This is a genomic window from Streptomyces sp. NPDC102259 (assembly GCF_044766465.1).
Classification (GTDB): domain Bacteria; phylum Actinomycetota; class Actinomycetes; order Streptomycetales; family Streptomycetaceae; genus Streptomyces.
This window is the reverse complement of the sequence record NZ_JBIWMA010000002.1, coordinates 872389-923129: the sequence shown is the minus strand read 5'-3', so window position 1 is coordinate 923129 and position 50741 is coordinate 872389. Positions and strand designations below refer to the sequence as shown.

The 50741-nt window shown below is 73.0% G+C and carries 45 protein-coding genes and 1 pseudogene (1 of these 46 running past the window's edge); 29 read left to right on the top strand and 17 right to left on the bottom strand.

Going from position 1 to position 50741, the window contains the following annotated elements:
* The 3 genes from ACIRPU_RS08690 to ACIRPU_RS08680 form a co-directional block, all read left to right on the top strand.
* The coding region (locus ACIRPU_RS08690; RefSeq protein WP_403863465.1) for a HAMP domain-containing protein at positions 1–3598 on the top strand (3598 nt) is incomplete at its 5' end.
* Positions 3599–3656: 58 nt separating this feature from the next.
* Positions 3657–6107, top strand: a complete 2451-nt coding sequence (locus tag ACIRPU_RS08685) for a SpoIIE family protein phosphatase (protein WP_403863462.1) — start codon at positions 3657–3659, stop codon at positions 6105–6107.
* 222 nt (positions 6108–6329) lie between these two features.
* Positions 6330–6719 carry an STAS domain-containing protein gene (locus ACIRPU_RS08680; RefSeq protein WP_384112117.1) on the top strand — a complete coding sequence of 130 codons (390 nt, stop codon included), beginning with the start codon at positions 6330–6332 and terminating at the stop codon, positions 6717–6719.
* 165 nt (positions 6720–6884) lie between these two features.
* Here ACIRPU_RS08680 and ACIRPU_RS08675 read toward each other — a convergent pair whose 3' ends face one another.
* The gene (locus tag ACIRPU_RS08675; RefSeq protein ID WP_403863622.1) at positions 6885–7367 is read right to left on the bottom strand and encodes a MarR family winged helix-turn-helix transcriptional regulator; all 483 of its coding nucleotides are present in this window, start codon (positions 7365–7367) and stop codon (positions 6885–6887) included.
* A gap of 96 nt (positions 7368–7463) precedes the next feature.
* On the opposite strand from ACIRPU_RS08675, the gene ACIRPU_RS08670 reads away from it, so the two are divergent.
* From ACIRPU_RS08670 to ACIRPU_RS08645, 6 genes are all read left to right on the top strand, one after another.
* On the top strand, positions 7464–8642 hold the full coding sequence (locus ACIRPU_RS08670) for a PP2C family protein-serine/threonine phosphatase (RefSeq protein ID WP_403863459.1): 1179 nt from the start codon (positions 7464–7466) through the stop codon (positions 8640–8642).
* Between the two features lie 75 nt (positions 8643–8717).
* Positions 8718–9617 carry an STAS domain-containing protein gene (locus tag ACIRPU_RS08665; RefSeq protein ID WP_403863456.1) on the top strand — a complete coding sequence of 300 codons (900 nt, stop codon included), beginning with the start codon at positions 8718–8720 and terminating at the stop codon, positions 9615–9617.
* A complete protein-coding gene (locus ACIRPU_RS08660) occupies positions 9614–10021 on the top strand; it encodes an STAS domain-containing protein (RefSeq protein ID WP_403863453.1) in 408 nt (135 codons plus the stop codon). The genes ACIRPU_RS08665 and ACIRPU_RS08660 overlap by 4 nt, the downstream gene beginning before the upstream one ends.
* Positions 10018–10464, top strand: a complete 447-nt coding sequence (locus ACIRPU_RS08655; protein WP_403863450.1) for an anti-sigma regulatory factor — start codon at positions 10018–10020, stop codon at positions 10462–10464. Before ACIRPU_RS08660 ends, ACIRPU_RS08655 begins: the two co-directional genes overlap by 4 nt.
* The gene (locus ACIRPU_RS08650) at positions 10461–11615 is read left to right on the top strand and encodes a SpoIIE family protein phosphatase (RefSeq protein ID WP_403863447.1); all 1155 of its coding nucleotides are present in this window, start codon (positions 10461–10463) and stop codon (positions 11613–11615) included. The genes ACIRPU_RS08655 and ACIRPU_RS08650 overlap by 4 nt, the downstream gene beginning before the upstream one ends.
* Positions 11612–13360, top strand: coding sequence for a PP2C family protein-serine/threonine phosphatase (locus tag ACIRPU_RS08645; RefSeq protein WP_403863444.1), 1749 nt, complete (start codon positions 11612–11614; stop codon positions 13358–13360). The genes ACIRPU_RS08650 and ACIRPU_RS08645 overlap by 4 nt, the downstream gene beginning before the upstream one ends.
* A 7-nt stretch (positions 13361–13367) precedes the next feature.
* Here the strand turns inward: ACIRPU_RS08645 and ACIRPU_RS08640 are convergent, their stop codons facing one another.
* Entirely contained in the window at positions 13368–13859 is a 492-nt protein-coding gene (locus ACIRPU_RS08640) for a MarR family winged helix-turn-helix transcriptional regulator (RefSeq protein WP_403863441.1), read from the bottom strand.
* A 234-nt stretch (positions 13860–14093) separates the two neighbouring features.
* On the opposite strand from ACIRPU_RS08640, the gene ACIRPU_RS08635 reads away from it, so the two are divergent.
* On the top strand, positions 14094–15470 hold the full coding sequence (locus ACIRPU_RS08635; RefSeq protein WP_403863438.1) for an NAD(P)/FAD-dependent oxidoreductase: 1377 nt from the start codon (positions 14094–14096) through the stop codon (positions 15468–15470).
* A 29-nt stretch (positions 15471–15499) separates the two neighbouring features.
* Positions 15500–17746: an FUSC family protein gene (locus ACIRPU_RS08630; RefSeq protein ID WP_403863435.1), complete on the top strand. Its 2247-nt coding sequence runs from the start codon at positions 15500–15502 to the stop codon at positions 17744–17746.
* Positions 17747–17764: 18 nt separating this feature from the next.
* Here the strand turns inward: ACIRPU_RS08630 and ACIRPU_RS08625 are convergent, their stop codons facing one another.
* The 5 genes from ACIRPU_RS08625 to ACIRPU_RS08605 form a co-directional block, all read right to left on the bottom strand.
* Positions 17765–18196: a hypothetical protein gene (locus ACIRPU_RS08625; RefSeq protein ID WP_355706891.1), complete on the bottom strand. Its 432-nt coding sequence runs from the start codon at positions 18194–18196 to the stop codon at positions 17765–17767.
* A 28-nt stretch (positions 18197–18224) separates the two neighbouring features.
* Positions 18225–19061 carry a DUF1206 domain-containing protein gene (locus ACIRPU_RS08620; protein WP_403863432.1) on the bottom strand — a complete coding sequence of 279 codons (837 nt, stop codon included), beginning with the start codon at positions 19059–19061 and terminating at the stop codon, positions 18225–18227.
* A 158-nt stretch (positions 19062–19219) separates the two neighbouring features.
* Positions 19220–19477 (bottom strand): DUF5133 domain-containing protein, encoded by a 258-nt coding sequence (locus ACIRPU_RS08615; protein WP_403863429.1) that lies wholly within the window; start codon positions 19475–19477, stop codon positions 19220–19222.
* 43 nt (positions 19478–19520) lie between these two features.
* Positions 19521–20339: a SigB/SigF/SigG family RNA polymerase sigma factor gene (locus ACIRPU_RS08610; protein ID WP_403863426.1), complete on the bottom strand. Its 819-nt coding sequence runs from the start codon at positions 20337–20339 to the stop codon at positions 19521–19523.
* Between the two features lie 222 nt (positions 20340–20561).
* Complete coding sequence (locus tag ACIRPU_RS08605; RefSeq protein ID WP_403863423.1) at positions 20562–21005, bottom strand: ATP-binding protein; 444 nt, start codon at positions 21003–21005, stop codon at positions 20562–20564.
* A gap of 192 nt (positions 21006–21197) precedes the next feature.
* Here ACIRPU_RS08605 and ACIRPU_RS08600 point away from each other — a divergent pair, with 192 nt between their 5' ends.
* A complete protein-coding gene (locus ACIRPU_RS08600; protein ID WP_403863420.1) occupies positions 21198–21428 on the top strand; it encodes a hypothetical protein in 231 nt (76 codons plus the stop codon).
* A 309-nt stretch (positions 21429–21737) separates the two neighbouring features.
* Positions 21738–22193 carry a cyclic nucleotide-binding domain-containing protein gene (locus ACIRPU_RS08595; protein ID WP_403863417.1) on the top strand — a complete coding sequence of 152 codons (456 nt, stop codon included), beginning with the start codon at positions 21738–21740 and terminating at the stop codon, positions 22191–22193.
* Positions 22194–22347: 154 nt separating this feature from the next.
* On the opposite strand, the gene ACIRPU_RS08590 is transcribed toward ACIRPU_RS08595, so the two are convergent.
* Positions 22348–23652, bottom strand: a complete 1305-nt coding sequence (locus ACIRPU_RS08590; protein WP_403863414.1) for an MFS transporter — start codon at positions 23650–23652, stop codon at positions 22348–22350.
* Positions 23653–23778: 126 nt separating this feature from the next.
* Positions 23779–24393, bottom strand: a complete 615-nt coding sequence (locus ACIRPU_RS08585; RefSeq protein ID WP_403863411.1) for a LysE/ArgO family amino acid transporter — start codon at positions 24391–24393, stop codon at positions 23779–23781.
* A gap of 77 nt (positions 24394–24470) precedes the next feature.
* Between ACIRPU_RS08585 and ACIRPU_RS08580 the strand changes: the two genes are divergently transcribed.
* Positions 24471–25373: a LysR family transcriptional regulator ArgP gene (locus ACIRPU_RS08580; RefSeq protein WP_403863408.1), complete on the top strand. Its 903-nt coding sequence runs from the start codon at positions 24471–24473 to the stop codon at positions 25371–25373.
* Here ACIRPU_RS08580 and ACIRPU_RS08575 read toward each other — a convergent pair.
* On the bottom strand, positions 25363–26070 hold the full coding sequence (locus tag ACIRPU_RS08575) for a TetR/AcrR family transcriptional regulator (RefSeq protein ID WP_403863405.1): 708 nt from the start codon (positions 26068–26070) through the stop codon (positions 25363–25365). The two genes, ACIRPU_RS08580 and ACIRPU_RS08575, sit on opposite strands and share 11 nt — an antisense overlap.
* 145 nt (positions 26071–26215) lie before the next feature.
* On the opposite strand from ACIRPU_RS08575, the gene ACIRPU_RS08570 reads away from it, so the two are divergent.
* On the top strand, positions 26216–27433 hold the full coding sequence (locus ACIRPU_RS08570; RefSeq protein ID WP_403863402.1) for a saccharopine dehydrogenase family protein: 1218 nt from the start codon (positions 26216–26218) through the stop codon (positions 27431–27433).
* Positions 27434–27533: 100 nt separating this feature from the next.
* Positions 27534–27782: a WhiB family transcriptional regulator gene (locus ACIRPU_RS08565; RefSeq protein WP_355706903.1), complete on the top strand. Its 249-nt coding sequence runs from the start codon at positions 27534–27536 to the stop codon at positions 27780–27782.
* Between the two features lie 140 nt (positions 27783–27922).
* On the opposite strand, the gene ACIRPU_RS08560 is transcribed toward ACIRPU_RS08565, so the two are convergent.
* The 4 genes and pseudogenes from ACIRPU_RS08560 to ACIRPU_RS08545 form a co-directional block, all read right to left on the bottom strand.
* A complete protein-coding gene (locus ACIRPU_RS08560) occupies positions 27923–29797 on the bottom strand; it encodes a sensor histidine kinase (RefSeq protein ID WP_403863399.1) in 1875 nt (624 codons plus the stop codon).
* Positions 29794–30492 (bottom strand): response regulator, encoded by a 699-nt coding sequence (locus ACIRPU_RS08555; protein ID WP_403863396.1) that lies wholly within the window; start codon positions 30490–30492, stop codon positions 29794–29796. Before ACIRPU_RS08555 ends, ACIRPU_RS08560 begins: the two co-directional genes overlap by 4 nt.
* Before the next feature lie 17 nt (positions 30493–30509).
* Positions 30510–31298 carry a hypothetical protein gene (locus ACIRPU_RS08550; RefSeq protein ID WP_403863393.1) on the bottom strand — a complete coding sequence of 263 codons (789 nt, stop codon included), beginning with the start codon at positions 31296–31298 and terminating at the stop codon, positions 30510–30512.
* A 59-nt stretch (positions 31299–31357) separates the two neighbouring features.
* Positions 31358–32775, bottom strand: a pseudogene (locus tag ACIRPU_RS08545) (M1 family metallopeptidase).
* Positions 32776–32936: 161 nt separating this feature from the next.
* On the opposite strand from ACIRPU_RS08545, the gene ACIRPU_RS08540 reads away from it, so the two are divergent.
* Complete coding sequence (locus ACIRPU_RS08540; RefSeq protein WP_355706908.1) at positions 32937–33296, top strand: DUF488 family protein; 360 nt, start codon at positions 32937–32939, stop codon at positions 33294–33296.
* 17 nt (positions 33297–33313) lie between these two features.
* Here ACIRPU_RS08540 and ACIRPU_RS08535 read toward each other — a convergent pair whose 3' ends face one another.
* Both ACIRPU_RS08535 and ACIRPU_RS08530 read right to left on the bottom strand, forming a co-directional pair.
* On the bottom strand, positions 33314–34987 hold the full coding sequence (locus tag ACIRPU_RS08535) for an FAD-binding dehydrogenase (RefSeq protein ID WP_403863389.1): 1674 nt from the start codon (positions 34985–34987) through the stop codon (positions 33314–33316).
* 29 nt (positions 34988–35016) lie between these two features.
* Positions 35017–35673, bottom strand: a complete 657-nt coding sequence (locus ACIRPU_RS08530; protein ID WP_355706910.1) for a TetR/AcrR family transcriptional regulator — start codon at positions 35671–35673, stop codon at positions 35017–35019.
* Between the two features lie 139 nt (positions 35674–35812).
* Here ACIRPU_RS08530 and ACIRPU_RS08525 point away from each other — a divergent pair, with 139 nt between their 5' ends.
* The 4 genes from ACIRPU_RS08525 to ACIRPU_RS08510 all read left to right on the top strand — a co-directional run bounded on the left by ACIRPU_RS08525 (position 35813) and on the right by ACIRPU_RS08510 (position 38776).
* Positions 35813–36442: an alpha-ketoglutarate-dependent dioxygenase AlkB gene (locus tag ACIRPU_RS08525; RefSeq protein ID WP_403863386.1), complete on the top strand. Its 630-nt coding sequence runs from the start codon at positions 35813–35815 to the stop codon at positions 36440–36442.
* A 106-nt stretch (positions 36443–36548) separates the two neighbouring features.
* A complete protein-coding gene (locus ACIRPU_RS08520; RefSeq protein WP_403863383.1) occupies positions 36549–36731 on the top strand; it encodes a hypothetical protein in 183 nt (60 codons plus the stop codon).
* Positions 36732–36781: 50 nt separating this feature from the next.
* Complete coding sequence (locus tag ACIRPU_RS08515) at positions 36782–37531, top strand: MBL fold metallo-hydrolase (RefSeq protein WP_403863380.1); 750 nt, start codon at positions 36782–36784, stop codon at positions 37529–37531.
* A 9-nt stretch (positions 37532–37540) separates the two neighbouring features.
* Entirely contained in the window at positions 37541–38776 is a 1236-nt protein-coding gene (locus ACIRPU_RS08510; RefSeq protein WP_403863377.1) for a DUF4032 domain-containing protein, read from the top strand.
* Position 38777: 1 nt separating this feature from the next.
* On the opposite strand, the gene ACIRPU_RS08505 is transcribed toward ACIRPU_RS08510, so the two are convergent.
* Positions 38778–39650 carry a universal stress protein gene (locus ACIRPU_RS08505; RefSeq protein ID WP_403863374.1) on the bottom strand — a complete coding sequence of 291 codons (873 nt, stop codon included), beginning with the start codon at positions 39648–39650 and terminating at the stop codon, positions 38778–38780.
* A gap of 62 nt (positions 39651–39712) precedes the next feature.
* Between ACIRPU_RS08505 and ACIRPU_RS08500 the strand changes: the two genes are divergently transcribed.
* From ACIRPU_RS08500 to ACIRPU_RS08465, 8 genes are all read left to right on the top strand, one after another.
* Positions 39713–40069 (top strand): VOC family protein, encoded by a 357-nt coding sequence (locus ACIRPU_RS08500; protein WP_355706914.1) that lies wholly within the window; start codon positions 39713–39715, stop codon positions 40067–40069.
* 144 nt (positions 40070–40213) lie between these two features.
* Positions 40214–41890 (top strand): FAD-dependent oxidoreductase, encoded by a 1677-nt coding sequence (locus ACIRPU_RS08495; protein WP_355706915.1) that lies wholly within the window; start codon positions 40214–40216, stop codon positions 41888–41890.
* Positions 41887–43362: an ATP-binding protein gene (locus ACIRPU_RS08490; protein ID WP_403863370.1), complete on the top strand. Its 1476-nt coding sequence runs from the start codon at positions 41887–41889 to the stop codon at positions 43360–43362. Before ACIRPU_RS08495 ends, ACIRPU_RS08490 begins: the two co-directional genes overlap by 4 nt.
* Complete coding sequence (locus ACIRPU_RS08485) at positions 43359–43712, top strand: UBP-type zinc finger domain-containing protein (RefSeq protein WP_403863367.1); 354 nt, start codon at positions 43359–43361, stop codon at positions 43710–43712. The genes ACIRPU_RS08490 and ACIRPU_RS08485 overlap by 4 nt, the downstream gene beginning before the upstream one ends.
* A 69-nt stretch (positions 43713–43781) precedes the next feature.
* Positions 43782–46775, top strand: coding sequence for an ATP-binding protein (locus ACIRPU_RS08480; protein WP_403863364.1), 2994 nt, complete (start codon positions 43782–43784; stop codon positions 46773–46775).
* A 175-nt stretch (positions 46776–46950) separates the two neighbouring features.
* On the top strand, positions 46951–48381 hold the full coding sequence (locus ACIRPU_RS08475; protein ID WP_403863361.1) for a CAP domain-containing protein: 1431 nt from the start codon (positions 46951–46953) through the stop codon (positions 48379–48381).
* A 444-nt stretch (positions 48382–48825) separates the two neighbouring features.
* Positions 48826–50487, top strand: a complete 1662-nt coding sequence (locus ACIRPU_RS08470; protein ID WP_403863358.1) for a serine/threonine protein kinase — start codon at positions 48826–48828, stop codon at positions 50485–50487.
* Between the two features lie 234 nt (positions 50488–50721).
* Positions 50722–50741, top strand: the start of a protein-coding gene (locus ACIRPU_RS08465; RefSeq protein WP_403863355.1) for a hypothetical protein. 3376 nt of this gene lie beyond the right edge of the window; only the first 20 of its 3396 coding nucleotides appear in the window; its start codon is at positions 50722–50724; its stop codon lies beyond the right edge, outside the window.

The window sequence follows — 50741 nt, the reverse complement described above, 5'->3', positions numbered from 1 at the left end:
CGAGATCCTCGAACTCAAGAACACCATCAACACGATGGTCGACCAGCTCTCCGCCTTCGCCGACGAGGTCACCCGCGTCGCCCGCGAGGTCGGCACCGAGGGACGCCTCGGCGGCCAGGCCGACGTCAAGGGGGTCAAGGGCACCTGGCGGGACCTCACCGACTCGGTCAACTTCATGGCCGGAAACCTCACCAACCAGGTCCGCAACGTCGCCCAGGTGGCGACCGCGGTGGCCAAGGGCGACCTCTCCCAGAAGATCACCGTCGACGCCCGCGGCGAGATCCTCGAACTCAAGAACACCATCAACACGATGGTCGACCAGCTCTCCGCCTTCGCCGACGAGGTCACCCGCGTCGCCCGCGAGGTCGGCACGGCGGGCAACCTGGGCGGGCAGGCCACGGTCCGCGGGGTGTCGGGCACCTGGAAGGACCTCACCGACAACGTCAACGTCATGGCGTCGAACCTGACGGGCCAGGTGCGCTCCATCGCCCAGGTCGCCACCGCCGTGGCCCGCGGCGACCTCTCGCAGAAGATCACCGTCGAGGCCAAGGGCGAGGTCGCCGCGCTGGCGGACGTCATCAACACGATGGTGGACACGCTGTCCGCGTTCGCCGACGAGGTGACCCGGGTGGCCCGCGAGGTCGGCACCGAGGGACGGCTCGGCGGCCAGGCGCAGGTGCCGAACGTGGCCGGCACCTGGAAGGACCTCACCGACAACGTCAACTCGATGGCCAACAACCTCACCGGCCAGGTCCGCAACATCGCGCTGGTGACCACGGCGGTGGCCCGCGGCGACCTGTCCAAGAAGATCGACGTGGACGCCCGCGGCGAGATCCTCGAACTCAAGACGACCATCAACACGATGGTCGACCAGCTGTCCGCCTTCGCCGACGAGGTCACCCGCGTCGCCCGCGAGGTCGGCACCGAAGGACGCCTCGGCGGCCAGGCCGAGGTGGAGGGTGTCTCGGGCACCTGGAAGCGCCTCACGGAGAACGTCAACGAACTGGCCGGGAACCTGACCCGGCAGGTGCGCGCGATCGCGGGGGTCACGAGCGCCGTCGCGGAGGGCGATCTGACCCGGTCGATCACCGTGGTCGCCTCCGGCGAGGTCGCCGAGCTCAAGGACAACATCAACTCGATGGTGGAGTCCCTGCGCGAGACCACCCGGGCCAACCAGGAACAGGACTGGCTCAAGACCAACCTGGCGCGTATCTCCGGCCTCATGCAGGGCCACCGCGACCTGCCCGTGGTCGCCGAGCTGATCATGGACGAGCTGGTGCCGCTGGTCTCGGCCCAGTTCGGCGCCTTCCACCTCGCCGAGGACGGCGAGCATGGCCCCGAGCTGCGTCTCGTGGGCGCCTACGGCTACCCCGCCGACGACGACCGTCCCACCCGTATCCCGTTCGGCCGCTCGCTGGTCGGTCAGGCCGCGCGCAGCCGCCGGACGATCATCGTCGACGAGCTGCCGGCCGGATACGTCACCATCTCCTCGGGCCTCGGACAGGTGGAGCCCAGCGCCCTGGTCCTGCTGCCCATCGTGTTCGAGGGGCAGGTGCTCGGCGTGATCGAACTGGCGTCGGTCGGCGCGTTCACACAGATCCACCGGGACTTCCTGGAACAGCTGAGGGTGACCATCGGCGTCAACGTCAACACCATCGTGGCGAACGCCCGCACCGACGAGCTGCTCGACGAGTCCCAGCGGCTGACCGCCGAACTCCAGGCCCGGTCCGCCGAGTTGCAGTCCCAGCAGGAGGAACTCCAGCACTCCAACGCCGAACTGGAGGAGAAGGCCTCCCTGCTGGTGGCGCAGAACCGCGACATCGAGGCGAAGAACCTCCAGATCGAGCAGGCCCGGCAGGAACTGGAGGCACGGGCGCAGCAGCTGTCCCTGGCGTCGAAGTACAAGTCGGAGTTCCTGGCGAACATGAGCCACGAACTGCGCACCCCGCTCAACAGCCTCCTCATCCTGGCCCAGTTGCTGGCCCAGAACCCCTCGCGCAACCTCACCCCGAAGCAGGTCGAGTACGCGGGCATCATCCACTCGGCGGGCTCGGACCTGCTCCAGCTGATCAACGACATCCTGGACCTGTCGAAGGTCGAGGCCGGCAAGATGGACGTCTCGCCGGAGCAGGTGTCGCTGCGGCAGCTCATCGAGTACGTCGAGGCGACCTTCCGCCCCATGACGACGCAGAAGAGCCTCGACTTCACGGTGAGCACGGCCACCGGCGCCCCCGCCGACCTGCTCACCGACGACTCCCGGCTGCGCCAGGTGCTGCGCAACCTGCTGTCCAACGCGGTGAAGTTCACCGAGCAGGGCAGTGTCGAGCTGCGCATCGAGCCGGCCTCCGACGAGGAGGTGCCCAGCGGCGTGGTACGCGGCGGCACCGTGGTGGCGTTCCGGGTGAAGGACACCGGCATCGGCATCCCGGAGCAGCAGCTCGAGACCATTTTCGGCGCCTTCCAGCAGGCGGACGGCACGACGAGCCGCAAGTACGGCGGCACGGGCCTGGGGCTGTCCATCACCCGGGAGATCGCGCATCTGCTCGGCGGCGCGGTCACCGTGGACAGCACACCGGGCCGGGGCAGCACCTTCACGCTCTACCTGCCGGTCGCGCGGCGTGACTTCCAGGAGGTCGTCGACGGCGGCCGGCCGGTGGAGCGCGCCCTCGCCGGGCCGCCCGCGGCGATCCCCATCGGGTCCCCCGGCACGCCCACGGTCACCCCGACCGCCGCACGGCGTCCGCGTCGGCTGCTGGTGGTGGAGGAGCGGCCCCGCGGTCTGCTGACCCTGGTAGCCGAGAGCGTCGTGGCCGACATGGCACGCGGCCGGGAGGACGGCACGTCGGCGGCGCCGGTCGACATCGTCACCGCCGTCGGGGCGCACGAGGCCGCGGGCGCGCTGGCCGCCGAGCCCTGCCACTGCGTCGTGCTGGAGCTGGGCATGCCCGACGCGGAGGCGTCCCGGTTCCTGGAGGCCCTCCACGACGACTCGGTGCTGACGGGGGTGCCGGTGCTCGTGCACAGCGGGCACCGCGCGGACCTCGCCCAGGAGGAGAGCCTCCAGTCCCGGGCGGCCGGCAAGCCGATGGAGTTCCTGTCCAGCCTGGACGAGCTGCGCGAGCGCATCACTCTGCATCTGTCCGCCGAGCAGCCGGGGGACGTCCTCGCCCTGGTCCGTGGGGACGAGCCGCAGCATGTGGCGCCGCACCTGCCGGACGACGCCGTCGTGGGCCGGACGGTCCTGGTCGTCGACGACGACGCGCGCAACCTGTTCGCGCTCAGCGGGATCCTGGAACTGCACGGCATCCGCGTCCTGCACGCGGAGAACGGCCGTGAGGGGATCGACACGCTGCGCAACAACCCGGACATCGCGCTGGTGCTGATGGACGTGATGATGCCCGAGATGGACGGGTACACCGCCACGGCCGAGATCCGCCGCATGGCCGAGTACGCCGACCTGCCCATCGTCGCGGTGACCGCGAAGGCCATGCCCGGGGACCGGGAGAAGAGCCTCGACTCGGGCGCCAGCGACTACGTCACCAAGCCCGTCGACACCCATGACCTCATGGCCTGCGTCCGACGCTGGCTGACCGTCTGAGGACGTGCGCCCCGCCCGAGCCACCAGGCGTCCCGGCCTGCCTAGGAGTCCGTACACCGTGAGCATTCCCGCACAGCCCACCAAACCCGGCGAGGGCCGGGCCCTGTCCGCACCGACCGGAGAGCATCCCGGACCCGAGGAGGGCCTGGCCCTGCCGGAGCCGGAGGGCGCCGGCACGCCCTCACCCGTGGGCCGGCTCGCGGCCACCGTGGACCGGCTGCGCCGGGAGGTCATGGAGGCCCAGGCGGAGGCCGACGGGCGCGCCCTGGTCGAACTCGCCAAGGGCATCCTGGTGGAGCGCCTCGGCTGTGGCCCGAGCGAGGCGGCCCAGCAGCTGACCGTGCTGGCCGGGCAGTCCGGTCTCAGTCCGCTGGAGTTCGCGGTGGACGTCATCAACCAGGCGGCCAAGGACCGGGTGTCCGAGGTGACGGACGCCTTCCTGGCGGCCGTCGGGAGGCGGGAGGATCCCGCGGAGCAGTCGACGGCCGTGCGGTTGCGGGCCGCCGAGAGCGGGGCGCTGGCGGCGGCCCACGACACCCAGGCCGTCGCCGACTCGCTGCTCCAGCACGCGCTGGGCCCGCTGGGCGCGGTCGCCGTGGCGATCTGGGCGGCGGGCTCCGACGGTTCGCTGACCCTCGCCGGCAGCGCGGGGTTCTCCCCCGTCGAGGCCGAGCGCTGGCGGTACGTGCCGCCGGACGTGGCCACGGTGGCGCGCAGCGGCCTGACCGAGGGGGCGACCCAGTGGATCGAGTCACTGGCCCTGACCGGGCTGCCCACCATCGGCCGCCATCTGTTCCCGGACGGCGGCCGCGCGGCGGTGCCCGCCGGCAGCGCCGGACGTGTGAACGGGGTCCTGGAGATCGCCTGGCCGACCCCGCTGGACCGGCAGCCGCCTCAGGTGGTGCGCCAGGTGGAGGCCCTGGCGGACCTGTGCGCCCACACGCTCCAGTCGTACGCGCAGGTCCGGAGCCCCGACCGGGAGCCCCTCGTGCTGCCGGACGCGTCGGAGCTGATGGACCTGACGGACGGGCTGCACGACCCGGCCCTCGTCCTGGTGCCGCACGTCGACACGGCGGGCAAGCTGGTGGACTTCCGCATCCAGCACGTCAACGACCGCTTCCTCGACCCGGCGGGCCGGCCCCGCGCCGTGGTCAACGGGGCCCTGCTGCTCGAGGCCTATCCGATGGCCGCCGGAGGCGGTGACCTGTTCCAGCGGATCGAGCGCGTGCACGCCACCGGCGAGCCGTTCCGGGCGCGCCGGATGAGTCTGACCGCGCTGGTCGGCGAGGTGCCGCTGGCCGCGGTGGCGGACCTCAGCATCAGCCGGCACGGCAGCTGTGTGCTGCTGATCTGGCGGATCGAGGACGAGACGGCGCGCCTGGCCAGCCTGTTGCAGAACGCCCAGCGCCTCGGCCGCATCGGCGGCTTCGAGGAGGACCTGCTCACCGGCGAGACCACCTGGAACGGGCAGCTGTTCACCCTGTACGGGCGGCCCGAGTCGAGCCCGCCGGTGCCGCTGGAGGACCTGGCGGCGCACACCCATCCCGATGACGCGGTCGTCGTCGGCCGGCTGCTGCGCACGCTGCTGCACCGGCGTCGTCCGGCGTCCGCCGCCTTCCGGCTGCAGCGGCCGGACGGGGTGACCCGGCACATGCGGATCGTCGCCGAGCCGGTGCTCGACACCGACGAACGGCTGGTCGCCGTGCGCGGCGCGTACCAGGACATCTCCTCGCAGCACTGGACGGAGGTGGCGCTCGCCGCCACCCGCGACCAGCTCGCGCAGAGCGAACAGCACGCCAGCGAGCGCAGTCGGCTGGCCCTCCAGCTCCAGCACGCCATCATGCCGCCCACCCGAGCGCCCCTGGAGGCCCCCGGGCTCCAGGTGGCGGTCCGGTACCGGCCGGCCGAGGAGGAGCAGCTGGTGGGCGGCGACTGGTACGACGCCGTCGTGCTGCCGTCGCGGCTGGTGATGCTGTGCGTGGGCGACGTGGCCGGGCACGGCATCGAGGCGGCGACCAGCATGGTGGTGCTGCGCAACGCGCTGCGGGGCCTGGCGGTGACCGGGGCGGGGCCCGGTCAGCTGTTGTCCTGGCTCAACATCGTCGCCCACCATCTGACGGGTTCCATCACGGCCACGGCCCTGTGCGGCCTGTACGACCCCGCCCGGCACACCCTGCGCTGGGCGAGGGCGGGCCATCTGCCGCCGGTGCTGGTGCGGGACGCCGAGGCGGCGCCGCTGCCCCTGCTGAAGGGGATGCTGCTGGGCGTCGTACCGGAGACGGTGTACGAGGAGGAGGAGGTCCAGCTGGCGGCCGACGACACCCTGCTGATGTACACCGACGGCCTGATCGAGCGGCGCGACCGGTCGGTGGAGGAGTCGCTGGCCCAGTTGCTGGTGCAGGCGCGCACGGTGGCGCCGACGCTGGACAAGCAGCTGGACCGGCTGCTGACCTACAGCAGGTCGGACACGGACGACGACACCTGCATCGTGGGCATCCGGCTGCGCTAGGCCGTCGTTCCTACGGTCTTGATGTGTGTGTGCATGGTGGAGAGGTTCGGGGGTATCCGCCTGTGCGCGACACCAGGTCGGGATCCGCGGGCGGAAGGGCAGGACAAACGGAACATGACGATCGTCCCGTGCGGCCTCCCGCCCGCCTTCGCCCGCCGTCGCCACGCATCGGGGTCGCCCACCGGGGTAGACGCTCCCGACCGTCAGCTTTCGGAGGTACGTGTGTCCATTGCCCAGAACCCCCTGTCCGTAGAGGTGACCCTGCCTCGTGAGGACGTCGCCCTGCTCACGGTCGAAGGTCATCTCGACCTCGACACCGCGACCGACCTCCAGGCTCATCTGGCCAACCAGCTGCATCACGGCCGGCGGCACTTCCTCCTGGACCTCTCGGCGGTTCCGTTCATGGACTCGTCCGGCATGAACATCATTCTGCGGGTGTACCAGGAGGCCCGGAGCCTGCCGGGGAGCGTGCACGTGATCGCTCCCACGCCGGCCGTGCGCCGGGTCCTGGACCTCACCGGGGTCAGCCTCACGGTCCCGATATCGGAGAAGGTCGACGAGGCTCTGGAGCTCGTCGACCGGCAGCAGCTTTCGGAGGGCCCGCAGGGCTGACCTGAGGTCGTCCGCCTGCATCGGGGAACGAACAGAGACGGCCGACTGCCGTCCAATACTTGTCATTTGACAACTGTGTACGTAAGGCAACAGAGTGAGCGGGACTGTGATGCGGGAGGGAAGACGGATGTGCCCGTGGGCGAACCCGGTCCCCCGGGGACACCGTCAGGCGGAACGGGCGTCGGTGACGTCAGTGACGCCGGAGTCGTGGATCTGTTCGGCCGCGGCCGAACAGAACGCCTCCAGCCCTCTGAGCAGCGCGGCGCGCTGCGCGGCGGACATCTGCTCCAGGACGCCTTCCAGCGCGGCCTCACGGCGTGACCTGAGGTCGGCGAGGAAGGCACTCCCGCGACGGCTCAGGAAGAGCTCCAGCTCCCGGCGGCTCTCGGCGGCGATCTTGCGCTCGACGAAGCCCACCGCCTGCAGCCGGTCGCACAGGCGACTGGTGGACGGCGGGGTGGACCCGAGGAACTCGGCGAGGGTACGCAGGTTGATGCCTTCGTGGTGTTCCAGGATGAACAGCACGCGCAACTGGGAGGCGGAGACCGGCGCCGTCGAGGCACGGCCCCAGAGGACTTCCAGCAACTCCGCCGCCTCTGAGGTCACACGCGCCACCTGGAGCGGCTGCGGACGCGAGGAGGGGGACATCACGGTCACACTCTCGCAGGCTTCTCGACGGCTGTCAGCCCACCCCCACCACCGGGAACGCCACGGGCTCGACGCCACACCTCCCTGGAGAACGCAGTGACCGACCGCGGGAACAGACTCGTCGCCGCCGGACGCGCCCTGCGCTCCGCGGCTCCGCACCAGCTGCCGGACGCCCTGAGTCAGGTGCTGCGCGCCCAGTACACGGCGGAGGCCGTGGAACTGCGGCTGGCCGACTACGGGCTGACGGTGTTGCTGCCCGTGCCGCCCGCGCCGAGCGGCACGAGGTCGGCGCCCGTGCAGGGCAGCGCGCCCGGACGGGCCTTCGGGTCGCAGCAGCCGTACGTCGAGGAGCCGGCCGACGGCCGGGTGCGGGCGCATCTGCCCGTGACCGTGCGCGGCGACCGGCTGGGCGTGCTGTCCCTGACGCTGCCCGCGAGCACCCTGGAGTCCCTCGCCGAGCTCACCGAGCTGGCGGAGCTCCTGGGGCACGAGGTGGTCGTCGCCGAACGCGACACCGACCTGTACGCGCGGGCCCGCCGCAAGGAGCGGCTGACGCTGGCGGCGGAGATGCAGTGGCAGTTGCTCCCGGCCCGCTCGTGTGCCCGGGAGGAGTACGCCCTGGGTGCCCAACTCGAGCCCGCCTATGCCATCTTCGGCGACAACTTCGACTGGGAGGCGTCCGCCGACCGTCTGCTGGTCTACGTCACCAACGGGATGGGCGAGGGCATCGAGGCCTCCCTGCTGACCAGCCTCGGCATCAACGCGCTGCGCAACGCGCGCCGCGCCGGCATCCCGATCGAGGACCAGGCGGCCCTGGCCGACCAGGCGCTCTACGCCCACTACCGGGGCGAGGCGCATCTGTCGGTCCTGCTGGTGGACATCGAGCTGTCCACGGGACGGATGCGGGTCGTCGACGCGGGTTCACCGCGGCTGCTGCTCCTGCGCGACCGGGTCCTGTCCCTCGTGGACCTCGACGCGCAGCTGCCGCTGGGCATGTTCGAGGAGACCGACTACGTCGCCCAGGAGCTCACCCTGCTCCCCGGCGACCGGCTGATCTTCGTCAGCGACGGCGTCCACGGGGTCGCGGCGCCGAGCGGCGAGACGTACGGAGAGAAGGCCCTCGCGCGGGCGGTCGGCAACGCCTCCCTGCTGCCGGCGGCGGACGTCCCGGCCGCGGTGCTGCGCGGGCTGACCGGGCACCGGGGAAGGCCCGAGCCGGACGACGACGCGCTGGTCGTGTGCGTCGACTGGTTCGGGAAACGCCCCGCACCGTAGCCCGCCGCCCACCGACCGCCTCCGGCGGGCTCGCGGTGGCGACACAGAAGCCGACCAGGACTAGGAGAGAATCACGTGCCGGAGCACGAAACGGCCGCAGAGCAGAGCACACCGGCGAGCGACGTCGGGAAGTTCCTGCACCGCCGCCGTGAGCAGATCGCCCAGCGCTGGGCCGACGAACCCCTGTTCCGCACGGTGTTCACCGTCTCGCGGGACGAGGCCGTGGAGGCGGGCCGGGTCGTCGCCGACGCGCTCGCCCAGGTCGCCGACACCGGCCGGGTGGCGGACACGGACGCGGCCGGATTCACCGTGATCCGCGAGCAGCTGGCCAGGATGGCGGCGTCCCGGGTCCGCTTCGGGCTCACCTCCGGCCAGGTGTCCACCGAGGTGGACGGTCTGCGCACCCCCGCCGTGGACCTGCTGGTCGCCGACCTGCCGGACGCGTCGCCCGCGCACCTGCGGGAATGCGCCACGCTGCTGACCGTGCTCATGGGCACGCTGCGGCTGGTGGTCCTGGAGACCTCGCTGAGCGAGGGCCAGGCCCTCATCGACCGGCAACAGGTGGAGCTGCTGGAGGCCGCCACACCCGTCATCCGGCTGTGGGACGGCATCGTCGCCGTGCCGCTCATCGGCACGCTCGACAGCGCCCGCAGCCAGGTGGTCATGGAGACGCTGCTGACGTCGGTCGTCGACCAGCAGGCCCGCTTCGCGATCCTGGACATCACCGGGGTGCCGATGGTCGACTCGCTGGTGGCGCAGCACCTGATGAAGACCGTCGCGGCCGTCCGGCTGATGGGCGCGGAGTGCGTCGTCTCCGGCATCCGGCCCGCCATCGCGCAGACCATCGTGCACCTCGGCCTGGACCTGGGCACCGTCGTGACCCGCTCGAGCCTCGCCGACGCCCTGGGGTACGCCCTGCACCGGCTGGGCGCCGACATCGTGCTCGCGACGCCCGGCGGTGCGGGTCCCCGGTGAACCACGACCTCTCCCTCTCGGACACGGCCCACGTGCCGGTGCTCCGGCTCGGCGACGTCCTGCTGATCACCCTCCAGGGCGACCTGCACGACGGTACGGCCGAGCAGCTCCAGCAGGACATCGCCGAGCAGATCGTCCGCAGCCGGGTGACCGGCGTGGTCATCGACATCTCCGGGGTGGAGATCGTCGACTCCTTCCTGGGGCGGGTCCTGGCCGAGATCGCGGCGAGCTCCCGACTGCTGGCCGCGCAGACCGTGGTGGCCGGCATGCGCCCCGCCGTGGCGATCACGCTGGTGGAGCTGGGGCTCTCGCTGCCCGGGCTGCGGACCGCGCTCAGCACCGAGGCGGCTCTCGATCTGCTCGCCGCGGCGGCTCCGGGCGGCCCGCGCCGGGAGCCTCGGTGAGCGGGACGGTCGCGGGCGTCGACGCCCGCCTGCCGATCCGCTCGGACCGGGACCTGGTGTGGGTGCGGCAGCATGTGCGCCAGGCGGCCGCGGCGCTCGGCTTCGGCCTGGTGGACCAGACGAAGCTGGTCACCGCGGCCAGCGAACTGGCCCGCAACACCCTGGTGTACGGCGGCGGCGGCGAGATGGCGGCGGCGCACCTGTCCGACGGGCGGGCGCAGGGGCTGCGGCTGACGTTCTCGGACCAGGGACCGGGCATCGCCGACCCGGAGCGGGCGCTGAGCGACGGCTACACGTCCGGCGGCGGGCTGGGTCTCGGCCTGGGCGGGGCGCGCCGTCTGGTGCAGGAGTTCTCCCTCGACAGCACGCCCGGGGTCGGCACCACGGTCACGGTGACCTCCTGGGTGGTCCGCTCGCCGCGGCAACGTGAGGAGCGACGATGACGCGGGTGTGGGACGTCCCGGTGCACGACTCGACGCGGGTGCGCGACGCGCGGGTGGCCGCGGAGAGCGCGGCGGCGCTGGCGGGCCTGGACCGGTCGCGCGCCGCCGACGCCGCCCTCGTGGCGACCGAGCTGGCGACGAACCTGCTCAAGCACGCGCGCGGCGGACAGCTCCTCGTGGAGGCGGTCGCCCCGCCGAGCGGCCGGGCGGGGGACCTCCTCGTGCAGATCGCCGCCGTCGACCACGGGCCGGGCATGTCCGACGTCCCCGCCGCGCTGGGCGACGGGTTCTCCACGGCGGGCTCGCTGGGCGCCGGCCTGGGCACCTGCCGACGGCTCGCCGACGACTTCGACCTGCACAGTGTGCCGGGCCGCGGAACGGTCGCACTGGCCCGGATCGGCGGCCCGGCCAGAACCCGCGGCCGCCGCGAGCCGACGCCCGGCCAGGCCGCCGAGCAGGCCCCCGGTCAGGCTCCCGAGCAGGCCCCCGGCCAGGCCGGGGCCGCCACGCCGGGCGACGTCTCCCCCGCGTCCGCGCCCCTCTCCGTGCGGGTGGGTGGCGTCAACATCCCCTTCCGGGGCGCCGCGTGCTCCGGGGACGCCTGGACCTGCGTCCGCGACCGCGACCGGCTGACCCTGATGCTGGCCGACGGGCTGGGCCACGGCCCCGAGGCCGCCCGCGCCTCGACCACGGCGGTCCACGAGGTACGGCGCTCGCCCCACCTGCCACCGGCCGAACTGCTGCGCCTGCTCGACGCCGCGCTGCGCGGCACCAGGGGCGCCGCGGTCGCGGTGGCCCAGCTCGACCTGCGAACCGGGCGGCTGCTGTTCGCCGGCGTCGGCAACGTGGGGGCGCGACTGCGCGAGGGCGACTCCTGGCGCCATCTGCTGTCCCGGCCCGGCATAGTCGGCGCACACCGGCCCACGACCCTGCCCGAGACCGAGGCGGCCTGGGCCGAGGACCGTCTGCTCGTGCTGCACAGCGACGGGCTGCCCAGCCGCTGGGCGCCGCCCGTCGACCCCCGTCTGCTGTCCTGCGACCCCGCCGTCACCGCCGCCGCCACGGTCCGCGACGCCGGCAGCTCCGCCCGCCCGGTGCGTGACGACACCGCCGTGGCCGTCCTGTCCCCGACGCCGCCGGATGGCCCATGAACCAGACCTGGCCGATCAGCACCGTCACCGACGCGGCCCGCGCGCGGATCACCACCGCGCGAGTGGCCGCCGCGTACGGTGTGCCGCCGCTGGAACGCACCAGGCTGGGCGCCGCCCTCAGCGCCCGGCTGCGCCGGTGTCTGACCAAGGGCGGCACCTGGCAGTTCGTCCTGACAGTGGCCCGGGGCTCGCTGCGGATCGACGTCTCCCCCACCCCCGCCGACGGCGAACGGCCGTGGTGCGTCACGGCGCCCTGCCCGGAGCCTGCCGCCGGCCCCGTTCCCGACGCCGTGGCGGGTGATCCGACCGCCCTCTCGGAGGCCCTGCTCGGCGCCGACGAGGACACCGCCCTGGTGCTCGAGCGCCTGGCCGAGCAGGAGGAGCTCGTCGCCTTCCACCGGGAGGAGCTGCACCAGACCAACCAGGGCGTGCTGGCGCTGCACGCCGAGCTGGACGCCGCCGGACGCGCGCAGCGGGAGGCGTTCGCGGCCGAACGCGCGGCGCGCCGGGAGGCGGAGGACGCCCGGCGCAGGCTGACGTTCCTCGCCGACGCCAGCGCCACGCTGACGGCGTCCCTGAACCACGAGGAGATCGTGCGCCTGCTGCCCGAGCTGCTGGTGCCCGAGTACGCCCGCACGGCCGACGTCTGGCTCTTCGACGACGCCGAGGAGGAGCGGGCGCCGTCCCGCCCGCGTCCGGCGGCCGCCGTGATCGCGGCCCGCACCGGACGGCCGCAGTACGCGGCGGCTCACCCCGGGGGCCTGCCCGGGGTGGACGACCAGCCGCCGTCGGCGCTGCATCCCGGCAGGCCCCTGCTGTGCGTGCCGCTGCCGACCCGCGGCGCGCCCCTGGGCGTCGTCACGCTGACCCCGCCCGGCGAGCGTTGGAACCCGGACGACGCCGTCATGCTCGTCGAACTCACCCGGCGGGCCGGCGGCGCGCTCGACAACGCCCGCCGTTTCGAGCACAACCGGGACATCGCGGAGACCCTTCAGCGCGCCCTGCTCACCGACCTGCCGACCACCCCCGGCCTGCGGCTGGCGGCGCGCTATCTGCCGGCGACGTACGGGCTGAACATCGGCGGCGACTGGTACGACGCGTTCCGGCAGCCCGACGGCAGTCTGATCACCGTCATCGGGGATGTGACGGGGCACGGGCTGCACGCGGCGGTGATGATGAGCCAGTTGCGCACCGCGCTGCGCGCCTACGCGGTGGACGGCGGCAGTCCGGGCGAGCTGCTGACCCGGCTGCACCTCTTCCTGCACCATCTCCAGCCCGACCTGTACGCGACCGCCGTGATCGCCCGCTTCCACCCGGGCGAGCCGGTGCTGACGTGGGCGGCGGCGGGTCATCCGCCGCCCGTGCTGCGTGGGCCCGACGGCCGGGTGCGCACCCTGGACGCCAAGCCGGGGGCGATGCTCGGCATCCCGCTGGACCAGGAGATCGCCGACCACACGGTGCCGCTGGAGCCGGGGTCCACGCTGGCGCTCTACACCGACGGGCTGGTCGAGCGGCGGGCCCAGGGGATAGACCCGGGCATCGAGCGGCTGGCGGCGGCGCTCGGCGCGTGCCGTGCCGAGGAGCTGGACGCGGACCTGGACGGTTCGGCGGACCGCATCCTGGACCCGATGCTGAGCGACTCCGAGCGGGACGACGACGTCTGCCTGCTGCTGTGCCACATGGACGGTCACGCCGGCAGTCCCGCCGACAGCCACGCCGACAGCCGCCCCCGGCCCGGGTTCTGAGGAGCGGTCAGCCGTCCGCCGGCTCCTCGGACCCCTGGATCGACGTGTGCGCCTGGTGGAAACCGAAGAGCCCGAGCTCCAGTGCGGTGCGCTGGGCCGGGGACATCGCCTCGAACACGGAAGCGAGACGTCGTACGCGGCGCTCGGCGACGTCGGTGAGCAGGCGTCGTCCGTAGCCGGTCACCACGAGCTGCACCTCGCGCCGGTTACTGGGCTGCACGGTCCGCTCCAGCAGCCCGGCGGCCTCGAGCCGGTCGCAGAGACGGCTCGCCGTGGGCAGACCGACGCCCAGCTGCTCGGCCAGGGCCGTCAGATTGAGTTCCGGACGGCTCCGCACCGTCCGCAGCGCCAGCAGCTGCCGGGCGGGCAGCCGGGGTCTGGTCTCCTCCGCGGCCGTGAGCCAGCAGGCCACCAGGCTCTCCACCGCCTCGGCGAGTTGCCCGGCCTGTGTCCGACGACTCTCCCACCGGTCGTCGTCGGCGCCGTCCGCGCACCACACCGCCACTATCCTCCGGTCTCCGCGATTGCCATGTACGTCGGCCTACCCGAAGGCAACGGGCGTACACAGGCCCTTCCGGGGGTACGACGGTGACCTCAGGAGAAACGTTCGTCTGCATGCCTCGCCCGGCTGGCGGAACCAGTCCGGGCGCGGTGGGATCGATGAGGTGCGAGACGCCCGCGGGCGGGGCACGCGCAGGGCATCGGGGCAGACCGCCTGGAGCCGCAGAAAGGGATGGACATCGTGACACGACCCAGGATCCTGGTGGTGGGAGCGGGCTTCGCGGGGGTGGGGTGCGTTCGACGTCTGGAACGCGCGCTCTCCGCCGCGGAGGCCGACGTCACCCTGGTGACGCCGTTCGCCTACCAGCTCTATCTGCCGCTGCTGCCACAGGTCGCCTCAGGGGTGCTGACGCCCCAGTCGATCGCCGTTTCGCTGCGCCGCAGCAAGAAGTACCGCACCCGGATCATTCCGGGCGGCGCCATCGGCGTGGACCTCAAGGCGAAGGTCTGCGTCATCCGGACCATCACCGACGAGATCGTCAACGAGCCCTACGACTACATCGTGCTCGCTCCCGGCAGCGTGACCCGCACGTTCGACATCCCGGGGCTGACCGAGCACGCCTTCGGGATGAAGACCCTCGCCGAGGCCGCGTACATCCGCGACCACGTCATCAGCCAGCTCGACATCGCCGACGCCAGCCGCGACCCGGCCGAGCGGACCTCACGGCTCCAGTTCGTGGTCGTCGGAGGCGGCTATGCCGGCACCGAGACCGCCGCCTGCCTCCAGCTCCTCACCCACAACGCGGTCAAGCGCTATCCGAACCTGGACCCGAGCCTGATCAAGTGGCACCTGATCGACATCGCGCCGAAGCTGATGCCGGAGCTCGGCGACAAACTCGGCCGCAGCGCCCAGGAGGTGCTGCGCAAACGGGGCATCGACATCTCACTGGGCGTGTCCATCGCCAAGGCGGGCCCGGAGGAGGTCACCTTCACCGACGGGCGGGTGATCCCGACCCGGACCCTGATCTGGACGGCGGGGGTGGTGGCGAGCCCGCTGATCGCGACGCTCGGCGCGGAGACGGTCCGCGGGCGGCTCGCCGTCACCGCGGAGATGAACCTGCCCGGGAACGACGGGGTGTTCGCGCTCGGGGACGCCGCCGCCGTCCCCGACGAGGCGAAGGGCGAGCAGGGCGCGATCTGCCCGCCGACGGCGCAGCACGCGATGCGGCAGGGCAAGGTCGTCGCCGACAACGTGATCGCGACGCTGCGGGGCCGGGCGATGCGGCCGTACGTCCACAAGGACCTCGGCCTGGTCGTCGACCTCGGCGGCACCGACGCCGTCTCCAAGCCGCTCGGCATCGAGCTGCGGGGGCTGCCCGCGCAGGCGGTGGCCCGCGGCTACCACTGGTCGGCGCTGCGCACGGGGGTGGCCAAGGCGAGGGTGCTGACGAACTGGACGCTCAACGCGATCGCGGGCGACGATTTCGTGCGCACCGGATTCCAGGCACGCCGGGCGGCGAAGCTGAAGGACTTCGAGTACACGGACAGCTATCTGACGCCCGAGCAGGTGCGGGCACAGATCGAGGGGCCCGGACCGGAGAACGCCTGAGGTCGGACGGCGGGAGAGAGTACGGCGGCGTGAGGGCGGCGGCACGATCGTTCGGTGCACGGTGGCGGGATCGGATCGCGGCGTCCGACCCCGGGCTGCTGCGGCTGGCGGCCGGGCTGCGGACGGTCGGTGCGATCGCCCTCACGCTGGCCGTGCTCTCGCTGCTGGGCGCGGACGTCTCGCACCTGGTGGCGGGAGCCATCGCCGCGATGGTCGCCACGTTCGCGATCCGGGAGAAGCAGCGCGACCGGCAGGCCGTCACGCTGGCGCTGGGCCTGCCGGTGGCGTTCGCCTCGATGTCGCTGGCGACGCTGCTCAGCTCCCGGACGATGGCCGGTGACCTGTTCTTCGTGGCCCTGATCTTCTGCGCCGTCTACAGCCGCCGGTTCGGCGACCGGGGCACGGCGCTCGGGCTCGTCGGCTTCCAGGTCTACTTCCTGTCACTGTTCGTCGGGGTCACCGGATCGAGCCTGCCGGGGTTCTACGGGGTGCTGGCCGTCGCCTTCGCGTGCAGTGCGGTGGCGCGCTTCGTGCTGGTGCCGCAGACGCCGACCGGCATCCTCCAGCGGCTGCGCGAGGCCTTCCGGGCGCGGCTCGCGCAGTTGCTGGCCGCCCAGCTCGATCTGCTCGACGCCGGTCCGGACGACATCGAGAAGGCGGTGGCCCAGGTACGCGAGGGCACCGCCCGGCTGCACGAGACGGCGATGCTGATCCAGGGCCGGCTGGAGGAGGGCACGCCGGACGAGGCCACGGCCCGGCTGGTGCAGCGCCGGATCGCCGACGCCGAGATCGCCGCCGAGCGGCTCGGCCTGCTCCTGCTGACCGCCCGCAGCGCCGAACGGGCCGACACCATGACCCTGCACCTGCCGGGCGCGCCCCTGCCGGAGGGCGGCCATCTCCCCGTCCGGGACGAGGCCCTCGGCGCCCTGCGCCGTGATCTGGGGGCCTTGCGGCTGCTGGTCCGGATTCCCGTCGCGGAGGGCGCGGCCACGGCCCACGTCCGCAACCGGCTGCTCGGCTACCGGGACGAGGAGAACCTGCCGAAGGCGTCGCCCGCCGTCCAGGACGTCTTCCGGGGCGTCGGTGAGGCGGCGCGCGCGGTGCTGGGGCTGCGGATCGCGCTGGACGGGCCGCAGGACGAGTCCGAGGACAGCCCCGAGACGGCGCGCTCCCGCGAGGAACTGGACGCGGAGGACGCCGCGATCGGCGGGGGCGAGGACGACGAGGACTCCGCCGCGGCCGGCAAGGAGACGGGGCTGCGGCGGCCGACCACCCGGGCCGCCGTCCAGGTCGCCGTCGGGTCGTCGCTGGCCATCGTCGGCGGCGAGCTGCTCTCCTCGCACCGCTGGTACTGGGCGGTGCTGACCTGCTGGATCGTGTTCATCAACACCGCCTCCACCGGGGAGATCCTGGTCAAGGGCTACCGGCGACTGCTGGGCACCGTGCTCGGGGTGGTCGCCGGCATCCTGCTGGCGGGGCTCGTCGGGCACCACACGTGGACGGCGTTCGCGGTGGTGCTGCTGTGCGTGTTCGCGATGTTCTACACGGCGCCGCTGTCGTACACGCTGATGTCGTTCTTCGTGACGGCCGCGCTGGGTGTGCTGTACACGCTGCTGCACACCTACAGCATGTCGGTGCTGGTGCTGCGGGTGGAGGAGACGGCGCTGGGGGCGGCCTGCGGAATCGTCGCGGCGGCGCTGGTGCTGCCGGTGCACACGGACCGGCGTACGAACGAGCTGCTGACGACCGTGCTGGACCGGCTGACGGACGTCACCGAGGCGGCCGTGGAGCAGCTGAGCGGCGGTCCCCCGGCCGAGCTGTTGGACCGGGCCCGTGATCTGGACCAGGCGCTGGCCGATCTGCGGGCGGCCACGCAGCCCCTGACTCACCCGGTCACGCCGTTGCGGACCCGCCGGGACACGGCCCGGTACGTCGTGGCACTGCTGGAGACCTGCGCGTACCACGCGCGGACCCTGGCGGCCATGGCCGAGCTGCTGCCGACGCAGCACTCGATCGTGGCGGACCCGGGGCTGCGCCGCGCCGGGCAGCGCCTGCGGCACAACATCGGGGCGATCTCCGCGCGCGTGGCGGGCGAGCGGAGCACCGCCGAGGTGCTGACCGGGCCGAGCATCGCCTCGCTGCTGATGCCCGGCGGGCCGGGGACACCGCGCTACGGCCGGGTGACCGACCGCGTGCTGCGGCACCTTCAGCGCCTCGACGAAGCGGTGGTCGGCCTGGCCCGGCCGCTCGGCGTGCCGGTGGCGCCGCCGAAGTGACGGCGGTCGCGCCCACGGTCAGAAGTCCGTGGACATGCCGCTCGCCGCCGCGATGCCCCGCAGCGCCTCGGTGTCCTGGTGGCGCTGCCGGATGCAGCCGGCGATCTCGGCGAGTCGGTCGGGGTCGGACGCGGTGCCCGCGTCGGTGACCACCCGGACCGGGCCGGTTCCGTCGACGTCTATCTCCACCAGCTGGTTGTCCAGTCGGCCGGTGACCGCAGTGGCGATGACCAGGGCGGCCTCGTCGCGGATCTCCTGGGGCAATTGCTGGGTTTCCTGGGGGTCGAGGGCGAAGTCGAGACTCTCGGGCGGTTGTTCCTCGAGAGCGCGCAGCGCGGGTGCGACGACCTTCAGCAGCAGCTGGTAGTCCTCGCTGTCCATGCGGACGCGCAGAAGGTCGAGGTACATGTCCACGGGCCGTCCATCGCGCGGGAACTCTGATTCGTTCATCTGGTCCGTGTTCCCACGCATCCGGACGTCAGACCTTGCGCCAGCGGGCCATGGCGAACGAGAACAGTCCGAAGAGCACGAGTCCGGCGGCGACGCAGGCCAGCAGGCCCGGCCCCGCGGGTGTGCCGGCGAACGAGCGCAGTGTGTCGTCCAGACCCTTGGCCTCGTTCGGCCGGTACTCGACGGCGGCCCGTACGGCGAAGGCTCCCGCGGCGGCGAACACCACGCCGCGGGCGGCGCCACCGCCCACCCCGGTGACGTCCACCAGTCGCCGCATGCGCGGGGACATCTCCCCGAGTCGCAGCTTCTTCCGGTAGGACCGCATGACGGCACGGGCGCCGACCCACACTCCCGCGACGACGATCCCCACGCCCGCCGCGCCGACGATCCACTGCCCCGCGGGCAGTCCGAGCACACGGGCGGTGACGTCCCGGGACTGCTCGTCACCGGAGCCGCCTCCGCTGCCCGATCCGGCGGCGAAGGCCAGCACGGAGTAGGCGACGAAGGAGTAGAAGGCGCACCGGCCGAGCGCGAGCAGCCGCTTCTTGGCGCTGCGTCCATCGGTGCCGACAGCGCCGAAGACGGCCTCGGAGAGCCGCCACAGCGCCATGCCGACCAGTCCGACGCCCAGTGCCCACAGCAGCACGGCGCCGAAGGGCTTCTCCGCGATCTCTGCCAGGGCTCCCTGGCGGTCGGCCTGCTGGCCGCCGTGTCCGAAGGCGATCTGCAGCGCCAGCAATCCGACCAGCAGATAGATCACGCCTCGCGCGGCGAACCCCGCCTTGGCGGCACCCTTCGTCACGGAGCCCCGTGCCGCCCGCTTCACCTCGACCCCGCCGTCGCGCGCCAGAGCACTCGTGTCCATGCCGACCTCCCCTATGTCTCCCCGATTCCTGCGGGATCCGCATGCCCCGGCTCTCGTCGTGCACACGTCCGGCGCTCCTGGACCGTGCACGTACACAACCGTGCCCTTACACAAGAGCGGCGGGGTGGACGCGGATCCTGCGCGTCCACCCCGCCCGGTCAGGCGTACACGTGTGGGTCTTTGTCGGTCGGCGGGCGCATCGCCGCGTCGTCGGCGGCCGACGCCGCCTCGAGCCATTGACGTGCCGTCTCCAGGGCGTGTCTCACGTCGCGCGTGCCGGTGGAGACGCACAGCGTGTAGGCGAGATCACGCGCCTGTGCCTGTTCCTGCGGCGGGGCCTCGGCGGATCCGGGTCGCGTCAGCGCTTCGTACTCGTCGACGAGTCTGCGCAGGACAGCGGGATGCGGCATGAGCATCGGTCTGCTTCTCCTCCGTTCGGAATGGGTGGATGTCGCGCCGTCAGCGCAGGGCTTCCTGGCGCACCCGCTCACAGCTGCGGCTGATGAGCCGGGACACGTGCATCTGGGAGATGCCCAGTTGGTCGGCGATCCTGCTCTGTGTCATGTCCTCGAAGAACCGCATGTAGAGAATGGCGCGCTCGCGTTCCGGCAGCCGGCGCAGGCCTTCCTTGGCGGACTCGCGGTCGACCACGACGTCGAAGGAGGAGTCGGAGTCGCCCAGGGTGTCGGCGAGGCTGTAGCCGTCGTCACCGGCCGAGGTCTCGGCGTCCAGCGAGAGGGTGCTGAAGCTCTCCAGGGCCTCCAGGCCGGCGCTCACCTCGTCCTCGGTGAGCCCGGTGTGGGTGGCGATGTCGGCGACGGACGGCTCGGCCGCCCCGGGATTCTGCGTGAGCTCCCGGCGGGCGACGCGCACCTTGTTGCGCAGTTCCTGTACCCGGCGGGGCACGCGCAGCGCCCACATCCGGTCCCGGAAGTGCCGCTTGATCTCCCCGGTGATGGTGGGCACGGCATAGCTCTCGAAGGCTCCGCGCTCGGGGTCGAAACGGTCGACGGCCTTGACCAGTCCCAGCGCCGCGACCTGCCGCAGGTCCTCGATCGCCTCGCCACGGTCGCGGAAGCGGCCGGCGATGCGGTGGGCCATGGGCAGCCAGGCGGTGACGAGCTCGTCGCGTACGGCGTCCCGCTCGGGGCCCTCTTCCAGGGTGACCAGCCGGGCGAACCGGCTCATGGTGTCGGGCGCGTCGGCGTGAGTGCGCCTCAACTGCGCGGTGGCGGGGGCGGATACGGAAGGACGGCTTGTCGACATGTCGATAGGCATGCGGTATCGCTCTCCTGAACGGTGGTCTCAGGGACTGGCGACGGAAACTTTGGCCGTCCGGAGCGCGTGCGGCGCCCCGGAGCGGACAAGTCGCTCCCGTCGGCGCGCCTCCGGTCCGAAGCACGAAATTCCGTCTGCCCTACCCCCGGAGGAACAAACTCCGCGTGCGGGAAAGGCGTTCACAGGTTCGCGATCCGCATCCCGGGCCGGTCGGCGCCCGGGTCAGAACACGGGGACGACGGCGGTGATGCGCTTACCGCCGGAGGGCAGACAGGCCACCCTGACGTTGCGGGCCAGCCGGCAGACGATCGGCCAACCGCGACCGCCGGTGCGCTGTCGCCCCTGTTCGTCGAGCGGGTCGGTGGTGACCGGCAGCCGGTCGCTGCGGTCGCTGACGGAGACGCGCACGGCCGGCCCGTCCATGTCGACGTCGAATCCGGTGATGCCGCCACCGTGCAGGATCGCGTTGGTCGTCAGTTCCGAGGCGACGAGGAGGGCGTCCGAGAGGCCGTCCTCGTCGTACGGGCAGCCGATGGCTCCGCAGCTTCCGCTCACCGCCTGCCGGACCGCGCTGCGGACGTCGGCAGGACGGCACTGCTCGTGCCCTCCGCGCCCGAAGGCGCCGTCCTGCGCACCCCCGTGGTCGGTCGAGTCGTTCGTACGCATCCCTTCGCTCCCCTGGCTGGTCCCGGCTGGTCGGACGACCGCGCCTGCGCGGTGGGTTCGACACCCCATCCGCACCCGGCGCCCTCCTCCACCACACGGTGCGGTCGTCTCCCTTCCGGCTGGCCGCCCCCGCGACGGCCAAACCTCCCGGACGGGGAGCATTCGTCCCGCCGATCCGGGTAGGCGAACCACATGACCGATGTGGTGGACTCGGACGAACTGCTGCGGCGCATCCAGCGGGCGAGGGCCTGCGCCCACGAGGAGTTGCTGGCCTGGCGGGCCCGGAGCGCGGACCTCGCCCGGGCCGGCACGGAGCGCGCGGACGACGCGCGGGACGCCCGGACCCGGGGTCTCGCCTACGAAGCGGTGCTCAAGGTGCTGGACGAGATCGTGACGCCCGGCCGGAGCGCCGAGCCGCAGTGACGTGAGAACCGAGCCGCGTGGACGTGAAACAGGTCACGGGACCTGGTTTCGAGTGCACAAAATCTCCGCGAATGGTTTACGGTTCATTCATAGCTGGTGAGCGGGGTCGAAGCCACTCCTCCTCCGTGCACCACCCTTTACTGCCCTGGCTGGCCTCCCCCGTCCAGCCAGGGCTTTCCCATGCCCTCACGGCCGCCCTCATGACCCTCGTGCGAAAAGTGCGGCCCGCCGAGGTGCCCGAGGCGTCGGCAGCGGCTGAAATGGGAAGGGGAAGCAACCCCACCGATCGTCGGCGAGGAGCTCCGGGTCATGACCAAAGCGACGAAACTGCTGACCGCCCTTCCCCCGCCCCAGCGTCAGCGCCTGATGACGCTCGCCCGTGAGGTGTCCTTCCCGGAGGACGCCCGGATCTTCGACGCGGGAGGCGCCGCCGACCGTTTCTGGGTCATCCGTTCCGGCGCGGTCTCGCTCGTCCAGCAGGTGACGTCCCTGCGGCGGGTCACCGTCGCGAGCCTCGGCGCCGGCGACCTGCTGGGCTGGTCGTGGCTGTTCCCGCCCTACCGGTGGGACTTCGGCGCGGAGGCCTTCAGCCCCGTACGCGCCTACGAGTTCGAGGCGCAGCCGGTGCTCGCACTGTGCGACGAGGATCCGGCGCTCGGGCTGTCGCTGATACGGATCGTGGCCGAGATCCTGGCGCACCGTCTCGAGACGACCCGGGGCAAGCTGATGGAGCAGTACGGGGCACAAAGGCGCGGGGTGCTGTAGACCGCGCCCGGCTCGGGCGCAGTAGCGGTACCGGTTCGGACGCCGTACGGGATCAGACGCGGTACCGGCTCGGACGCTGTACCGACCCAGATGCGGTACCGGCTCAGACTCAGTACTGGCTCGGACTCAGTACCGGCTCGGATGCGGTAGGGGATCAGACGCGGTACCGGCGCAGTGCGGGCACGGCGGCCGCCAGGCCCAGCATCGACGCGACGACCAGCAGGCCGCCGCCCGCGACCGCGACCCGGGGCCCGAAGGCGGCGCCCGCGGTGCCGTGCAGGGCGTCGGCCAGCCGTGGGCCGCCCGCGACGACGACCGTGAAGACGCCCTGCATACGGCCGCGCATCTCGTCGGTGGCGGCGGACAGCAGGATCGCCCCGCGGAAGACCATGGAGACCATGTCGGCGACCCCGGCGCAGACCAGGAACACCACGGCGAGCCACAGGCTGCCGCTCAGTCCGAACCCGGCAATCGCCGCGCCCCAGGCGACGACCGCGCCGATGACCATCCAGCCGTGCCGCCGCGCCCGGGAGAACGTGCCGGAGAACAGGCCGCCCAGCACCGCGCCGATGGGGATCGCGGCGAACAGCAGGCCGAGGGCGAGCCCCTCGCCGTAGGAGGCGTACGTCTCGGCGGCGAGCTGTGGGAACAGGGCCCGGGGCATGCCGAAGACCATGGCGATGACATCGGCGAGGAAGGACAGCAGCAGGACCTTGTGCCCGGAGATGTAGCGGAACCCCTCGACGATCTCCCGCACTCCGGCGCGCCGGGCGGTGGCGCTCGCCAGGGGCGGCAGCGCGGGCAGGCGGGCCACGGCCCACAGCGTCACGCACAGCGCGACGGCGTCGAGGAGGTACAGCTCGGGCAGGCCGATGACGGGGATCAGGGAGCCCGCGAGCAGCGGCCCGGCGACCAGACCGGTCTGCATGACGGTCGAGCCGAGGGCGTTGGCGGCGGCGAGTTCGTCCGCCGGGACCAGTCGGGCGATGGAGGCGTTGCGGGCCGGCGCGTTGAGGCCGAAGAACGCCTGCTGGGTGGCGAGCAGCACCATCAGCACGGCCACCGAGTCGAGTCCCGAGACCGCCTGGAGCCAGAACAGCACCGAGGTGACGGCGATACCGGTATTGGTGACCAGCAGCAGCTTGCGCCGGTCGACGGTGTCGGCGACCGCGCCGCCCCACAGCGCGAACAGCACCATCGGCACCAGCCCGGCGAGGCTCGCGTAGCCGACCCAGGCGGAGGAGCCGGTGATGTCGTAGATCTGCTTGGGCACCGCGACGGCGGTGAGCTGGCTGCCCACGGCCGTGACGATGGTCGAGGACCACAGTCGCCGGTAGGCCGGCCGGCGCAGCGGTCGGGTGTCCATCGCCCAGCGGCGCCAGCCCCGCCGGGGCCGCTCCCGCGGACTCGGTTCGGTCTCCTCGGCCTCGGGTGCGGTGCTGCTCTCGCTCGTGTCCACGCGATTCCTGGTTGCTCGTTACATCTTTCGGTCCGGAGGTCACTATCCCAGCACCCGCTGTGCATTCACCGCTCTGTGGACGCGAGATCTCAGATTGCGGACGGCGTATGACGAGCCGTCAGCGGCTCAGGCCCCGACGACGAGCGTCACCCCGAGGACGATCATCGTGGCGGCGACGAGACCGTCCAGGACGCGCCAGGCGGCCGGCCGGGTCAGGAACCGGCCGAGCAGCCGGGCGCCGAAGCCCAGCGCGGCGAACCAGCACAGGCTGGCGAGAGCGGCGCCGAGACCGAAGGTCCAGCGCAGCGGGCCACGGTCGGCGGCGACGGAACCGAGCAGGAAGACCGTGTCGAGGTAGACGTGCGGGTTGAGCCAGGTCAGCGCCAGACAGGTCAGCACGGCCCGGCGCATGGAGCCCGCGCTCTCCCCCTCGGCCGCCAGCGCACCCGTGGGACGGAACGCCCGCCGGGCCGCCAGGGCCCCGTAGCAGAGCAGGAACAGGCCGCCGATCCAGCCGACCGCGGTCAGCGCCCCGGGCCAGGCCACCACCAGCGCGCCCACCCCGCCCACACCCAGGGCGATGAGCAGTGCGTCGGACAGGGCGCAGATCCCGACGACGGCGAGGACGGCGTCACGGCGGATGCCCTGACGCAGGACGAAGGCGTTCTGGGCGCCGATGGCGACGATGAGCGACAGACCGGTGCCGAAACCGGCGACCGCGGCGCTGAGGGTGTGGGACATGACGTCCACGCTAGGGAAGCGATCACTGTACGTACAGCTAAAGATTCTTACGTATCATTAGCTTTCGTGATGATCGGATGATGACGGACCTCCCGCTCGACCAGGTGCGCACGCTGCTCGCGGTGGTGGACGAGGGCACCTTCGACGCGGCCGCCGCCGCCCTGCATCTGACCCCGTCGGCGGTCAGTCAGCGGGTCAAGGCACTGGAGCAGCGCACGGGCCGGGTGCTGCTGCTGCGCACCAAGCCGGTGCGGGCCACGGAGTCGGGCGAGATCGTCGTCCGGTTCGCCCGCCAGCTGGCCCGGCTCGAACGCGACACGCGGTCCGAACTGGGCATGAGCGGCGAGGATGAGCCGGCCAGGGTGACGGTCGCGGTGAACGCGGACTCGCTCGCCACCTGGTTCCTGCCGGCCCTGACCCGGGTGCCGCGCGAGCCGCGGCTCTGCTTCGAACTGCACCGCGAGGACGAGACCCGCACGGCGGAGCTGCTGCGGGAAGGGCTGGTGATGGCCGCGGTGACCTCGTCGCCCGAGGCCGTGACCGGCTGCTCCGTGCGGGCCCTGGGCACGATGCGCTATCTGGCCGCCGCGACCCCGGACTTCGTCGCCCGCCATCTGGTCGACGGCCCGCTCCACGAAACCCTCGCCCGGGCGCCGGTGATGACCTTCGACCGGAGCGACGACCTCCAGGACGCGTTCGTCCGCGGGCTGCGCCGGGGCGCCGGCGGTGCGAGTGCGGTACGACAGGCCGTGCCGACCTCGGAGGGTTTCGTGGCCGCCGTGGTCGCAGGCCTCGGCTGGGGCATGGTGCCCGAGGCGCAGTCCGGCCCGCTGCTGCGCTCCGGGCGCCTGGTCTGTCTCGCCCCCGAACGCCCGCTGGACGTCCCGCTGTACTGGCAGCAGTGGAAGCTGGACTCCCCGGCACTGGCGGCGGTGGCGGACGCGGTGACGGCGACGGCGGCCGAGGCCCTCAGGAGCTGAGCCCGGCCAGCGTCGCCTGCGCACTGTCCAGCAGCATCTCCAGCGCCGTCGGATAGGCGCTGGTCACCATGCGGGTCGACAGCAGCGGGGCCGCCTCGGCGATCCGGGGGTGGGTCTCGGCGGGCAGCCGGGCGTACGTCGAGCGCCACACCGCTTCGTCGGCGCGCTGCGCGGCCCGCGGCAGGGCCAGGGACGCGGCGTCCAGGGCGGCGAAGGCCAGCGTCTGGTCGATGAAGGCGTGGTAGATCCGCACGGTGTCCGGCAGCGGGAACCCGGCGGTGCGCAGCACGTCCAGGACGGCCTCGTCGGCGGCGAGTTCGTTGGCCCGGCCGGTCACCCGGCTCGCGGTCAGCTGGGCGGCCTGCGGATGGGCGACGTAGGCGGCGTGGATACGCAGCCCGACGGTGTGCAGATCCGTGCGCCACTCCCCCGTCGGCCGCCAGCCGCGCAACGCCTCGCCGACGAGCGCGTCGCCGATGGCCAGGGTCAGCTCGTCCATGCCCCGGAAGTACCGGTAGAGGGTGCTGGGGTCGCAGTCGAGGGCGATGCCGAGACGGCGGGCGGTGAGGCCGGCGCTGCCGTGCTCGCGCAGGAGGCGCAGCGCCGCCTCGACGATCAGCCGCTCGGACAGCACGATGCCGCTCCTGGTGGGCCGGCGCCGGCGCCGCTTCTCCTCGGGTACGACCTGTTTGGCCACGGTCCTCGCCCCTCGTCCCCTCGTCCCGCACTCACCGGTCTTATGCCAACGCCATTGACCTTACGCGGACGCGCGGCGTTGTATCTCTCTCAGGGCCCCCCTTCGCACACCTTCGTTCGCAGCCTCAGCCGAGGGAGTTCTCGTCATGCGTGTCCTGCTCGTGGGCGCCGGCGGTGTGGGCACCGCCATCACCCGCATCGCCGCCCGCCGTCCGTTCTTCGAGGCGCTGGTGGTCGCCGACTACGACCCCGCCCGTGCCACCGCCGCCGTCGACGCGATTGCCGGCGACGACCGCTTCCACGCCGAGCGCGTCGACGCAGGCGACGAGGCGGCGGTGGCCGACCTGCTCGCCCGCCACCGCTGCGACGTCCTGCTCAACGCCACCGACCCGCGTTTCGTGATGCCGCTGTTCCGTGCGGCGCGCGCCGCCGGGGCCACCTACGTCGACATGGCGATGTCGTTGTCGCGGCCACACCCCGACCGGCCGTACGAGGAGTGCGGGGTCCGGCTCGGCGACGCGCAGTTCGCCGAGGCCGACGACTGGGCCGAGGCAGGCGCCCTGGCCCTGGTCGGCATGGGGGTCGAGCCGGGTCTGTCGGACGTCTTCGCCCGGTACGCCGCCGACGAACTCTTCGACGAGATCGAGGAGATCGGCATCCGCGACGGCGCCGACCTCACCGTCGACGGCCACGACTTCGCGCCCTCCTTCAACATCTGGACCACCATCGAGGAGTGTCTGAACCCGCCGGTGGTCTACGAGGCCGACCGGGGCTGGTTCACCACCGCGCCCTTCAGTGAACCCGAGGTGTTCGACTTCCCCGAGGGCATCGGGCCGGTGGAGTGCGTGAACGTCGAGCACGAGGAGGTGCTGCTCGTGCCGCGCTGGGTGAAGGCGCGCCGGGTCACCTTCAAGTACGGCCTGGGCAACGAGTTCATCGAGACCCTGAAGACGCTGCACCTGCTGGGACTGGACCGCACCGCACCCGTCACCGTGCCCGGCGAGCAGGGACCGGTGCGGGTCTCGCCCCGGGACGTGGTGGCCGCCTGTCTGCCCGACCCGGCGACCCTGGGCGAGTTGATGCACGGCAAGACCTGCGCGGGGACCTGGGTGCGGGGCGTGAAGGACGGCGCGCCACGCGACGTGTACCTGTACCACGTGGTCGACAACCAGTGGTCCATGGCCGAGTACGGCAGCCAGGCCGTGGTGTGGCAGACCGCCGTCAACCCGGTGGTCGCCCTCGAACTGCTCGCCACGGGCGCGTGGTCCGGCGCGGGGGTCCTGGGCCCCGAGGCGTTCCCGCCCCGCCCCTTCCTCGACCTGCTCACGGCGTACGGCTCCCCGTGGGGGCAACGGGAGCAGTGAACGTTTTTCCGGGCCTGCCCGGTTTCACCGCCGCCCCTGCGGTGACCCGCTCGGGAGCAACTCCGGAAAAGCACACACGACGAGATCGCAGGTGACTTCGATGGACGACTGGCGAGAGCACGCCGAGTGCCGCCACGAGGACCCCGACCTCTTCTTCCCGATCGGTACCTCCGGTCCGGCACTGCTCCAGACGGAGCAGGCGAAGACGGTCTGCCGACGCTGCCCGGTACAGGAGGCCTGCCTGGGGTGGGCCATGGAGACCGATCAGAGCCTCGGGGTCTGGGGCGGCACGAGCGAGAACGAACGACGCGCCCTCAAGCGGCGCATCAGGGCCCGACGCAGCTCGTGAGCCGCGGGTCGATGCCCGAGCCGGCGCCCGAACGGCCGGGCCGCAGATCGGCGTTCGGGCCGCAGATGGACGTCCGGGCCGGCCGGTCACCGGCCGGCCCGGCGCGGCGGCCCACGCCCGGACGGCGGCTGGGCGGCCGGCTAGCCGTCTCCGGGCGCCGTCGCCGCGGGCAGCCGCAGAGTGAAGACGCTGCCCGCGCCCGGGGTGCTCGCCGCCTGCGCCGTGCCGCCGTGGGCGTCCGTCAGCTGACGGACGATCGGCAGACCGAGACCGCTGCCGCCGGTGCGGCGGCTGCGTGACTTCTCCGCCCGCCAGAACCGCTCGAAGACATGCGGTAGATCCTCGGCGGCGATTCCCGTGCCGGTGTCGGCGACCTCCAGGACGACCCGCTCGCCGTCCCCCCGGGCGGTCAGGGTGACCGTGCCGTCGGGCGGGGTGTGGCGTACCGCGTTGGTGACCAGGTTGCCGAGCGCCTGCCGCAGCCGCACCGGGTCGGCGTCCAGCCAGGGAGCGCCCTCGGTCTCGGTGCGCAGGCGCACGCCGGCCGTGTCGGCGGCGACCCGGTGGGCGGCGGTGACCTGGGCGAGCAGATCGTCGGCGGGCACCGGTTCGCGGTGCAGCCGCAGGGTGCCCGCGTCGGCCGCCGCGAGGTCGCGCAGGTCGTCGATGACGCGCTGGAGCAGCAGGGCCTCCTCGTGCAGGGCGCCGAGCAGTTCGGTGTCGGGTTCCACGAGGCCGTCGCGGGCGACCTCCAGCCACCCCCGGATGTTCGTGAGCGGGCTGCGCAGTTCGTGCGCCACATCGCTGACGAACGCCTTGCGCTGGGCCTCCAGCCGTTCCCGGCGTTCGGCCAGGTCGTTGAAGGCCTCCGCGAGGAGCCCGGTCTCGTCGCGCGTCGTGACGGGCACGCGGACGTGCCGGTCCGGGGGCTGCCCCGCGGCCTCGGTCAGGGCGCGCAGGGGCCGTACCAGGCGGGTGGCGACGACGACGGTGACGGCGACGGTCACGGCCAGCACCAGCCCGGCCGCGCCGACGACCTTCGCCTTGTTGGCGGGGGACATGACCCAGCGGGGAGCCGCGCCGTCGTCCCCGACGCCCAGGAACAACTCGGCGACCGGGGCGACGTACGGGTCGAGCTGGGCGCGCCGGGCGCTCTCCAGACAGGTCTGGGCCGCGTGCAGGGCCGCCTTGCCGTCCCCGTCCCGGCCGCCCGCCACCTTGACGAACGCGGGCGCCGGGGTCGGGCTGCGGACGGACGTGCCGGGCAGGCCGGCGCCGAACAGCAGGGGCGTGCCGGGGTCCAGGCCCGCACGGGTCAGACAGCCGCCGGCGCGCTCCTGGAGCGCTGTCAGCGCCTTCCCCTCCGTGGGCATGGGCGTGTCGAGCTGCCGTTGCCCGTCCCCGCACTCCTCGGCCAGGTATCCGGAGGTGGTGGAGTCCGTGCCGGTGACCACCGGACGACCGCTCGGGGCGTGGGTGACGGTCGTGTCGATGCCGTAGCGGGAGAGGCAGCGCTGCCGGGCGCGGGCCGCGCCGTCGAGTTCCGCGCGTTCGTTCGGGGTGAGCCGGTAGGGGCCCACCACGCGCGGGTCGGTTCCGCTCAGCTGGGCGCCCGGCTCGCTGTAGGTGTCGGTGCGCAGCGGGTCGACGCTGGCGGCGGCGCTCGGCGGCAGGGAGGTGCCGCGCGGCGCGGAGTCGGCCAGGGGTGTGCGGTCGGCGGTGGTCAGGGCGATGCGCCGGCCGGTCCGCGCGGACAGGTCACGGACCGTCGCCTCGACGCCCGTCCATTCGGGGTGGGCGGCGGCGTAGCCGCTGAGCTGCGCGAGGATGTCCATGTCGTCGGCGAGGGCCTGGCCCTGTTCCTCCCGCAGCGCGCGGGTGGTGGTGGTGACGGCGAGCCAGGCGGTGGCGGCCACCGAGCACACGGCGATCAGGACGGACGCGATCAGCAGACGGACCAGCAGTCGCTTGCGCAGCGGTATGCGGGTGCGGGTGCGGGTGCGGGCGGGGTTCACGCGTGGCCGCCGCTGAGTTTGTAACCGACGCCGAACACCGTCAGCAGCCGCTCGGGTCTGCGCGGGTCGGCCTCGATCTTCCGGCGCAGGTTCATGATGTGCACGTCGATCGCCCGTTCCGTCGAGGCCCGGTCGAAGCCGCGGGTGCACTGGAGCAACTGACGTCGGGAGAAGACCCGTTCGGGTTCGGCGGCCATGGCCAGCAGGATCTGGAACTCGGCCGGTGTGCACTCCACCGGCTCGCCGGCGCAGCGCACCTCGTGCCGCTCGGGATCGACGGCGAGCCCCGCGGCCCGGACGACGGCGTCGTCCCGCCGGTCGGCGCCGGCCCGCCCGCTGCGCCGCAGGACGGTACGGATGCGGGCCATCAGCTCGCGTGGACTGTAGGGCTTGGTCATGTAGTCGTCGGCGCCCAGTTCCAGGCCCAGCAGCACATCGTCCTCGCCGGCCCGGGCGGTCAGCATCAGGACCGGGACGTCGTCGTCCCGGCGCAGCACCCGGCACACCCCGAAGCCGTCGATGACCGGCAGCATGAGGTCGAGGACGACGAGGTCGGGCCGGTCGCGCCGCACCGCGTCCAGCGCGGCCGCGCCGTCGTGCACGACGGTGGCGGTGTGCCCCTCGGCGAGCAGCGAGCGGCGGATGAGTTCGGCCTGCATCGCGTCGTCCTCGGCGACCAGTACATGAGCGCACACGCGACAACTCCGTTTGTTCAGCGGGCCAGAGAGGCATGGTCGCCCATGACGACCACAGGGTGCAGGGCGGGGTCCAGGGCGAGGAGCAGCTCCTTCATGTGCTGCTCGGCGATGCTCACACAGCCGTGGGTGGGGCCGCCGTGGTCGACGTGCAGCCAGATGCCGCCGCCGCGTTCGGCGCCGAGGGGGCGGGTCCAGTCGAGGGGCGAGGTGCCGGGCTCGCGGTTGTAGTCGATCGCGATCACGTAGTCGAAGGAGCCTCGCAGCGATTCGCCCTCGAATCCGGTGCCGGGCGAGGTGAAGCCGGTGCCGCGGTCGTAGGAGAGCCGGGTGCCGGGGTCGCGCAGCAGGCCGCCGGCGTCGGTGAGGCCGTAGACGCCGATGGGCGAGCGCAGGTCGCCGCCCCTGTGGTGGTCGCTCCAGCCGTGCAGCGCGTTGTGCGCGGGCCATGGCTCCCCCGCCTGCCAGCCGGCCTCGGCACGCCGGTACAGGACCACCGTGGAGAGCGGGGAGTCGCGGCCCCGGCCGGTCACCACGACCACCTGAGCCGCGTCGTCGGGCACGGCCGCCAGGGTCTTCGTCCCCAGGCCGGGTATCCCCCGCGGTGCCGCCTCGACGGAGACCACGGGCGCGGGTGTGCCGGGCGTCGCCGGTGCGCCGGGCCTCTCCGGTGGGCCGGGCCTCTCCGGTGGGCCGGCGGCGGTGGCGCCGGGCCGGTGCTCCGGCGTGGCCGCCGCGCCGCCGCCGCATCCGGTGAGCAGGAGGGACGCGGCGAGCAGCGCGGCCCGGCGACGAGGGGTGATCATCGTTCGACTGTCGTCGACAGGTGTGTGGAACTCGTCAGGTTCCGGGGCCTGTTCGGGCGCTACGGCCTGCCGGGCTTGCCCCGGCCGTACAGCCAGGTCCGGAACAGCGCGCCGAGGTCCTGCCCGGACTCCCGTTCCGCAAGCCGTTCGAACTGGGCGGTGGTGCCGTGGCCGTGGCGGTGCGCGGTGGCCCAGGCGCGCAGGACGCGGAAGAAGGCTCGGTCTCCGACGGCGGTGCGCAGGGCGTGCAGGGTCATGGCGCCGCGGGCGTAGACGGGGGTGCCGAAGATGTGCGCGCCGCTGCCGGGGCCGCCGGGCGGGAACGCCCACAGGCCGTCGGTGGCGGGGCGGGCGTACAGGGCGTCGAAGGTCTCCTGGGCGGTGCTGCCGCCGTGCTGTTCGGCGTAGAGCCACTCGGTGTAGGTGGCGAAGCCCTCGTTGAGCCAGATGTCCTTCCAGGAGGTGAGGGAGACGGAGTCGCCGAACCACTGGTGGGCGCTCTCGTGGACGAGGGTGCTCAGGTCGGGGCCCGGTCGTACACGGGCCGGGACTGGGTCTCCAGGGCGTAGCCGACGTCCGGGGCGTGGTCGACGATGGAGCCGGCGGCGCGGAACGGGTAGGGCCCGAACAGCCCGCTCTCCCACTCCAGCACGGAGGGCAGCTGCTTGAGGACGGGCGCGGCGGCCGCGGCCTCGCGTGGGTCGACGGCGTCGTAGACGTTGAGGCCGGCGCGGGTCGTGTACTGCTCGACCTGGAACTTCCCCACGGTGGCGGTGGCGAGGTAGGCGGCCATGGGTTCGCTCTGGCGCCAGCGGAAGGTCGTCCTGCCGTTCGTGGTGCGCCGGCCGAGGAGGACGCCGTTGGCGACGGCGGCGCGGTCCTCGGGGACGGTGATCGTGAAGTCGTAGGAGGACTTGTCGAGGGGGTGGTTGTTGGCCGGGAACCAGGTCATGGCGCCCTGCGGTTCGCCGGCGACGAAGGCCCCGTCGTCGGTGGGGATCCAGCCGTCGAGGGAGCCGTCGGGGTCGGTGACCGGGGCGGGGGTGCCGTGGTAGGCGACGGAGACCTGGAACCGCTCGCCCTTGCGCAGGGCGCGCCGCGGTGTGACGACGAGTTCCTGGCCGTCGCGCCGGTGTGCGGCCTTGACGTGGTCGACGGTCAGGCCGGTGACCTTCAGTCCTTGGAGGTCGAGGTCGAAGCGGGTCAGCCGCTGGGTGGCGCGGGCGGTCAGGACCGCCTGGCCGTCGAGGTGCCGGCTGCCCGGGTCGTAGCGGAGGGTCAGGTCGTAGTGGGTCACGTGGTAGCCGCCGTTGCCGGCGAGCGGGAAGTAGGGGTCGCCGACGCCCGCGGCGCCCGTCGGTCCGGCCGCGGTGGCGGGTCCGGCCGCCGTGAGCAGCGCCGCCAGGGCGACGGGGACGGTGAGGGCGACGGTTTCGCGGCGCAGAAGGGTGGTGGCGCGTCTGCGGGACTGTGTCACGTGCGCTCCTGGGGGGGTGGCGTGTGATCAAACGTCCTCAGACTAGGGACTGGGGCCCCGTTCCTCCCCCTCGTTCAGGTCAAGCCGAGCGGTGTCCGCGGGCCTGCGGGGCCTACGCTCGGCAGGACCTGCCCACCCGACAACGGACGGACGGCCCGCCCATGAGTGTCCGCGTGCGTCGCGTCTACGACCCGCCCGAGCCCGACGACGGGGTGCGGGTCCTGGTCGACCGGCTGTGGCCGCGCGGTGTGTCCAAGGACGCGGCCCGCGTGGACGAGTGGCCCAAGGGCCTCACCCCGTCGACCGAACTGCGCCGCTGGTACCACGCGGGCGAGGGGCCGTACGAGGAGTTCGCGCGGCGCTACGAGGCTGAGCTGACCGCCCCGGAGGCGGCCGGACTCCTCGACCGGCTGCGTGAGTCGGTCCGCGAGGGCCCGGTGACGCTGCTGACGTCCGCGAAGTCCCCGGCGCAGAGCCACACGGCGGTGCTGGTCCGCCTGCTGGAGGCGGACCAGCCCTGACGACCCGTGCCGGTCCGTCAGCCGGTCTGCCGGGCCGCGGCCCGGCCTGCGGCCCGGCCGGAGAAGAGGCAGCCGCCGAGGAAGGTGCCTTCGAGGGCGTTGTAGCCGTGCACGCCGCCGCCGCCGAAGCCGGCCACCTCGCCCGCCGCGTACAGGCCCTCGACCGGCTGTCCGTCGGCGCCCAGGGCGCGCGAGTCGAGGTCGGTCTGTATGCCGCCGAGGGTCTTGCGGGTGAGGACGTGCAGCTTGACGGCGATGAGCGGGCCGGCCCCGGGGTCCAGGATCCGGTGCGGGGTGGCGACCCGGCCGAGCCGGTCGCCGATGTAGCGGCGGGCGTTGCGGATGCCCTGGACCTGGGAGTCCTTGGCGTACGGGTTGGCGATCTGGAGGTCGCGGGCCTCTATCTGACGGCGCAGGCCGTCCACGTCGAGCAGCGGCTTCTCCGTCAGGCCGTTCATCTTCTCGACGAGCTTGTCGAGGGTGTCGGCGATGACGAAGTCCGCGCCGCGGTCCAGGAACGCCTGCACCGGCGCCGGAGCGCCCTTGCCGAGCAGCCGGTCGCGCAGGACGGCCCTGCGGTCCTTGGCGGTGATGTCCGGGTTCTGCTCGGAGCCCGAGAGCGCGAACTCCTTCTCGACGATCTTGCGCGTGAGGATGAACCAGGAGTGGTCGTGCCCGGCGATGTCCTCGGTCGTGCGCAGGTACTTGAGCGTGTTGAGGGTGTCGTAGCCCGGCAGACACGGGTCGGGCAGGCGGCGGCCGAGGGCGTCGAACCACAGGGAGGACGGGCCGGGCAGGATGCGGATGCCGTGGCCGGGCCAGATCGGGTCCCAGTTCTGGATGCCCTCGGTGTAGTGCCACATGCGGTCGCGGTTGACCAGCCGGACGCCGGCCTCGGCGCTGATGTCGAGCATGCGGCCGTCGACGTAGGCGGGGACCCCGGTGACCATCTCGGCGGGTGGTGTGCCGAGCCGCTCGGGCCAGTAGCGCCGCACGATGTCGTGGTCGGCGCCGATGCCGCCGCTGGTGACGACCACGGCCTGGGCGGTCAGCTCGAAGTCGCCGATCCGGTCGCGGTTCGAGGCGACGCCGCGCGCGGAGTCGTCGGGGGCGAGGACCGTGCCGCGCACCCCGCGGGCGGCGCCGTCCTCGAGGACCAGCTCGTCCACCTGGTGCCGGTGGTAGAAGGTCAGCAGCCCGTCCTTCGCGGCCTGCTTGGCGTACCGCACGAACGGTTCGACGACGCCCGTGCCGGTGCCCCAGGCGACGTGGAAGCGGGGCACGGAGTTGCCGTGTCCGTCGGCGCGCAGGTCGCCGCGCTCCGCCCAGCCGACGGTCGGCACGAAGGAGATCCCGTGCCCGGCGAGCCAGGTCCGCTTCTCCCCCGCCGCGAACTCGACGTAGGCGCGCGCCCAGCGCACCGCCCAGGAGTCCTCGTCGTCGGCGCGGTCGAACTGCGCGCTGCCCTGCCAGTCGCTCCAGGCGAGGTCGAAGGAGTCCTTGATGCCGAGGCGACGCTGCTCCGGCGAGTCGACGAGGAAGAGCCCGCCGAAGGACCAGAACGCCTGGCCGCCGAGGTTGGCCGCGTTCTCCTGGTCGACCAGGGCGACCCGCCGGCCCCTGCTGGTGAGTTCGTGGGCCGCGACCAGGCCCGCGAGGCCCGCTCCGACGACGATGACGTCCGCGTCCATGGCGTCCGCTGCCTTTCTCCTGAAAGAGGTCATTCCGGGGTGCCGCTGCCGTCGGTCAGCAGCGCGGTGAGCAGTTGCTTCAGCCAGACACGGGCGCCCTCGACGTCCTTGTCCAGCAGCAGTTGGGCGGTGACTCCGTCGTAGGCGGCGACCACGGCGTGCGCCGCGCTGTCGACGTCCCCGAGCACGGCCGGCAGGGTGGCGAGGCCCCGGGCCCGGGCGAGCCGGTCGGCGATCGCCCGCCGCAGCCGCGCCCGGTGTTCCAGCAGGGTCTGGGCGACGTCCGGAGCGCGTGCGGCGTGCACCAGGAAGTCGGTCTTCACCAGGAGCCAGTCCAGGTCGAGGAGGAGCACCTCGGTGACGCGGTCGACGGCCGCGGGCACGTCGAGGTCGGGTCCGTCGAGGGCGAGGGCGCCGGACACCTGCTCGGCGATCAGGTCGGCCCGTTGCCGGTAGAGGGCGAAGAAGAGTTCGTCCAGGCTGTCGAAGTTGGAGTAGAAGGCGCCCCTGCTGTAGCCGGCGGCCTCGCAGACCTCCTCGATGGAGACCCGCCCGAAGCCCTTGGCGGCGAACACCTCGAACGCGGCGTCCAGCAGCTTGGCCCGGGTGCGGACCCGGCGCCGGGTGACGCGCCCGGTCGTCCGTCCGGACTGCTCGGCCGTCTGTTCGGTCTGCTTCGCCGCCATCTCGGACCTCCGTTCGATACGGGAATGTATCCGATACACCGATGTATCGAAAGGCCTCTCGAAACAAGCCGCATCACCCTCGCTCGCGCGTGCGACAACCGAAGGGAACATATTTTCGATTAAGGCGTACGCTGGAACCATGACCACGCACCACCTCCAGGGCTCCCTCTTCGACCAGACCGACGAACTGCGCCTCGGCCCCCTCGACGGGATCCGCCGGACCACGCTCGGCGCGGGCGCCTGGATCGACGTGCTGCCGGGCTGGCTCACCGGATCGGACGCCCTGTTCGAACAGCTGGCCGCCGAGGTCCCGTGGCGTGCCGAGCGCCGGAAGATGTACGACAACGTCATCGACGTACCGCGCCTGCTCGCGTTCTACGGAGCCGGCGAGGAGCTGCCCCACCCGGTGCTGACCCAGGCGCGTCGGGCCCTGTCCGCGCACTACGCCGAGGAACTGGGCGAGCCCTTCGTCACCGCCGGTCTGTGCCACTACCGCGACGGCCGGGACAGCGTCGCCTGGCACGGCGACCGGATCGGCCGCGGCGCCCGGCAGGACACCATGGTGGCGATCCTCTCCGTGGGCTCCCCGCGCGACCTGCTGCTGCGCCCGGCAGGCGGCGGCGAGACGACGCGGCGCCCGCTGGGGCACGGTGACCTGATCGTGATGGGCGGCTCCTGCCAGCGGACCTGGGAGCACTGCGTCCCAAAGTCCACCCGCGCCGCCGGGCCGCGCATCAGCGTCCAGTTCCGCCCGGACGGCGTGCGCTGAAACGGAGCCGACGGTACCTGTGTCCTGACCGCGACACGACCGATGTCGTCACCGTCGTCGCGGGGCTCGGGGTTGTGTGGGCGATGCCCATGCTCTTCCTCGTGGGGTGGTCGCCTTCGCCCACGGCGTGGTCGGCTGGTCGGCGCCGATCGTCGTCAAGTACGCGGTGATCGTGACCGCTTCGCTGACGGCGCTCCTGCTGGTGTACGAGTACGGGGTGCGCCGGACCCGGGTGACGGGATCGCTGTTCGGCATGCGTGGAGCCCCACCGTCCACATCCACCCGCTGATCTGCTTTGCTGTCCCCGTCGAGCACGAATCTCCAGGACACGGGACGGCCATGCGGGCAGACGTACGGCAAGTGGCGGACGGCACCTACCTGGTGCACGGCAGCAACACCAACTGGGTCATCCTCACCGAAGGGGACGCCGTCACCCTGATCGACACCGGCTACCCGGGAGACCGCCAGCTGGTCCTGGACTCCCTCGCCTTCGTGGGCAGTTCGCCGGAGGCCGTCACGGCCGTACTGATCACCCACGCCCACAACGACCACCTGGGCTCCGCCGAGCACCTGCGCTCGGTGTACGGCACCCCGGTGTATCTGCACGAGGCCGAAGTGCCGCACGCCCGCCGGGACTTCCTCCAGCAGGTGACCGTGGGCGAGGTGCTGAGGAACGGCTGGCGGCCCGGCGTGCTGCCCTGGACGGTGCACGCGCTGCGCTCCGGCGGCACGGAGCAGCACCCGGTCACCGCGCCCGAGGCGTTCCCGGGCGACGGCGGAGCGCTCGACCTGCCCGGCCGTCCCGTCCCGGTGCACACCCCCGGCCACACCAGCGGCCACGCCGTCTTCCACCTGCCGCAGGCGGGCGTCGTCGTCTCCGGCGACGCCCTGGTCAGCGGCCACCCGACCTCGCGCCTGACGGGGCCGCAGCTGCTGCCGGACATGTTCCACCACGAGCGGGGCCGCGCGGTGGAGTCCCTGGACGTGATCGAGGGGCTGGCGGGCGACCTGCTGCTGCCCGGGCACGGCCCGCTGCACCAGGGGTCCGTGAAGGCGGCGGCCCAGCAGGCGCGCGAACGCGCCGTCTAAGGTCAGGCCATGGCTTTGCAGATCAGCGCCACCAACCCGGAGCATCCGGCACTCCTGCTGGAGCTGCCCTGGCACCTGCCCCTGGAGGAGTGGCCCGAGGAGGTCCTCGTCCCGCTGCCGCGCGGCATCTCCCGCCACGTGGTGCGCTACGCCCAGGCAGGCGACGAGGTGATCGCCGTCAAGGAGCTCGCCGAACGCCCCGCGCTGCGCGAGTACGAGCTGCTGCGCGACCTGGACCGGCTCGGCATCCCCGCCGTCGACCCGCTGGCCGTGGTCACCGGCCGCGCCGACGCGGGCGGCCTCGCGCTGGAGCCGGTGCTGGTCACCCGGCACCTGGGCGGCTCGATGCCGTACCGCTCGATGTTCGAGACGACGATGCGCCCGGCGACCATGCACCGGCTCATGGACGCCCTCGCCGTGCTGCTGGTGCGGCTGCATCTGGCCGGGTTCGCGTGGGGCGACTGCTCACTGTCCAACACGCTGTTCCGGCGGGACGCGGGCGCCTACGCCGCCTATCTCGTCGACGCCGAGACCGGCGACCTGCACGCCCAGCTGAGCCCCGGCCAGCGCGACTACGACCTCGACCTCGCCCGCGTCAACATCAGCGGCGAGCTGCTCGATCTGGAGGCGTCCGGGGCGCTGCACCCCTCGGTGGACCCGATCGAGTTCGGCACCGAGATCTGCGCCCGCTACGGGGCGCTGTGGCAGGAGCTGACCCGCGCCTCGGTCTACCCGGCGGGCAAGTACCACTACATCGAGCGCCGGATCCGCAGGCTCAACGAGCTGGGTTTCGACGTCGCCGAGATGCAGATCGAGCACTCCTCCAACGGCGACACGGTCACCTTCGTGCCGAAGGTCGTCGACGCGGGCCACCACCAGCGTCAACTGCTGCGCCTCACCGGCCTGGACACCGAGGAGAACCAGGCCCGGCGGCTGCTGAACGACCTGGAGAGCTGGATGGCCACCCAGGACGACTACGCCCCGGGCGACCCCCTCACGGCCCGCCCGGAGGTGCTGGCGCACCGCTGGGTACGCGACGTGTTCCGGCCCACCGTGCGCGCGGTCCCCCTCGAGCTGCGCGGCTCCATGGACGCGGCGGAGATCTACCACGAGCTCCTCGAACACCGCTGGTACCTCTCGGAGCACGCGCAGCACGACATCGGGCTCGACACGGCGGTCGAGGACTACATCCAGAAGATCCTGCCCAAGGCGCGGGAGACCCTGGAGCCGACGATCCCGGAGTGAGTCACTCGTGGGGCACGACGGCGACCGGGCAGTCCGCGTGGTGCAGGACGCCGTGCGCCACCGAGCCGATCCGGGCGCCCACGGCCGTGCGGTGGGCGCGGCGGCCGACCACCATCAGCTGCGCCCGCCCGGACACCGACAGCAGCACCTGCCCGGCGCTGCCCATCTCCACGTGCTCCACCACCGGCACGTCGGGGAACCGCGCCCGCCACGGCTCCAGGGCTTCGGCCAGCGCCTTCTTCTCGAACGGCTCCAGGCCGCCGGCCTCGTCCGCGAGCTTGAGCGAGCCGGGGCTGTAGGCGAACACCGGCGGGAGCGTCCAGGCCCGTACCGCACGCACGGCCGCGCCCCGGGTCGCCGCCGTCTCGAACGCGAAGCGCAGCGCCGCGGCGCTGTCCTCGGGCTCTCCGTGCTGGCCGACGACGATCTCCTGGCCGGCCACCTCGGACGAGGGCTTGTCACCGGCCCGGACCAGCACGACGGGGCACGCGGCCTCGGTGATGACCTGCTGGCCGACCGAGCCCAGCAGGAACCCGACGACCGGTCCGTGCCCGCGCGAGCCGAGCACCAGCAGCTCCGCCTCCGCCGCGGCGGCGACCAGCGTCCCGATCGGGCTGCCCTCCCGGACGTCGACGGTGACGGCCGGCCCCGGGTACCGCTCGGCGACCGTCGCGACGGCCCGCCGTACGGAGTCGCGCACCCACTGCTCCTGGGCGTCCCGGTCCGCCACGTCGGCCGCCGCGTTCGGCTGGAACCCCCAGGCGTGCACCACCCGTAGATTCAGGCCTCGCCGGACGGCCTCCCGGGCCGCCCAGGCGAGCGCCGCGATGCTCTCGTCCGTCCCGTCGACCCCTGCCGTGATCGGGCCCGTCATCCCGCCGCCTCCTCGTGTCGTGATCACATCCGTCGGGCCCCAGTCTTCACTACGCTGCGGGCATGGCCTTGGACTGGGAGCAAGTGATCGTCGACGCGACCGACCCGTCGGCGCTGGGGCGCTGGTGGGCCGCGGCCCTCGGATGGGTCGTGGTCAACGACGCGCCCGACGAGTACGAGATCCGACCGGAGCAGGACCGGACGCCGGGCCTGCTCTTCGTGCCGGTGCCGGAGAAGAAGACCGTCAAGAACCGGCTCCACCTGGACTTCCGCCCCGACGACCAGCCCGCCGAGGTGGCCCGTCTGCTGTCCCTGGGCGCCCGCCACGCGGACATCGGACAGGGCGAGCAGCCGTGGGTGACGCTGTTCGACCCCGAGGGCAACGAGTTCTGCGTGCTGGGTGCGCGGCAGCCGTCTTGACCGCGTGCGCCCTGCCCTGTGCTCAGAGCGCGCGGTCCGCCGATATCCCGGAGCGGACCGGGGCGATCGAACATACGATGGGCGGAGCCGGCGCGGGCTTCGCCGTGCCGCCGTGAGTGACGACCCTCTCGGGGTGGGAGACGTATGGCACAGGCCGCCGATTCGGCGCGGACCGTCATCCTGACCGTGGACGACGACCCGGGGGTCTCCCGGGCCGTCGCCCGGGATCTGCGGCGCCGTTACGGCGCCGCGTACCGGATCGTGCGCGCCGAGTCCGGGGAGTCCGCGCTGGAGGCGCTGCGCGAGCTGAAGCTCCGCGGCGACCTGGTCGCCGTCATCCTCGCCGACTACCGGATGCCCCAGATGAACGGCATCGAGTTCCTCGAACAGGCCCTGGACGTGTATCCGGGCGCCCGGCGGGTGCTGCTGACCGCGTACGCGGACACGAGCGCGGCGATCGACGCGATCAACGTCGTCGACCTCGACCACTATCTGCTGAAGCCGTGGGACCCGCCCGAGGAGAAGCTCTACCCCGTCCTGGACGACCTGCTGGACGCCTGGCGCTCCAGCGACTACCGGCCCGTGCCCGCCACGAAGGTGGTCGGGCACCGCTGGTCGGCCCGGTCGTCGCAGGTACGGGAGTTCCTGGCCCGCAACCAGGTGCCGTACCGCTGGTACTCCGCCGACGAGCCCGAGGGGCAGCGGCTGCTGGCCGCGGCCGGGGTCGACGGACAGCGGTTGCCGCTGGTGGTCACCGCGGACGGCACGCCCCTGGTCGAGCCGGACGCGCCCGAACTGGCCGCCCACGTGGGGCTGGCGACGACGCCGACGGCCGACTTCTACGACCTGGTCGTGATCGGCGGCGGCCCGGCCGGGCTCGGCGCGGCGGTGTACGGGGCCTCCGAGGGGCTGCGGACGGTGCTCGTGGAGCGGTCCGCGACCGGCGGACAGGCCGGGCAGAGCTCCCGCATCGAGAACTACCTGGGCTTCCCGGACGGGGTGTCCGGGGCCCAGCTCACCGACCGCGCACGGCGGCAGGCCACCAAGTTCGGCGCCGAGATCCTCACCGCGCGCGAGGTCACCGGGCTCGAGGTCAACGGCTCCGCGCGCGTCGTGCGGTTCTCGGACGGCTCGGCGGTGGCCGCGCACAGCGTGATCCTCGCGACGGGCGTGTCCTACCGGCAGCTGGCGGCGCCGGGCTGCGACGACCTGACCGGCTGCGGGGTCTTCTACGGATCCGCGCTCACCGAGGCGTCCTCCTGCCAGGGGCAGGACGTGTACATCGTGGGCGGCGCCAACTCGGCCGGCCAGGCGGCCATGTACCTCGCCAGAGGCGCCAAGTCCGTCACGCTGCTGGTGCGCGGGGAGTCCCTGGCGGCCTCGATGTCGTACTACCTGATCCAGCAGATCGACGAGTCGCCCAACATCTCCGTGCGCCCCGGCACGGTCGTCGACGCCGCGCACGGGGACGGTCACCTGGAGCAGCTGACGCTGCGGGACGTGACGACCGGCGAGACCGAACTCGTCGACGCGCAGTGGATGTTCGTGTTCATCGGCGCGGCCCCGCTGACCGACTGGCTGGACGGCACGGTGCTGCGCGACGAGCGCGGGTTCATCCTCGCCGGACCCGATCTCACGCCCGACGGGCGGCCGCCGGCGGACTGGGCGCTGGACCGGCCGCCGTACCACCTGGAGACCAGTATTCCCGGCGTGTTCGTGGCGGGCGACGCGCGCGCCGAGTCCGCGAAGCGCGTCGCGTCCGCCGTAGGAGAGGGAGCCATGTCCGTGATGCTCGTCCACCGGTATCTGGAGCAGTCATGAGCGGGCGGTTGATGCCGTGCAGCCCGACCGAGATCAGCTCGCTGTTCCTGTTCGAGAAGCTCTCCCCCGAACAGCTCGGACGGCTGTGCAGCGAGGGCCGGGTGGAGCGGTTCGAGCCCGGTCCGGTGTACACCGAGGGCGATCCGGCGACCTGCTTCTACGTGATGGTCGAGGGCACGGTGGTGCTGTACCGCCGGGTCGGCGGGGACGACGTCGAGGTGAGCCGCACCTCCCAGCGCGGGGTGTACGCCGGGGCCATGCAGGCCTACCTGGGGGACCAGGTGCCGCAGGTCTACAACAACTCGATGCGGGTCACCGAGCCGACGCGGTTCTTCGTGCTGCCCGCCGAGTCGTTCTCGGCCATCATGCGGGAGTGGTTCCCGATGGCGGCGCACCTGCTGGAGGGCCTGTTCTTCGGCTCGAAGAACACCCAGCGGGCCATCGGGCAGCGGGAACGGCTGCTGGCCCTGGGCTCGTTGTCGGCGGGTCTCACCCATGAGCTCAACAACCCGGCCGCGGCGGCCGTGCGCGCCACCGCGACGCTGCGGGAGCGGGTGGCGAAGATGCGGCACAAGCTGGCCGTCATCGCCTCCGGAGCGTACGACCCGGAGGCGCTGGCCCGGTTGATCGAGATCCAGGAGCGCACCGCCGAACTGGTCGCGAAGGCACCGGTGTTGAGCCCGCTGGAGGCCTCCGACCGGGAGGACGACCTCACCGACTGGCTCGACGACCACGGCATCCAGGAGGGCTGGCGGATCGCGCCGACCTTCGTGCAGGCCGGGCTGGACGTGGACTGGCTGGAGCAGATCGCGGCCGCCGTCGACGAGGAGATCCTGCCGAGCGCGATGGGGTGGCTCAACTACACGGTCGAGACCGAACTGTTGATGGACGAGATCGGCGACTCCACCAACCGCATCTCGCACCTCGTCGACGCCGCCAAGCAGTACTCGCAGCTCGACCGCGCCCCCTACCGGGTCGTCGACGTGCACGAACTCCTCGACAGCACGCTGCTGATGCTGTCGGGCAAGATCGGACCGCGCATCGAGGTCGTCAAGGACTACGACCGTGCGCTGCCGGCGATCCCGGCCTATCCGGCGGAGCTCAACCAGGTGTGGACGAACCTCGTCGACAACGCCGTGTTCGCCATCAACAGCATCGGCGGGGAAGGCACGTTGACGGTGCGGACGGCCCGCGAGGGCGACCGACTGCTGGTGGAGTTCCGCGACACGGGCCCCGGTATCCCGCCGGACGTCCGGGGCCGCATCTTCGACCCGTTCTTCACCACCAAGCCGGTGGGCGAGGGCACGGGGCTCGGTCTGGACATCTCCTGGCGGATCGTCGTCAACAAGCACCACGGCGGCCTTCATGTGGAGTCCGTGCCGGGCGACACCCGCTTCCAGGTGCTGCTGCCGCTGACCGCCCCCGACCCCGACAGCGCACCGGACCCCGAGACCGCCGAGGAGCCCGCATGACCGACGTAGACGCCATCGACCCGAGCGTCCCGCCCAGCAGCGCCGGCTGCGTGGACTGCGACGCGGCGGGCGGCTGGTGGTTCCACCTGCGGCGCTGCGCGAGCTGCGGCCATGTCGGCTGCTGCGACTCCTCCCCCGCGCAGCACGCCACCGCGCACTACAAGGCGACCGGGCATCCCCTGGTCCGCAGTTTCGAGCCGGGCGAGGAGTGGTTCTGGGACTACTCCACCGACGAGCTGTACGAGTCCGGGCCCGAGCTCGCCCCACCGGCCGCGCACCCCGCGGACCAACCCGTGCCGGGCCCGGCCGGGCGGGTGCCGGAGGACTGGGCGCGGTCACTGCACCGTTGAGATCGTCCCGGCCGGGCTCCGTTCCTGGTCGCGGGCCGTGTTGTCGGTGGCGCGTGCCAGGATGGAGTCGTGTCGCAGACCGTGTTCGCCACTCCGTTCATCGGCCGGGAAGAGGAACTCGCCCGGCTCTCCGGCGTGCTGGAACGGGCCCGGGGCGGTGAGTCGCGCGCGGTGCTGATCGCCGGGGACGCCGGCGTGGGCAAGACCCGGATGCTGGACGAGGTCGCCACGCGGGCGGCCCGCTCCGGCATGACCGTGCTCACCGGGCACTGCGTCGACCTCGGTGACGTGGGGCTGCCGTATCTGCCGTTCACCGAGATCCTGGGCCTGCTCGCCGCCGACGAGCGGTTCGCCGCCGTCCTGGCCGCGCACCCCCTGGTCGACCGGCTGCTCGGCGCGGGCACGGACACCGCGCGGGACGACGCGGGGCTCGCCCCTCGGTCCGGCAGCGGGGAAGGGCGGCTGAGACTGTTCGAGGGGATGGCGGCGCTGCTCGCCGACCTGTCGGACGTCACGCCGCTGCTCCTCGTCCTGGAGGACCTGCACTGGGCCGACCAGTCCTCCCGGGACCTGCTGCGCTTCCTGCTCAGCCGGGGCTTCCTGCAACGGCCCACGGGCAACGGCTCCGGTCACCGGCTGGCGGTCCTGGCCTCCTACCGGGCGGACGACCTGCACCGCCGGCACCCGCTGCGCCCGCTGCTGGCGGAGCTGGTGCGGCTGCCGGCCGTGGACCGGCTGGAGCTGCGGCCGCTGGCGGACGCCGACGTGGCCCGGCTGCTGCGCGCCCTGGAGGACCGGCCGCTGCCGGACGCCACGGTGCGCCGCATCGTGGAGCGCGCGGAGGGCAACGCCTTCTACGCGGAGGAGCTGCTGGCGGCCACGGACACGGAGGCCGGCGGAATGCCCAGCGGGCTGGCCGACCTCCTCCTCATCCGCGTCGAGCAACTCCCCGAGACCGCCCAGCAGGTGCTGCGCACCGCCGCCGTCGCCGGCCGGCGCGTGGAACACGACCTGCTGCGGGACGCGGTGGGGCTGCCCGAGGACGAGCTGGAGTCGGCGCTGCGGGAAGCCGTCGGCCACCAGCTCCTGGTCGCGGGCGACGACGGCGCGTACGCCTTCCGGCACGCCCTCGCACGCGAGGCGGTGTACGCGGATCTGCTGCCGGGTGAACGCTCCCGGCTGCACGGCGCGTTCGCCGCTCTGCTGGCCGGGCGGGGCCACCATCCCGAGACCGCGGCGGAGCGCGCCCACCACTACCGCGAGAGCCATGACCTGGGCGAGGCCCTCGCCGCCTCGCTGGAGGCCGCCGACCACGCCCGGCGGGTCGGCGCGCCCGCCGAGGAACTACGCCATCTCGAGGCCCTTCTCGACCTCTGGGAGTCGGTGCCCGCGTCGGCCCTTCCGTCCGGTGAGGGGCGCGACCGGGTCACGCTGATGCTGCGCGCCTCGGCGGCGGCAGCGCACGCCGGGGAGGCGCACCGCGCGGTCTCCCTGACCCGGGCCGCGCTCGCGGGCGTCGGCCAGGACACCGACTCCGAACTCGCCGCCCGCGTGCGGTACACGCTGGCCGGCACGCTCATGGGCGTCGACAGTCTGACGGCCGCGTTCGCCTACAGCAGCGAGGCGTTGGCGATGATCCCCGCCGAACCGCCGTCGCCGACCTGGGTGTGGGCCGCCGCCACGCATGTCCTGGCGGCCCGTCAGGTCGGTGACTCCGAGACCGCGCTGCGGGTCGCGCGCCGGGCGTTGCGCGCCGCCGAGCAACTCGATCTGACCGACGCACGTGCCGACCTGTTGGTCTCGCTGGCCAACCTCGAGGGCGACGGCCGCCGCTCCGCCGAGGGGCGCGTGAGGCTCACGGAGGCGCGGGAACTGGCCCGGCGCGGCGGCAACGCCCCGGTGGAGATGCGGGCCCTGTTCACCCTGGCCATGGGCGCGTACGAGGCCGGGGAGCTGGAGGAGTGCCTGCCCTGGCTGGCCGAGGGCCTGGACCGCGCCCGCCGGGCGGGGCTGCTGTCCTCGCCGTATCCGCTGGAGATGCGCTACCTCCAGCTGCTGGTGCTCTACACGCTGGGCCGCTGGGACGAGTGCCTGCGGACGGCGGCGACCGACCTGGCGGTGCTGCCGGCGTCGGGTGGCTTCGCGGTGGGTCCCGCCCTGTACGTGGGCCTCGCGCGCGGCGACAAGGGCGTCGTCGACCGGGCCCGGACCCTGCTGGACGGGCGCTTCGACTGGATGGCGGCGCTCGTCGCGGGCATCGTGCTGACCGACGTGGCGGTACTGAGCGGGGACGCCGAGGCGGCGGTGGCCCGGCTGCGGTCCTCGGTCGAAGCCCTCACGGACGACGTGGGCATGCTCCCGGACGTCACGGTCCGGCTCACCGCGCTCGCCCTCACGGCGGTCGCCGACGCGGCGTCCGGGGCTCGGCGCGACGGTGACGAGGCGGCGGCCGGCCGCTGGTCGGCGGTCGCGACGGAGCTCCTGGAGCCGGCCCGGGCGGTGGCCCTGCGGGGCGCGACCGGGGTGCCGCAGGGTCCGGAGGGGCGCGCCTGGCTGGCCCGCGCGGAGGCCGAGTGGGCATGGGCCACCACCGGGCCCGACCCGGCGGCCTGGGAGAGGACGGTGGCGGCGTTCGGTTACGGCGACGCCTACGAACGCGCCCGCTGCCGGCTGCGGTACGCGCAGGCCCTGCTGGCGGCAGGGCGACGCGAGGACGCGGCGGCCGAGGCCCGCGCCGCCCGGGAGACGGCCGTACGGCTGGGCGCCACGACCCTGCTGGAGCGGGCGGACGACCTGGTCCGCCGCGGGCGCCTCGGCGACGCCGGGTCCACCGCCCGGGGCGGTCCGGTCGCCCTGACGGCCCGGGAGCGGGATGTCCTGCGGCTGCTCGCGCTCGGCCGGAGCAACCGGCAGATCGGCGAGGAACTGTTCATCAGCGGCAAGACGGCGAGCGTCCATGTCTCCAACATCCTCGCCAAGCTGAGCGCGGCGAGCCGTACGGAGGCCGTGGCGATCGCCTACCGCGAGCGGCTGCTCGCACCGGAGCTCGGCGCGTCGGGCTGACCCGCCCGGCGGCCTCGGCCCGGCCACTGCGGGCGGGCGTTCAGTGGGCCGGCGTTCAGCGTGCGCGCAGCATGCGTTCAGCGTGCGTACAGACGCGGGCGAGGAACCCCGGCGGCCCGCCGACCGTTGTCCGGACAGGCCCGCGGGGCCCGTACGACGACATCGGGGCGGCAGGATGAACGTGTTGGTTCCCGGGGGCAATCTGCCCCTCCCGGGCGGCGCCCTGGCCATCAGGGTGCCCGGCCCCTTCGACGTCTGCGCGCTCGTCACGGACGACAGCGGCAAGGTCCGGGGCGACGCCGACTTCGTGTTCTACAACCAGCCGACCGCGCCGGGAGCCCTGCTCCGGGGCGACACCCTGACGCTGGAACCCGACAGGCTGCGGGCCGGCGCCACCCGCGTCACGGTGGTCGTCGGCGCGGCCGAGCCGGGCACCCCCCTGGCCCGGCTGCCCCTGCCCACGCTGCAGGTCGCCGATGTGCCGGGCCGGGTGCTGGCCCGCTTCACGCCACCGCCCACACAGGGCGAGACGGTGCTGCTGCTCGCGGAGTTCTACCGGCGTGGCGGCGGCTGGAAGCTGCGGGCGCTCGGCCAGGGGTACACGGACGGACTGGCGGGTCTGGCCCGGGACTTCGGCGTGGAGGTCGTGGCCGAGGACAGCCCGCCCACGCGTGGACGGACCGTGGCAGGGCCACCGCGCGGATACGCCGGGGAAGGCGGCGCGACCCCTGCGACCCGGCAGCCGACGACCGCGCCGCGCCCGACGACACCGGCCCCCGCCTTCGCCCCGCACGGCTCGTCCGCCCACGGCTCCGCGGTGTCCGCCTCCGATCCGGACGGCTTCCTCGCCCTCGTCAACCCCGCCCGCGCCACGGCCGGTTCGCCGCCCGTCTCCCTCGACGCCCGCCTCGCCTCCGCGGCCCGCGAGCACGCGGCCGCCCTGGCCGCGGCCGGGCGGCTCGGTACCGAGGGCGCGGACGGCGTCTCGGTGCACCAGCGGGTCGCGGCGGCCGGATACCGGTACCTCGCCATCGGCGAGCACCTGGTCTCCGGGCCCCGCACCGCCGCCGAGTTCGTCGCGTACTGTCTGCGCACCGACCGGACCCGGCAGACCCTGCACGACCCGGCGTTCACGCACGCCGCACTGGCGCGCGCCACCGACACACGCACCGGCGACACCTACTGGACCGCCCTGTGGGCGAGCCCGCTCACCGCGGACGGCCTGGCCCGGACCACGGCCGAGGTCGTCGGTCTCACCAACCGTGAGCGGGCGCGAGCCGGTCTGCGCGCCCTGGCCGTCGATCCGCTGCTCACCGCCGCGGCGCAGGCGCACAGCGCGGACATGGCGGGGCGCGCCTTCTACTCGCACACCTCGCCCGAGGGGAGCGAGCCATGGGACCGGGCCGCCTCGGCGGGCTCGACCCGGCGGACCATCGGCGAGAACATCGCCTGCGGCCAGCGCTCCCCCGCCGAGGTGGTGGAGGGCTGGATGAACAGCCCCGGTCATCGCGCCAACATCCTCAAACCCGCCTTCACCCACATCGGCGTCGGCTTCGCGGGCGGCGGCCCCTCGGGCACGTACTGGACCCAGCTCTTCGGCGCCTGACGAAGGCGCCGGCCCGGCTGGGCCGCGACCGCGCGGAGACGGCGGCCGAACTGTCCGAGCTGGGACGGGAGCTGGAGCGCATCGGCCTGCGGCACGCACTTCGCGGTGCGCCGAGACCTCTGAGCCGGACCACTGCGCGGAGGCGATTGCACCGCATTGGGAAATCCGCCGGGAGGGCCTCCGAGCAGGAATGCGTCACGGTCAAGGAGGTCGTTCCCGGGAAGCCCCGACGAGTCCGACCCGGGTTGTTTACCGCTGGTTACACCGCAGGACGGGACCAGGACGACCCTCGGCAATTACCTTTTCTCGTACATGCACTCGGCTCAAAGCAGCGCCCTTTTTGAATAAAAGACAGGAATCACGCCGGAGTTGCGCTCCAATTGAACGGACCCCCTCACGCCTGTCGTACCACTGGGAAAGGTGAGTCCGCCGGTTCAGCGAGGGATGGCCATGGTCAAGACGCACGTCTCCACGCACGAGTTGGTCGCCGGGAGGTACCGGCTGCTCGACGTCGTCCACCGGGAGACGAACCGCGTCAGCTGGTACGGCGAGTACGTCGAGGAGACCGGGGCGGCCCGGCCCTGCCTGGTCACCAGGATCGGGCTGCCGGCCGGCCAGGGCGAGGAGAAGGCCCGCCAGGCCGCCGACCGGGTCCTGCGCATGTCCGAGACGATGGCGCGGCTGTGCCCCGGCCGGATCGCCACGGTCGTCGACGCCATGGAGGAGGCGGGCTCCCTGTGGACCGTCACCGAGTGGATCGACGGCCTGCCCCTGAGTCAACTCCTCGATCAGAAGGGATCGTTCAGTCCGGCCAGGGCCGCGACGATCGGGCTGCAGCTGCTCGACGTGCTCGAGGTCGCGCACGGTGAGGGCATCACCCACGGCGAGCTGAGCCCCGGTCAGGTCTTCGTGCGGGCCCGGGGCCCCCTCGTCCTCACCGGGTTCGGACTGGCGGGCGCGACCCTCGCCCCCCGGGTGGCGGCCCCGGCGTACGCCTCCCCCGAGCAGGCCCGGGACGACCGGATCGGCCCGGCGGCCGACCTGTGGGCGCTGGGCGCGATCCTGTACACGATGGTCGAGGGGCGGCCGCCGTACCGGGACCGGGACCGGCCCGAGAGCACGCTGAAGGGCGTGGACCGGCTGCCGCTGCGCACCCCGCTGCGGGCCGGGTCGCTGACCCCTACCGTGCAGGGACTGCTGCGCAAGGACTCCCGGGAGCGGCTGACCAGGACGGTCGTACGCCAGTCCCTCACCCGGGTGCTGGACGAGGACCCGCACGCGGTCATGCACGCTCCCCGGCTGAAGCGTGCCTGCGCCGCCGCCCGGTACGTCGGTCCGCGGTGGAGCGGCCGGGCCATGGCGGCCGGGACGGCGCTGGCCGTCGTCACCGTGGCGGTCGCCGCCCTCGCCGTGACCCATCAACTGCCCGACAGCGACGACACCGCGGGGGCCGGCGCGCAGGCCCGGCCGTCCGCCTCCGCCGCGACACCCGGCGAGGACGCCGGCGAAAGAGACTCCGCGGCACCTGCACCGACCGCGCCGGGCAGCCCGTCTCCGGGCAGCCCGGCGCCGAGCAGCCCGTCTCCGAGCACGTCCCAGGAGACCTCCCCCTCGGCGCCCGCCACCGCCGACGCCCTCCCCGAGGGCTATCGCGTGTACCGCGCGCCCGAGGGCTTCTCGGTCGCCCTTCCCCAGGGCTGGAAGCCGCTGGAGACGGCGCGTGGCGCCGATCAGGCGTACCGCGTCACCTTCGGGGCGGCCGGCGATCCGCGGACCCTCGCGGTGACCTACAGCGAGACCGCCGGACCGGACCCGGTGGCCGTCTGGCGCGAGGACGTCGAGCCCGACCTGAAGCAGGACGAGGGCTTCCGACGGCTGGGCGACATCGAGGCGACGACGTACCAGGGGTACAAGGCCGCCGACATGGAGTGGCTCGTGAACGCCGACGGCGCACAGGTGCGCACGTTCGGCCGCGGCTTCCTCCTCGGCGGGCACCGCAGTTTCTCGCTGCGCTGGACGACGCCGTCCGCGGACTGGGGCAAGAGCGCCAACCGCGAGGCCCTGGACACGTTCCTGAAGACCTTCCGGCCGGGTTCGGCCGCCTGACCGGGACGCCCGGCGCGGTGCCGCGCGAGGAACGCGGCCGGCCGCGGGCCAGGGGTGGCGGCGGCTGTCCGGTCAGCGCGGACCCGGCGCCGCCTCGAACGCCGGCCACGCACCCGACTGGCCCCTCGGCCTCGCGGCAGCCCCTCGCCGCTACCGGCGACCACTGCGTCCGACCCTTACAGAACACCGTCTTATTCGATCGCACGAACACATCTCGCCGGGCAGAATCGGCGGATGCCGACCACCGCGGAGCA

Coding starts and splice junctions, on each gene's coding strand:
- ACIRPU_RS08495 (WP_355706915.1), top strand. CDS start 40,214: ATGGCACAGGCCGCCGATTCGGCGCGGACCGTCATCCTGACCGTGGAC.
- ACIRPU_RS08475 (WP_403863361.1), top strand. CDS start 46,951: ATGAACGTGTTGGTTCCCGGGGGCAATCTGCCCCTCCCGGGCGGCGCC.
- ACIRPU_RS08515 (WP_403863380.1), top strand. CDS start 36,782: ATGCGGGCAGACGTACGGCAAGTGGCGGACGGCACCTACCTGGTGCAC.
- ACIRPU_RS08505 (WP_403863374.1), bottom strand. CDS start 39,650: ATGACGGGCCCGATCACGGCAGGGGTCGACGGGACGGACGAGAGCATC.
- ACIRPU_RS08540 (WP_355706908.1), top strand. CDS start 32,937: ATGAGTGTCCGCGTGCGTCGCGTCTACGACCCGCCCGAGCCCGACGAC.
- ACIRPU_RS08565 (WP_355706903.1), top strand. CDS start 27,534: ATGGACGACTGGCGAGAGCACGCCGAGTGCCGCCACGAGGACCCCGAC.
- ACIRPU_RS08620 (WP_403863432.1), bottom strand. CDS start 19,061: ATGGACACGAGTGCTCTGGCGCGCGACGGCGGGGTCGAGGTGAAGCGG.
- ACIRPU_RS08510 (WP_403863377.1), top strand. CDS start 37,541: ATGGCTTTGCAGATCAGCGCCACCAACCCGGAGCATCCGGCACTCCTG.
- ACIRPU_RS08585 (WP_403863411.1), bottom strand. CDS start 24,393: ATGTCCCACACCCTCAGCGCCGCGGTCGCCGGTTTCGGCACCGGTCTG.
- ACIRPU_RS08650 (WP_403863447.1), top strand. CDS start 10,461: ATGACGCGGGTGTGGGACGTCCCGGTGCACGACTCGACGCGGGTGCGC.
- ACIRPU_RS08610 (WP_403863426.1), bottom strand. CDS start 20,339: ATGCCTATCGACATGTCGACAAGCCGTCCTTCCGTATCCGCCCCCGCC.
- ACIRPU_RS08645 (WP_403863444.1), top strand. CDS start 11,612: ATGAACCAGACCTGGCCGATCAGCACCGTCACCGACGCGGCCCGCGCG.
- ACIRPU_RS08605 (WP_403863423.1), bottom strand. CDS start 21,005: ATGCGTACGAACGACTCGACCGACCACGGGGGTGCGCAGGACGGCGCC.
- ACIRPU_RS08600 (WP_403863420.1), top strand. CDS start 21,198: ATGACCGATGTGGTGGACTCGGACGAACTGCTGCGGCGCATCCAGCGG.
- ACIRPU_RS08535 (WP_403863389.1), bottom strand. CDS start 34,987: ATGGACGCGGACGTCATCGTCGTCGGAGCGGGCCTCGCGGGCCTGGTC.
- ACIRPU_RS08570 (WP_403863402.1), top strand. CDS start 26,216: ATGCGTGTCCTGCTCGTGGGCGCCGGCGGTGTGGGCACCGCCATCACC.
- ACIRPU_RS08500 (WP_355706914.1), top strand. CDS start 39,713: ATGGCCTTGGACTGGGAGCAAGTGATCGTCGACGCGACCGACCCGTCG.
- ACIRPU_RS08490 (WP_403863370.1), top strand. CDS start 41,887: ATGAGCGGGCGGTTGATGCCGTGCAGCCCGACCGAGATCAGCTCGCTG.
- ACIRPU_RS08635 (WP_403863438.1), top strand. CDS start 14,094: ATGGACATCGTGACACGACCCAGGATCCTGGTGGTGGGAGCGGGCTTC.
- ACIRPU_RS08550 (WP_403863393.1), bottom strand. CDS start 31,298: ATGATCACCCCTCGTCGCCGGGCCGCGCTGCTCGCCGCGTCCCTCCTG.
- ACIRPU_RS08530 (WP_355706910.1), bottom strand. CDS start 35,673: ATGGCGGCGAAGCAGACCGAACAGACGGCCGAGCAGTCCGGACGGACG.
- ACIRPU_RS08525 (WP_403863386.1), top strand. CDS start 35,813: ATGACCACGCACCACCTCCAGGGCTCCCTCTTCGACCAGACCGACGAA.
- ACIRPU_RS08615 (WP_403863429.1), bottom strand. CDS start 19,477: ATGCTCATGCCGCATCCCGCTGTCCTGCGCAGACTCGTCGACGAGTAC.
- ACIRPU_RS08595 (WP_403863417.1), top strand. CDS start 21,738: ATGACCAAAGCGACGAAACTGCTGACCGCCCTTCCCCCGCCCCAGCGT.
- ACIRPU_RS08625 (WP_355706891.1), bottom strand. CDS start 18,196: ATGAACGAATCAGAGTTCCCGCGCGATGGACGGCCCGTGGACATGTAC.
- ACIRPU_RS08485 (WP_403863367.1), top strand. CDS start 43,359: ATGACCGACGTAGACGCCATCGACCCGAGCGTCCCGCCCAGCAGCGCC.
- ACIRPU_RS08580 (WP_403863408.1), top strand. CDS start 24,471: ATGATGACGGACCTCCCGCTCGACCAGGTGCGCACGCTGCTCGCGGTG.
- ACIRPU_RS08675 (WP_403863622.1), bottom strand. CDS start 7,367: ATGTCCCCCTCCTCGCGTCCGCAGCCGCTCCAGGTGGCGCGTGTGACC.
- ACIRPU_RS08470 (WP_403863358.1), top strand. CDS start 48,826: ATGGCCATGGTCAAGACGCACGTCTCCACGCACGAGTTGGTCGCCGGG.